Here is a 57671-nt window from a genome sequence, read left to right as displayed (position 1 = left end):
CCTCCGACCGCTCGATGACCACGACTCCCGGCACGCCTGCGAGCCAGTCGACGGCACCGGGTGCCCGCAGCCGGTGCCGCGGCTCGCTGTACTGGGCCCGGAGCTCCTCCCGGTCGCCGGCGGCGACGATCCGGCCGCCGGCGATGATGACCACGTCGTCGCACAGCCGCTCGACGACGTCGAGCTGGTGGCTCGAGAAGAGCACGGGCGCCCCGGCGTGCGCGCGCTCGCTCAGCACGTTCACCACCGTGTCGACGGCGATCGGGTCGAGGCCCGAGAAGGGTTCGTCGAGCACCAGGAGGCTCGGCTCGTGGACGAGCGCGGCCGCGATCTGCGCGCGCTGCTGGTTGCCGAGCGAGAGGGTGTCGAGGCGGTCGTCGGCCCGCGGGGCGAGGTCGAGCCGCGTGAGCAGCTCGCGGGCGCGGCGCTCGGCGCCGGCCCGGTCGAACCCGTGCAGCCGGGCGAGGTAGGCCAGCTGCTCGGCCACCTTCATCCGCGGGTACAGGCCGCGCTCCTCCGGCATGTACCCGAACGTGCGGCGCGTCGCCGCGTCGAGCGGGCGGCCGTCGATGGACACGGAGCCGGCGTCGGCGCTCAGCACGCCGAGGATGATGCGCATCGCCGTCGTCTTGCCGGCGCCGTTGCCGCCGACGAAGCCGGTCAGGCGGCCGCGTCCCACCGAAAAGCTCACGCCGTCCAGGGCGCGCACGTCGCCGAACGAGCGACTGACGCCGGTCAGCTCCAGCATGGTTCCTCCCAAGTGCCGCCCCCCGGCGGCGCACGAAAACTGATATCAGATTTCGGGGGGTGGCGTCCAGGGCATTTGGGCTCCGCGTCGCAGGGCGGCCTCGCGCCTCAGTCGCCGTTGCTCACCACACGAGCGCCCGCGACGGGGCCGACGGCGGTGAGGACGCGGTCCGCGACACCGGCCGCCGTGAAGGCGGCCGCGACGACGAGCGCGTGCTGCCGGTTGCGGGCGAGCGCGGCCACCGTGGGGCCGGAGCCGGAGACGACGACGCCGAGCGCGCCCGCGTCGCGGGCCACCTGCAGCGGCTCGGCGAGGTCCGGGGCGAGGTCGAGGGCGGCGGGCTGCAGGTCGTTGTGCAGGGCGCGGCCGAGCGCCACCGCGTCGCCGGCGAGCAGCGCCTGCATGAGCGGCACGTCGTCGGCGTCGCTCGGCGCGGGCGGCGGGGCGTCGCGATGACGCGCGTCGAACGCCGCGTACACGGCCGCGGTCGACAGGCCCTGGTCACGTACCGCGAACGCCCAGTGGAACTCGCCGCGGGTGAGGGCGGGGGTCAGCAGGTCGCCCCGCCCCGCGCCGACGGCGGTGTGCCCGGTCAGCAGGAACGGCACGTCGGCGCCGAGCGAGGCGGCGAGGCGGGCCAGGTCGTCGCGGCTCAGCCCGGTGCTCCACAGCGCGTCGCACGCCACGAGCGCGGCCGCCGCGTCGGCGGAGCCGCCGGCCATCCCGCCCGCGACCGGGACACCCTTGACCAGGTGCAGGTGGACGTCGTCGACCACCCCGGTGCGCTCGGCCAGCAGCCGGGCGGCGCGCACCGCGAGGTTGGAGTCGTCGGTGGGCACCGCGTCCGACTGCGGGCCGCCGACCGTGACGAGTATCCCCTCGTGCGGCGAGGCGACGACCTCCTCGTAGACCGACACCGCCTGGAACACGGTGGACACGGGGTGGTACCCGTCGGGCTGGCGTGCTCCGACGCGCAGCGACAGGTTGACCTTCCCCGGCGCGCGCACGCGCACCTCTCGCGACGGGAGCGCGTCGACCGGGGTGAGCGTCACGTGCTCACTGTGCCAGGTCGGCGGGCGCAAGGTGCTCCGCGATGCGCGCGAACCCGCGGACGTCCACCGCCTCGCCGCGCGCCCCCGGGTCGACCCCGGCGGCACGCAGCGCGTCCTCGGCGGCGGCCGGCGAGCCGGCCAGCGCCGCGAGCGCCTGGCGCAGCGTCTTGCGGCGCTGCCCGAAGGCGGCGTCGACCACGGCGAACACCGCCCGGCGGCTCGCGGACGTCTCCGGCGGTTCCCGCCGGTCGAGCCGCACCAGCGCGGAGTCGACGTTCGGGACCGGCCAGAACACCGCCCGTCCCACCGTCGCCGTGCGTCGCGCCGCGGCGTACCAGGCGGCCTTCACCGACGGGACGCCGTACGTGCGGCTCCCGGGCGGGGCGGCGAGCCGGTCGGCCACCTCGGCCTGGACCATGACGAGCGCGCGGCCCAGGGAGTCGAAGCGCTCGAGGAACGACAGGAGCACGGGGACCGAGACGTTGTACGGGAGGTTCGCGACGAGTGCGGTGGGTTGCGCGCCCGGCAGCGCGGTCAGGTCGAGGGCGTCGGCCAGCACCACCTGCAGCCGGGCGCGGCCGCCGGCGTCCCGCAGCACGGCGACCAGCTGCGCGTCCTGGCCGACGAGCTCGTCGGGCGCGCCGGGACCGGGGTCGACGGCGAGGCCCGGGACGTGCGCGGCCACGGTCACCGGGAGCAGGCGCGCCAGTACCGGGTCGATCTCCACGGCCACGACGTCCGCCTCGGCCTCGAGCAGGCCGAGCGTGAGGGACCCCAGCCCGGGGCCGACCTCGACGACGGTCTCCCCGGGCGCGACGCCCGCCTGCCGGACGATCTTGCGCACGGTGCCCGCGTCGAGCACGAAGTTCTGACCGAGCGTCTTCGTCGGGCGCACCCCGGCGTGCGCCGCCAGCTCGCGGATCTCCGCCGGGCCGAGCAGCTCCACCGTCACGGGTGTGCAGGCTAGCGGGCCGCCGGCCGGCACGCCGCCGGGCCGGGCCGCCCGACCCGGTCGCCAAAACTCACAGGCTCGACACAGACTGCGCGCCGACACTGCGGTCGGGTCCACCGACGGACGCGGGGAGCGCGTGCCCGGCTGCCGGCGCCCGCGTCAGTTCATCCACGCCACCCCAGGTCAGAGGGTGGTTCGAGCAGTCGAGGTGACACATGCGCAACGGCGTCGTGCTCATGGACTCCGGCGGGCGGTACATCGATTCCGGCGTGATCCAGATCTCCCTCACCAACGCGATCATCATCGTCGCGATGATCGTCGTCTTCGCCCTCGCGATCCTCCTGCCCTTCCCGGGGCGGGGCCGGCGCGGTGGGCGCGGCGGCGACTCGTGACCGCCGCGAGCGCAGGCGGGGAGCCCACCCCCGCGGGCAGCTGGACCGTCCGCACCCGCGACCGCATCACGCGCATCGTCCCGCCGGGGCAGGCGCTGCCCGACCGGCAGCCGGCCTACATGTCGTCGTGGATCTACGTGTTCGGCATCCTCACCGTCGCGGCGCTCCTCGTCGTCGTCGCCACCGGTGTGCTGCTTGCCGTCGGCGGCGTGGCCTGGTGGCACGTGTCGCGCACCGGGCACTTCGTCAACTCGCTGCACCTGTGGAGCGTGGAGCTGTTCTTCGCCTTCATGGTCATCCACCTCTGGGGGAAGTTCTGGATGGCCGCGTGGCGGGGCAACCGCGCGCTCACCTGGATGACCGGCGTCGTGGCCTTCCTCGGCTCGATCGGCACGGCGTTCACCGGGTACCTGTCGCAGTCGAACTTCGACTCCCAGTGGATCAGCACGCAGGCGAAGGACGGGCTCAACGCCGTCGGCGTCGGCGCCTACTTCAACGTGCTCAACCCGGGCCAGATGCTCATGTGGCACATCACGCTGCTGCCGCTGGTGCTCGGGGCCATCGTCGGCCTGCACCTCGTCCTGGTGCGGCGGCACGGGATCGTGCCGCCGATCGACGCCGAGGGGCCCGACGACGTCGACCTCCAGGAGGCGGGTGCCCTGTGACCGCCACCACCGCCGCGCGGCCTGTGCGGCGCCGGTCCTCCGGCACCCCCGACTCGCACGGCTTCCCCACCCGCCCGTACGACCTGGTCAAGGAGTTCGTCGTCGCGCTCGTCGTGGTGACGATCCTCACCGTGATCCTCGCCGCCGCCTTCTCGTCGCCCGACGAGAAGGCGATGACCATGAGCGACTGGGCCGCCGCCGCGCCCAACGACGTCGTCGCGACCGCGGCCGGCGAGCTCGCCGGGACCACGACGAGCGCCGGGTACGGCCCGCCCTACAACACGGCGGCCGACGGCCAGATGCTCGGCCCGCTCCCGCTCCAGAAGTGGGGCGGCGTGCGGATCCCCGTCGACTCGGCGCAGGACCTCGTCGTCACGCCGCTCTCGCACGTCACCGGCAACCCGGACCTCACCGCCGCCCTGGCCACCTGGACCGCGGCGTCGGCCGACCAGCAGACGACGTGGGCCTCGGCATACTCCGACGCCCTGTCCAAGGCGCCGGACGGCGATCCGAAGCAGGTCGCCACGGGCGACTACGGCCCCGTGCCGACGATGTCCGAGGCGTTCCTCACGCTCGCCGGCAGCGGCGGCCTGGAGGGCGCGCTGTCGTCGTCGACCACGTTCTACGCCTCGGACCAGACCCGTCCGCTGCTGCTGCTCTCCGACGGCTCCTACCTCGAGGACCAGGCGCGGGCGCGCCACCTCGGCGGTGACCAGTGGGGCATGATGAACGAGACCGGCAACTACCCCGGCCAGCCGTGGATGTGGCTGTACACGTTCTGGTACCAGATCCCGCCGTTCTCCACCTCGGACAACGCGGACGCCCTGGTGTGGGGCCTCATGATGCTGCTGACGCTGCTCCTCGTGCTGGTGCCGTTCATCCCCGGCCTGCGGTCGATCCCGCGGTGGATCCCCGTCCACCACCTCATCTGGCGCGACTGGTACCGGGACCACCCCCGCCGGCGCGCCTGAGGGCACGCGTGAGGCGCCGGCGGTGCTCCGCCGGCGCCTCAGGCACCCGATCAGCTGAACAGGTACTTGCCGCAGACCGGCCACTGGCCGGCGCCCGAGCGCGTGAACAACGCCTGGGCGCGGGCCGTCTGCTCGGCCGCGGAGGCCTGCGACGGCAGCCCGGAGCCGCCCACCGCTCGCCACGTCCCGAGGGAGAACTGGTAGAGCCCGTAGTACAGGCCGTTCGCCGACACCGCGTCGACCCGGCCACCGGACTCGCACCGCGCGAGGGCGGGCCAGTTGAGCGACGCGGCGCTGCCGGAGGCCGCAGGCACGGGCGACGCCGTGACGGGCCTGGCCCTGGTGCCCACCGCCACGACCCGGTCCACGGGCGCCGTGGTGACGGAGTCGGAGACGTTGACGCGCGCGGTCTGGACGCCGTCCACGGTGGTGACGTGGTCGACCACCGTGCGCACGCCGTTCGTGCCGGCCTGGCGCACGGTCGACGTGCCCCGGTACGCGGTGGCGTCCTGCACGGTCTGCGTGCCGAAGGGCACGGCGCTCGTCGTCGTCACGTCCTGCTCGACGACGCGCTGCACGACGACCTGCACGCGCCCGGCGTCGGTCCGCGTCACCGACACCGCGTCGAGCGGCTGCAGCGTGATGCCGAGCTGCGCAAGGGCCGAGGCGACGTCTGTCGCCCCGTCCGGCACGGTACGCGTGGTGCCGTCGGCGATGACGTCGACGGGGCCGCTGACGGCCAGCTCGAGGTCGAGCTGGGCGCGGTCGCCGGAGCGCGAGACGACGAGCGACGGGTGGGCACCGTCGCGGGTCTCCAGGTCGGCCAGCGCCTCGTCCACCGTCAGCGCGGTGGTCCACACCTGCTCCCGGGTGCCGTCGTGCTGCACGGTGAGCTCGTGGGCGTGGCGGACGACGACCTGTGCACCGTCCTGCAGCGCCCCGGTCGGCGACACCGCGTCGCGGTCGGCGACCGTCACGTGCTGGGCGGCCAGCAGGCCGTCCACCGAGCCGGCGAAGGTCGAGACCGTCGTCGTCCTGCCGTCCACGTCGAGCGTGACGGTCTTGTGGGCCGCGGCGTAGGCGGCACCGCCGCCTACGAGGACCAGCGCGACCGCGCCGGCCGTGATGGGAAGCACCCGACGCCACCGTCGGTTCCCCGGGTCCGCCGCGTGAGCCGCGGCCGAACCGTCGTCGGAGGTGTGCTGGGGGGAACCGAACAGGTGGGCGAAACGCATGGGGCTCCAGCCGCCGCAGTGCCCGGGCACGCAGTGCGGGAACCGTGCCCCGCGAGGGGCACCCGGCGGTGCCGCGGCACGGCCGGGGCCACGCGCGGCGGCAGGCCCGGAGGGGGGCCAACGCCGGTCCCGGACCTACGATCCGGCCGTCACGACGAGGCCCGGTGGGGCTCGTCGGCCACCCCTCCGGCACGGACCGAGATGGTTCCGTGACGCAGGCGCGACAGTGGACCGTAACCGAAGCGTGACAGGATCACCAAACGGCGGCGGTGTGCCGGGTCAGTACCAGCCGGCCGACGACTTGTGGTTGTAGGCCCCGCACGGGGTGCCGTACCGGCCTGCGATGTAGTTCAGGCCCCACGTGATCTGGGTCGCGGGGTTGGTCTGCCAGTCGGCCCCGACCGAGGCCATCTTCGAGCCCGGGAGGGCCTGCGGGATCCCGTAGGCGCCGGAGTAGACGTTCTGCGCGTTGACGCGCCAGCCGCTCTCCTCGTTCCACAGCTGCAGCAGGCAGGCGAACTCGTTGTCACCCCAGCCCCGCGCCGCGGCCATGTCCTTGCCGAGCGCCTGCGCGGTGCCCGGTGCGACGGCGACGAGCGCGGGGTTCGGCAGGGGCTTGGTGCCGAGGAGCACCACCTGCGTCACGGGCGGCGAGGTGAGCACGCTGCTCAGCTGCGTGCGGGAGACGACGACGCCCCCGACCACCTGCACGTCGTACGTCGTCGTCCGCACGCCCGCCCGGCCGGCGACCTTCACCTTCGTCGTGCCGGAGACGAGCGTCGGGTCGTCGATCTGCTGCGTGTCGAACGGCACCGCCTCGGTGACCTTCTGCCCGCTCGTCGCGGCCCGCGTCACCATGACGACGAGCCCGTCGACGGCCGCCGCGTCGAGCGGCACGGACACCTGGTCGCCCTCGTCGAGCACGAGGCCGATGTCCCGGAGCGCGTCGCGGACCGTGGCGGCGCTCGTCACCCCGTCGATCACCTGGCCGTCGACCGCGAGGTGGATGGTCTTCTGCGTGGAGACCCGCAGCACCCGGGCGTCCAGCCGCTCGGAGCGGGAGGCCGACAAGCGCACGTTGTCGCGCAGCCCGAGCCCCTCCACGGCCTCGCCGACGGTCAGGGCGGTGGTCCAGATCTGCTGCTGCTGGCCGTCGATGTCCAGGGTCAGCTCTCGGCTGTGGCGCACGACGACAAGCCCGCCTGCGGCGATCGGGGATGCCTGCTCGGGCGCGACGACGTCGTCGGGACCGACGCTGACGTGGGCCGCCGCGAGCACGTCCGCCACGGTGCGGCCGAACGCGTCGACCTGCACGGTGGTGCCGTCCACGTCGACCTCGACGCGCTTGTGGAGCACCGCGAACGCGGTGGTCGACGCCGCGACCAGCGCCAGCACCAGCGCCTGGGCCGTGACCCGCGCGAGCCGTCCGACCGCGCGCCGCTGCGCGCGAGGGGGCACGGCCTGCGTCACGCTGGTCCTTCCGTCGGCGGTCCCGTCCCGGTGGTGGCGCGCGAGTCGCCCCACCTGGACGGCCTTCCCGGTGTCATCGGCAGGCGAACGGTCCCCCTCGACCCGCGCCGGCACGCACACCAGGACCGACCGTAATGGATCCGTGACCAACTGTGAAACCCGTCACCAGGGTCCATACACCTCCTGCGCGGTGGCGGCGAGGCGTTCGCACACGTCGGCGAGGTCGCGGCCCTGCGTCTGGGCGATCATCCGCACGGCGCCGGGCAGCAGGTACGGCGCGTTGGGCCGGCCGCGGTGGGGGTGCACGGTGAGGTAGGGCGCGTCGGTCTCCACCAGCAGCAGGCTCGGCGGGACCTCGCGCAGGGCCGCGCGCAGCCCCTCGTTCGCCGGGAACGACACGGGGCCGGCGAAGGAGCAGAACCAGCCGTGGGCCACGGCGGTGCGGGCGAGCGCGGCGTCGCCGGAGAAGCAGTGGAACACCGTGCGCTCGGGAGCGCCGTCCGCCTCCAGGACCTCGACGACCTCGTCGTGCGCGTCCCGGTCGTGGATCTGCAGCGCCAGGCCGAGCTCCTTCGCGAGCGCGACGTGCGCACGGAACGCCTCGCGCTGCACCGCCCGGCCGCGCGGGCCGGCACGGAAGAGGTCGAGGCCGGTCTCGCCGATCGCGCGGATCCGCGCGTTGCCGCGCGCCAGCCCCGCGACCAGGGCGACCGCCTCGTCGAGCGGCACCTCGTGCCGCGGCCGCGGGTCCGGCTCGAGGCCGTCGGGGGCGACCTCCCGCACCCCGGCGTGCAGCACGGCCTCGTTGGGGTGGATCGCGACGGCGCCGAGCAGCTGGTCGTGCTCGCGCACGGCCGCGTCCGTCCACGCGGCCGACTCCAGGTCGCACCCGACCTGCACCATCCGCGTCACCCCGACGGCGGCGGCAGCAGCGAGGTGCCCGACGAGCCCGGCACCCCCTTCCGCCACCCGGGCCCCACCCCCGGTGACTCCGGTGACGTCCGGACCGTGGTCAGCGGTCCGGGGTACACCGGAGTCGGGGGTGGCAGGGGCCGGCGGGAACGGGTAGGTGACCTCGAGCACCGACTCCAGGTGGGTGTGGTTGTCCACCGTCGGCACCGGGAGCGGCTCGGGGGGCTCCGGCCAGCCCCGGTCGCGGTGACGGCTCATCAATGCCCTCGCCGTGCCGAGGCGCTCACGCCTGCTGCGCGCGGGCGATCTCGTCCTCGACGACCGAGTCGTCGAGCTTGGTGAACACGGGCGTCGGCTTGCCGACCGGCGTGCCCGGCACCGCCGCCGGCGACGCCCAGGGCGCCAGCGTCTCGCCCAGCCGGTAGTCGCCGGTGATCACGGGGTAGGTCCGGGACTCGTCGTCCAGGTCGGTGACCTCGTCGATGCGCGGCATGGGGGCGATCGTGCCGGTGCCGCCGAACGTCTCGTGCACGGTCTGGGCCGAGAACGGCAGGAACGGCGACAGCAGCGTGTTGAGGTCGAGGACCGCCTGCGTGGTGGTGTGCAGCACGGTGGCCAGCCGGTCCGGGTCGGTCTTCAGCTTCCACGGCTCGGTGTCCGAGACGTACCGGTTCGCCTCCTGGACCAGGCGCATCGCCTCGGTGAGGGCGGCCCGGTTGCGGTGCTCGCGCAGGTGCGCGCCCACCGTGTCGAAGCCGCCGCGGGTCGCCGCGAGCAGGCCCGTGTCGACCGGCTGCAGCGCGCCGGGGGCCGGGATCGCCCCGAAGTTCTTGTTCACCATCGTCGCCACCCGGTTGACGAGGTTGCCCCAGCCGGCGACGAGCTCGTCGTTCGTCCGGCGCTTGAACTCCGCCCACGTGAAGTCGACGTCCTGGCTCTCCGGGCCGGCGGCCGCCAGGTAGTAGCGCAGGGCGTCCGGCTGGTAGCGGGACAGCATGTCGCGCACGTAGATGACCACGCCGCGCGACGAGGAGAACTGCTGCCCGTCGACGTTGAGGTACTCGCTCGAGACCACCTCGGTCGGCAGATCGAGGTCGCCGAAGACACCCGGCGCGCCGCCCCGGTCCCCCTTGCCGGCGTAGCCGAGCAGCTCGGCCGGCCAGATCTGGGAGTGGAACGTGATGTTGTCCTTGCCCATGAAGTAGTAGCTCAGGGCCTCGCCGTCGTTCCACCACGCGCGCCAGGCGTCGGGGTCGCCCGTGCGCCGCGCCCACTCGATGGACGCCGACAGGTAGCCGATCACCGCGTCGAACCACACGTAGAGCCGCTTGTTGGGGTTGTCCTCCCAGCCGGGCAGCGGCACCGGGATGCCCCAGTCGATGTCGCGCGTCATGGCGCGCGGGCGCACGTCGTCGAGCAGGTTGAGGGAGAACTTCAGCACGTTCGGGCGCCAGTCGACGCGCGTGCGCAGCCAGTCGCCCAGCGCCGTGACGAACGCCGGCAGGTCGAGGAAGAAGTGGGTGCTCTCGACGAAGGTCGGCGTCTCGCCGTTGATCCGGCTGCGCGGGTTGATGAGGTCGACCGGGTCCAGCTGGTTGCCGCAGTTGTCGCACTGGTCGCCGCGGGCGCCGTCGTAGCCGCAGATGGGGCACGTGCCCTCGATGTAGCGGTCGGGCAGGGTGCGCCCGGTGCTCGGCGAGATCGCGCCCAGCGTCGACCGCTCGAGCATGTACCCGTTGCGGTGGACGGTGCGGAACATCTCCTGCACCACGGCGTAGTGGTTGCGCGTGGTCGTCCGGGTGAAGAGGTCGTAGCTCAGCCCGAGCGACGTCAGGTCCTCGACGATGACCCGGTTGAACCGGTCCGCCAGCTGCTGCGGGGTCAGGCCCTGCTTCTCCGCCTCGACGAGGATCGGCGTGCCGTGCTCGTCGGTCCCGGACACCATGAGCACCTGGTGGCCCGCCATCCGCATGTACCGGCTGAAGATGTCCGAGGGGACACCGAAGCCGGCGACGTGACCGATGTGGCGGGGGCCGTTCGCATAGGGCCACGCGACGGCCGACAGGATGCGGGACATGGTGCGAATCCTAGGTGGGGCCCCCGCCACGCCTTGCCCGCCTGCTAGCGGTAGCTGGCCCCGATCGAGGAGAAGATGCCGGAGATCGCGCCGGACACGATGCTGAGCGCCAGCAGCGCGCCCGTGACGATCCAGGCGGTCCGCTTGTTCTGCTCGTACCCGGCCAGCGGGCGGCCGTTGGTGTCCTTGGTGCTGCCGACCAGCACCATGATCAGGTCGATGAGCGACCACACGCCGCAGCCGCCGAGGGTGACGAGCTTGAGGACGCCGGTGCCGATCTTGCCGAGGTAGAACCGGTCGACCCCGAAGCTCCCGAGGAACCACGCGAGCAGCCACGTGACGACGAACGACTTGTCGCTCTCCGCGTAGTAGCCGTACGGGGCGGCCGGCGCGGGGTACGGGGTCGCCCCGTACTGCGGGGTGCCGTACTGCGGGGTCCCGAACTGCGAGTACTGGGGGGCGCCGTACGCCGGCTGCTGGCCGTAGGGCTGGGCCGGCGGCTGGCCGTACGCGGGGTCGCCGTACGGGGCGGCCGGCGGCTGGCCGTACGACGAGGGGTCGCCGTAGGGCGCGGGCGCGGGCTGGCCGTAGCCGGGCTGGCCGGACGGCTGCGCCGGCTGGTTGGGGTCCGGGCTGGTGTAGGGGTCGTACGACGACACGTGGGCTCCTCAGCGCAGGGGCCGGCCGCAGGGTGCCGGGGACCGCGGCCCCACCGTCCCGGCGGCAGACATCCTGGCAGGCAGGTGCTCCTCGGCGGGAGGACTTTCCCGTGCGTCGCACGGCGAGTCGCCGGATGAATTCCGCCTCAGCGCAGCGCGACCCGCAGGATCCGGTCGTCGCCGGCACGCGGGGTGCCGCGCCCGTCGGTGTTGTTCGTCAGCACCCACAGGGAGCCGTCCGGGGCGACGACGACCGCGCGCAGCCGCCCGTACCCGTCCAGCACCACCTGCGGGGCGCCCACGCCAGCCGGGTCCGTCGGCGCGGCACCCGGCGGGAGCGGGTGCAGCGGGACGCGCCACAGCCGCTGGCCGCGCAGCGCGGCCAGGTACACCGCGTCGGCGGTCACCGCGATCCCGGAGGGCGACGCCTCGTCCGTCGGCCACACCACCAGCGGGTCGACGAACCCGCGGCCCGCGCCGCCCGTGCCCTCCACGGTCGGCCAGCCGTAGTTGCCGCCGCCGACGAGCACGTTGAGCTCGTCCCACGTGTCCTGGCCGAACTCGCTGGCGAACACGCGCCCGTCCGGGGCGAACGCGATCCCCTGCACGTTGCGGTGGCCGGTGTTCCACACGGGCGACCTCGGGTCGGGGTTGTCCGGCGCGGGGGCGCCGTCCGGCGTGATCCGCAGCACCTTGCCGCCGAGGGAGGCCGGGTCCTGGGCGAGGGGCCGGTCGCCCGTCTCGCCGGTGCCGACGTAGAGCAGCCCGTCGGGGCCGACGGCGAGACGACCGCCGTTGTGGATCGAGCCCTTGGGGATGCCGGTGAGGATCGCGCGGGTCGCCCCCAGCGTCGAGCCCGACAGGGTCGCGCGCAGGATCCGGTTGTCGTCAGCCGTCGTCTGGTAGATCGCCAGGTCCGCCGAGGCCGCGGTGGCGCCCGGCAGCACGGCGACGCCGAGCAGCCCGCCCTCGCCCGCCGGCCTGGTCGACGCGTGGATCTCGTCGGCCCCCGGCCCGACGACCGGGGTCACCGTCCCGTCCGGACCGACGAGCACCAGCCGCGCCTCGTCGCGCAGCGTGACGACTGCCCGGCCCCCTGGCAGGAACGCGATGCCCCAAGGCACCGGGAGCCCGGTCGCCACGTCGCTCACCGAGGTGACGTGGACGGTCGGCACGTCGTGGATCGTCCCGGTCGACGCCGGGCTCGGGCCCGGGGTCGCAGTCCCCGTCGCGGGGACGCCCGACGAAGCCGCCGGGCCCGTCGGCCCGTTCGTGGGCCCCGGGCCGGGCGGGCCCGTGCACCCCGCGAGCAGCGCGATCGCCGCCGCGGCCGCCACCACCAGCCGCCGGCCCATGCCGCCAGTCTCGGCGAGGGGAAGCCCGCGCGCAGCCCGGTGGTTCACTTCGGGTATGACCACCCGCCGGGCGCTGCTCGTCGTCGACGTGCAGCCCACCTTCTGCGAGGGCGGGGCGCTGCCGGTCGAGGGCGGCAACGCCACCGCCGAGGCGATCGCGGCCTACGCCGCCGCGCACCGCGACCGCTACCACCTGGTCGTCACCACGCAGGACTGGCACGTCTCCCCCGGGCACCACTTCTCCGACCACCCGGACTTCGTCGACACCTGGCCGCCGCACGGCGTCGCCGGCACCGCTGAGGCCGAGCTGCACCCCGCGCTGGCGGGCCTGCACCCCGACGCGTCGGTGAAGAAGGGCGCCTACCAGGCCGCCTACTCGGGCTTCGAGGGGACCGACGAGGGCGGGCAGTCGCTCGCCGACATCCTGCGCGGCGAGGCGATCACGGACGTCGACGTCGTCGGCATCGCCGAGTCGCACTGCGTGCGCGCGACGACGCTGGACGCGATCTCCGAGGGCCTGCACGCACGCGTGCTCACCGACCTGACCGTGCCGGTGACCCCGGAGCTCGGCGCCGCGGCCCGCCGGGACATGGCCACCGCCGGCGCGGAGCTCATCCCCTCGTCGGCCGCCTGAGCAGCGGGGCCGCGCGCCGCGTCCGACGAGGCCGGCGCCACGGGCCCGCCACGGCCGCCGCAGCGTCAGCGCGCGGCCGCCCGCGCGGCCAGCGCCGCCTGGTAGAGGTCCCGCTTGGCGGCGCCCGTCTCGTCGGCCACCGCGGCCACCGCGTCCTTGAGCCGCTCGCCGGAGTCCGCCCTGGCCAGGACGCGCGCCACCAGGTCGCCGGGGTCGGCCGTGGCCGCGCGGTCCGGGGCTCCCTCGACCACGACGACGATCTCGCCGCGCACCTCCCCGGCCGTGACCCACGCCGCGAGCGCGCCGAGCGTGTCCCGCCGCACCTCTTCGTAGGTCTTCGTCAGCTCGCGGCACACCGCCCCGCGCCGGTTCGTGCCGAACGCCTCCGCGAGGGCCGCGAGGAACGCCGCCAGCCGGTGCGGGGCCTCGAAGAAGACGAGCGTGCGCCGCTCGTCGGCCAGCGCGGCCAGCGCCCGCGCCCGCTCCCCCGGCCGCCTGGGCGGGAAGCCCTCGAAGGCGAACCGGTCCGTCGGCAGGCCCGACACGGCCAGCGCGGCCAGCACGGCGCTCGGCCCTGGCGCCACGGTGACGGGCAGGCCCGCGGCCACGGCCGCCGTCACCAGGCGGTAGCCGGGGTCGGAGACGGCCGGCATCCCGGCGTCTGTGACCACCAGCACCGTGCCGCCGCCCTCGACCACCTCGAGCAGCTCGTCGACGCGCCCGGCCTCGTTGTGCTCGTGGTGGCTCACCACGCGCCCGCCGATGGTGACACCCAGCCGCCGCGCGAGGTCGCGCGTGCGGCGGGTGTCCTCGGCCGCGACGACGTCGGCCTCCGCGAGCAGCCGGCGCAGCCGGAGCGAGGCGTCCTCCGCGTCACCGATGGGGGTGGCGGCGAGCACGAGCCGCCCGGCGTCCGACGAGGTCACGGCACAAGCCTGCCACTCACGCCTGCGGCACAACCGCGCCCCCTACGATGACCGCGTGCCGCCCACCGGACGCCATCGGGCCGACCCCGCCCAGCCGGACGAGTCCGCGCCGACCCCTCGGGCCGACGGGCCGACGTCCGAGGCCGCGCCCGTCCCGGCCCTGGAGCCCGACGACGGCGCGTCGGTGCCCGCCGACTGGCGCACCGCCGGACAAGCGGCGCCGGCTGGTGCGCCGGCCGGGCCAGGCCCGGCAGCAGGGGCGTCGCACGCGGACGCCCGGCACGTCCCGGCGGCCGACGACGGCGTGACCGCCGCCCTGTCGGCCCCCGAGACCGACACCGACGCCGAGACGCCGCTGCCGCGCGGGTGGCTCCCGGAGGAGTCGACGCTCGTCCGCCTGCAGCGCCGTCTCCTCGGCGACGCGTTCCTCGCGCTGGACGCCACGCGCCGCGCCCGGGTGCTCGGCTGGGTGCTCCCGCTCGCCGTGACCCTCGTCGGGGGCATCCTGCGCTTCTGGCACCTCGGGACGCCGCACGCGCTCGTCTTCGACGAGACGTACTACGTCAAGGACGGCTACTCGATGTTCGCCCGGGGCTACGAGGCGAACTGGGGCGCCGACCCCAACCCTCGCTTCGAGGCCGGCGACACCTCGATGCTGCAGACGGCCCCCGAGTACGTGGTCCACCCGACGGTCGGCAAGTGGCTCATCGGCCTCGGGATCCAGCTGGGCGGCGGGGTCACCAGCTCGTTCGCGTGGCGGCTCGCCGCGGCGGTGTTCGGGACGCTCGCGATCCTCCTCATCGCGCGGATCGGACGGCGGCTGTTCGCGTCGACCGCCCTGGGCACCCTCGCCGGGCTGTTCCTGGCCGTTGACGGCGAGGCCCTGGTCCAGTCGCGGATCAGCCTGCTCGACCCGTTCCTCATGTTCTTCGTGCTGGCGGCCTTCGGCGCGCTCCTGCTCGACCGCTACCGGTCCAGGCGCCGCCTCGCCGATCGCGCTGCCGCGATCCTCGACAGCGGTGGCGAGCTCGAGACCGGCCCCGCGCTGGGCTTCCGCTGGTGGCGGCTCGTGGCGACCGTGCTGCTCGGGCTGGCGTGCGGCACCAAGTGGTCGGGCATCTACTTCCTCGCCGTGTTCGGCGTCATGTCCGTCTGGTGGGACCTGACCGCACGACGAGCCGTCGGCGTCCGCCACTGGGTGCGGACCGGCATCCTCCGCGACGGGATCCCCGCGTTCGCGATCATGGTCCCTGGCACCGCACTGGTGTACCTGGCGACGTGGACGTCCTGGTTCCTCCACCCGAACGCGTGGGGCCGGCAGTGGGCCGCGCAGAACCCCGGGCAGGGCGTCCAGTGGCTGCCGCCGGCGCTGCGGAGCCTGTGGAAGTACCACCTGGACATGTGGCACTTCCACAACACGCTGACCAGCCCGCACCCCTACGCGGCCGAGCCGCTGGGCTGGATCATCCAGTGGCGGCCGACGTCGTTCTGGTACCCGACGACGGTCTCCGGCCTGACGGGCCAGTCCGCGCTCGACGCGTGCGGCTCGACGAGCTGCTCGCAGCCGGTGACCTCGCTCGGCAACCCGCTGATCTGGTGGGCCGGCGCCGCCGCGCTGCTCGTCGCGCTGTGGTGGCTCGTGCGCCACCGCGACTGGCGCGCCGGCGCGGTCCTGGCGGGCGTCGCCGCCGGCTGGCTGCCGTGGTTCGCCTACGCGCACCGCACGATCTTCACGTTCTACTCGGTGGCCTTCGTGCCGTGGGTGGTGCTGACGCTGGTGTACGTGCTGGGGCTGATCGTCGGCCCGGCCCGCGCGGGCGAGGAACGCGGCCGGCGGATCGCCATCTGGGGCGTCACCGGCTTCGTCGTGCTCGTCGTGGCCGTGGGGCTGTTCTTCTACCCCGTGTGGTCCGCGCAGACGATCCCCTACCAGCAGTGGCACATCCGGATGTGGCTGCCGTCCTGGATCTAGGGGGCTAGCGCCGCCAGTCGACCTGCGGCGACGCGTGCCAGGCCAGCCCGTCCCGGTCCCACGCCGCGGCGTGCGGCGCGACCCGCTCCCGGAACTGCTCCCAGTCGGCCGACGACGACCACGCGACCTCGGCCACGGCCGCCAGCCGCGGCAGCAGCATGGACATCACCTCGTCGCGCGTCCGCAGCGTCTCCGTCCAGATCGCCGCCTCGACGCCGACCACCGCCGCCGGGTCGAGGCCGGGGACCGTCGCCGCGGGCTCCCACGCGTAGGCGTCGCGGAGCTCGACGTACCCGGCCCAGTCCTGGCCGAGCGCGTGACCCGCGGCGTACTGCATGTCCAGGTACACGTGGTCGGCGGGTGACATGAGCACGCGGGCACCGGCGCGCGCCGCGGCCACCACGGGGGCGGTGTCGGCGCGGGTGTCCCAGAGCTGCACCACCGTGCCGGGCGGCAGGGGCGCGGCGGCGACCTCCTGCCAGCCGACGACCGTCCGGCCCGTCGCCCGCACCGCGGCCACCGCGGCGCCGACGAGGCGGACGTACTCGTCGGGAGGCGTGTGGTGCGCCTCGTCGCCGCCGAGGTGCAGGTGCTCCCCGGGCGTCATCGCCGCCAGGTCGCCGAACACGTCGGTGAGGAACGGCACCGTCTCCGGCAGGTCGGACCGCAGGCTGGAGAAGCCGACCGCGACGCCCTCGTACACGTCCGGGGCGACGCCGTCCGGGTTGAGTGCCGGGACGGCGTGCAGCGCGGCGTTGACGTGCCCCGGCACGTCGATCTCGGGGACCACCGCGACGCCGCGGGCCGCCGCGTGCGCGACGAGCCGCGACCAGTCGGCGGCCGAGTACGCGCCGCCGGGGTCGCCGTCCACGCCGCCGGCCGACGAGCGCGCGGCGAGCTCCGGCCGCGACGGGAGGTCGAGGCGCCAGCCCTGGTCGTCGGTCAGGTGCAGGTGCAGCACGTTGAGCTTGTAGCCCGCCAGCAGGTCGACGATCGCCTCGAGGTCGGCCACCGGCAGGAAGTGCCGGGCGACGTCCACGGACAGCCCGCGCCATGTGTACCGCGGGACATCCTCGATCTGTACAGGAGGGATGACGACGCTGGTCCCGTCGGTGGTGAGCAGCTGCGAGAGCGTGGCCGCGGCACGGTGGAGCCCCTCGGGCGTGCGCGCGGCGAGGCAGACCCCCGCCTCGTCCGCCGCCAGCGTGTAGGTCTCGCGCAGACGACCGGGGTCGCCGTCGACCGGCAGGGTCGGGTCCAGCACCAGCACGACGAGCGGGCCGACGCCCCGTGCCGGCCGGCGCCCGGCCTCGTCGGGCGGCCCGGCCCGGCGGGCGGGCACGACGAACCCGGCCGCGCCCCCCAGCGCCGCGGCGACGACGGCGGCCGCGGATTCCGCTCCCGGCGGGGCCTCGACGGCGGTGCCCGGTGTGACGACGAACGGCGCGCCGCCCGTGGGCCGCACGCTCGAGGGGACCGGGACCAGGGGCAGCACGGCGCTCATCCTGGCACCCGGGGTGACGGTTCCCGTGCCCCGGCCGCCAGGCGCCGCGCGATCGCGGCGCACACCGTCAGCTGCAGCTGGTGGAACACCACGACCGGCAGCGTCACGGTCGCCGCGGTGGCGGCCGGCAGCAGCACCGCCGCCATCGGCAGGCCGGTGGCGAGGCTCTTCTTCGACCCGCACATGAGCAGCGCGATCCGGTCGCCACGGTCCAGGCCCCACCAGCCGCCGGCGCGCCATGTCAGCGCCAGCAGCGCGACGAGCAGCGCGGCGCTCACCGCCAGCAGTCCCGCCACCGTCCCGACCGTCACGCCCCGCCAGGCGCCCGTCCTCGTCGCGTCGCTCACGGCCGAGTAGGCGACGAGGACGATCGTCGCGCGGTCGGTCGCCCGCGTCAGCCAGCCGTGCGCCCGCAGCCACGTCCCCGTCCAGCGCTGCACCGCCTGGCCGACGACGAAGGGCAGGAGCAGCTCGGACAGCGTGCCCACGACGCCGCCGGCGCCGAGCCCGCCGTGGCCACCCATGAGCGCGGCGACCAGCGCGGGCGTCACGAGGATCCCCGTGACGTTCGAGGCCGTGGCGCCCGTCACGGCGCCGGCGATGTTCCCGCCCGCGATCGACGTGAACACCACGGAGGACTGCACGGTGGACGGCAGCAGCGTCAGGTAGAGCACGCCGGTGCACAGGGACGGCGCCAGCACCGCGTCCGGCACCAGCTGGGACAGCAGCCCGAGCAGCGGGAAGACGACGAACGTCGCGACGAGGATGGAGCCCTGCAGGCGCCAGTTGCGCATGCCGGCGCGCACCTGCGACGTCGCCAGGCGGGCGCCGTAGCCGAAGAACAGCAGGACGATCGCCACGGTGGTGACGCGGCCGAGGCCGGCCGCCGCGGTGCCGCGCACCGGCGCGAGCAGCCCCAGCAGCAGCGCGAGCACGACGAGCGCGACGAGCGGGTCGACCCACGCCTTCAGCCCCGCCCACGCACGGCCGAGCGGGCCGCGGGTCTCGTCGGGGGCCGGCACGGCGCCATCCTGGCACGCCGCCCCGACCCGCCCGCTCCCGCCGCGGCGGCCGCTCGCCGCGCGGATCGCGCGCAACTGTCCTACGTTCGACGGCGAGCGCCGCCACGCGCGGAGGGAGACGACATGAACCTCGGGAGCATCCTCGTCACGATCCTCGTCGGTGCCGTCATCGGCGCCCTCGGCCGGCTGGTCGTCCGCGGTCACCAGAACATCAGCTGGTGGTTGACGATCCTCATCGGGATCGCCGCCGCGTTCCTCGGCACCCTCATCGCCACCTGGCTCGGTGTCAACGACACCCGCGGCATCGACTGGATCGAGCTGTTCATCCAGATCGGCGTCGCGGCGATCCTCGTCTCGCTCGTCGCCTCGAGCGGTGGCCGTCGCCGCAGGATCACCCGGTTGTGACCACCCCCACGCCATGAGCTCCGGTCGGGGGGCGGCGGACCTACCCCCCGGATCCGCCATCCCCCGACCGGGTGAATCTCCGGCGTCGCGCGTATCCATCGACCCGTCCCCGGCACCTTCGAGACGTCGGTGACCAGCGGACGGGGGACGAGATGGACGCGCACGAGCTGCGGGTGGACGTCACGGACGACGACATCCGTGTCGCCCGCCGGCTCTGGCTGGCCGCGCTGGACGACCCGGCCGTCTCCGAGGAGCGCACGGCCCGGCTGCACGAGGACCTGCGCCTCCTGATCCACGCGCAGGCGCAGCAGATCGCCGAGGACTTCCGGCGGGCGCACCGCACCACGCAAAGCGCCGTCGCCGCCGAGCTCCGGGCCCTGCGCCGCGCCGCGGCCTCCTCGGACTGACGACCGCGCGGCGCTACTGGCCCGGGAGCGTGAACGACCAGCCCTCGGCCAGCCGCTCCCGCACCACCCGTCGCACGGCCCGCACCGTGCTCCAGCGCTCGCCGCCGCCGTCGTGGGCGAGCACCACCGCGCCCGGCACGATCGCCGCCCGCAGGTTCGCGACGAGCGTCTCCTCGTCCTGCGTCTCCCAGTCGTGGATGACGTTGCCGAGCCCGAGCGGGCGCATCCCCAGCGCGGCCGCGACCCCTGCGGTGCGCCCCCAGGAGCCGTTCGGCGCCCGGAAGTAGGGCACCGGCACGTCACCGACGGCGTCGTGGATGATCCGGAGGTTCTCGACGAGGTCCGCGCGCACGCGGTCGGCGGCCCAGTCACCCATGTCGGCGTAGCTCGTCGTGTGGTTGGCCAGCACGTGGCCCTCCGCGACGGTCCGCCGCAGCACGTCGGCCCCGCCGGGCGCCCGGACGTTGGCACCGATGACGCAGAACACGGCGGTGATCCGCGTCTCCGCGAGGAGGTCCAGCAGGTCGTCCGTCTCGCCCGGGTTCGGCCCGTCGTCGAACGTCAGGGCGGCGACACGGCCCGTGCCCCGCGCAGTGGTGACCTGGGAGGCGTCGGTCACAGCTCGCGGTAGTCGAAGTGGTCGAACGTCGCCACCTCGCGGTAGCCCGAGAGGTCGACCGCGGCGAGGCCGACGAAGGCGCCCGTGAAGAAGCCGCCGTAGCTCTGCAGCACGTAGTCGTCCGAGAGGACCTTCGCGTCGAGCTCGACGCCGGTGGGGTGCCAGGTGCTCCCGTCGAACGAGTACTCGTACGTGTAGGTCCGGGTGCGCACCCGCGTGCGCAGGTGCACCAGCTCGACGCCGTCCGGCACCGCGATCGCGTCGTCGCGCAGGTAGGAGCGGTAGCGGCCGCGGTCGTTCTCCGCGACCTCGATGACCCGGCCGCGCTTCTCGTCCCACGTGACGAACACCCACGACCAGTGCGTGTCGTTGTAGTAGTTCGTCAGGCCGGCCATCGCCTGGTAGGTCTCGGGTTCGAACCTCAGCGCCGTCGCGGCGTCGAAGTCGAAGGCCTGCCAGCGGCGCGCGACGAGCGACAGGTCGTGGCGGTTGGCCAGCGACCCCTGGCCCGCGAGCTCGAGGCGGCCACCGCCGACGGTGCCCATCGTGCTCGTGAACGGGACCCGCAACGTGTTCCACTCCAGCCCGAGGGCTGGTGCGTCGAACTCGTCGTGCTCCGAGTGGTCGCTCGGGGCATCGGTGAGGATCGCGTCGTCGGGCGCGGGGACCTCCACGAGGCCCGCGCGGCCGCCGACGACGCGCGGCCAGCCCTCGTCGTCCCACTCGACCTGCTGGATCGACGTCTCGCGCCCGAGGGTGCACCAGCCCCGCGGGTCGTCGGGCCCCTCGTCGCCGTGCCGCCACGGGCGCGCCACCAGCGACGCGTAGTACCACTGGCCGCCGGGCGTCTCGACGAGCGCGCCGTGACCCTGCTTCTGCAGCGGGAAGTCCGGGGTGTCGGCGTTGGTGATGAACGGGTTGCCCGGCATCGTCGCGAACGAGAGCGCGTCCAGCGACCGCGACCGCGCGACCGACTCCTGGTGCTCCCAGACCGTGCCGCCCTCGGCGACGAACAGGTAGTACCAGCCGTCGATCTTGTAGAGGTGCGGACCCTCGACCAGGCCCCGCTCGGTGCCGGCGTAGATGGTGCGCTGCGTCTTGCGGTTCGGCGCGAGCGTGAACGGGTCGAGCTCGGTGAGCGTGATCCCGTCGAACTGGTGGTGGTACTCCCGGTGGTCCCACGTCTGCTGGACCAGGTACTTCCGGCCGTCCTCGTCGTGGAAGAGGCTCGCGTCGAAGCCGATGCCGTTGAGGCGTACCGGGTCGGACCACGGCCCGGTGATCTCGGTCGCCGTCGTCACGTAGTTCGTCATGTCCTTGAAGGCGCCCTCGGCGACCTTCACGTCCGTGTAGACGAGCCAGAACTTGCCGTCGGCGTAGGAGAGGTCCGGCGCCCAGATGCCACCCGAGGCGGGGTTGCCCGTCATGTCCAGCAGGCGGGCCTCGTCCAGGACGTTGGCCACGAGGTTCCAGTGGACCAGGTCGCGTGAGGCGTGGATGCGCACGCCGGGGAACCACTCGAACGTCGAGGTCGCCAGGTAGTACGTGTCGCCGACACGGATCATGCTCGGGTCCGGGTTGAACCCCGGCAGCACAGGGTTCTTGATGGTCATGGCACGGTCGGGGCCGGCCCCGTCGAACGACACAGCACTACTCCCTCATGATGCGGGCCGAAGCCCCTGGTGCAGCCGGCTCCGGTCCGTGCCGGGCCGTCGTGGCGCCGGCACGGACCGTGGACGTCAGCCCTTGACCGCCCCGGTCAGGCCGCCGACGATCCGCCGCTCGAACAGGCTGAAGAACCCGAGCGCGGGGAGCATCGCCAGCGACGTGAACGCGAGGATCTTCGCCGTGTCGGCGGAGTACGGGCCGGAGGCGAACGTCTGGACCGTCAGCGGCAGCGTCTGCGACGACTGGTTGTTGAGGATGTACAGCGGCAGCAGGTAGCCGTTCCAGCTGCCGATGAACGCGAGGATCCCCACGGTGATGACGCCCGGGACCGACAGCGGCAGCACCATCCGGAAGAAGAACCCGAGCCGGCCGCAGCCGTCGATCTCGGCGGCCTCCTGGATCTCGTACGGGATGGCCCGGAGGAACGGCACCAGGATGATCACCGTCACCGGGAGCGCGAACGCGATGCCCGGCAGGATGACGCCGAAGAGGTTGTTCATCAGGTGCAGCGTCCGGATGAGGATGTACAGCGGCGTGATCGCCACCGCCATCGGGAACATCAGGCCCGCCGCGAACAGCGTGTAGAGCGCACCGCTGCCGCGGAACCGGTAGCGGGCCAGCACGAAGCTCACCATGAGCCCGAGCGCGACCACGCCCGCGGTCGTGACGACCGCCGCGAAGGTCGAGTTGCCGAACGAACGCCAGAAGACGCCGTTCTTCAGCACGTCGATGTAGTTCTGGGCCACCCAGGGGTGCGGCCAGCCGGCGGGGTCGACGGTGATCTGCGAGTTGGTGCGGAAGCCGCCGATCACGATGTACAGCACCGGGGAGACCATCACGCCGACGAACAGCAGCGCGACGAAGTAGATCACCGGGTTGCCCCAGCTGAGGCCCTTGGACTTGGCAGCCTTGCGACGGGCACGGATCTCGGCGGCGTCGAGCGTGGCGACGGTGGTCATCGGGTCCTCCCTCCCCCGGTGAGCGCGCCTTCGGTGTCGCGGCGCAGGACGAAGCGCTGGTAGGTGAGCGCGATGACGAGCGAGATGAGGAACATGACCACGGCGACGGCGCTGCCGAAGCCGAAGTTGCCCGAGATGCGGCCGTTCTGGTTCATGTAGGTCGCCATCGTGGAGACGCCGGCCGTCGAGGCGACGTACTGGCCCCAGATGATGTAGACGATGTCGAACAGCTGGAGCGCGCCGATGATCGACAGGAACGCCCAGATGCGGATCGTCGGGCCGAGCAGCGGCAGCGTGATCCTCCGCTGCACCTGCCAGTACGAGGCGCCGTCGATCGCGGCCGCCTCGTTGAGCTCCTCGGGGATGCCCTGCAGGCCGGCGAGGAACAGGATCGTCGCGTACCCGATGTACTTCCACGTGAGGATGATCATCAGGGTCCACAGGGCGAGTCTCGGGTTCGCCAGCCAGTCCCGCGCGAGGAAGTTCAGGTGCAGGTCGCGCATGAGCGCGTCGAACGCACCGTTGCCCGCCAGCAGCAGGCTCCACCCGATACCGGCGACGGCCTCGGAGATGACGTAGGGCACGAAGATCAGCACACGGATGATCGACTGGCCCCGCATCTTCCGGTTGAGCAGCAGCGCGAAGATGATGGCGATCGGCCCCTGGAACACCAGGGAGAGCACCACGATCTCGAGGTTGTGGATCAGGGCACCGTGGAACAGCGGGTCCTGGAAGATGACGACGTAGTTGTGGAAGCCGGCGAAGTCGGTCGGTTTGCCGTAGCCCTTCCACTTGTAGAAGCCGTAGTAGGCGGCCATGAACACCGGCAGGATCACGAAGGTCAGGAAGATGACCACTGCGGGTGCTGCGAGCCCTGCGATCTCCAGACGGGCCGCCAAACCGGAGCCGCCGCCACTGCGGCGGCGACGCCGGGCAAGCCCGGACGGGGGCAGCGTCGAGGCGCCGCCCCCGTCCGTCGAGAGATTCACAGGCGAGGTCACCACGACGGGTGCGGTCTCGCGAGTGGAATCAGTCATGGTGCTTCAGCTCAGCCCTTCGCTGCGGCGTTGGACGCCGCCTTGATGATGCTGGCGGGGTCGCCCTTGCCGGCGAGCATGTCGACGACGCCGGTGTTGAGGGCGTTGCCGATGTTCTGGCCGAGACGCGTGTCCAGCCACTGCGACACGTAGGCGGCCTTCTGGTTGTAGGACATGACGCTCTGCAGCACCGGGTCGGTGACGGCAGCGGCGGCCTTGCTCGACGCGGGCGGCGCCGAGGCGGCGGTGGAGTACGACTCCTGGATGGCGTCCGTCGCCAGGAAGTTCAGGAAGTCGGTGCACGCCGGCTGCGGGGCCTTGGCCGAGCAGGAGAAGGCGTCCAGACCACCCATCATGGCCGTGGGGTCACCGGCGCCACCGGGGACCGACGGGAACGGGAAGAAGCCGAGGTCCGGCAGGTTCTTCTGGTCCGGCGTCAGGGAGCCGATCACGCCCGGGTCCCAGGCACCCATGAGCTCCATGGCGGCCTTGTGGTTCGCCACGAGACCGGCCGACGAGCCGGCGCCCTGCTGGGCGGACGTCGTCAGGAAGCCGTCGTTGAACGGCTTGGTGGCGGCGAAGGCCTGCAGGTCCTGACCGGCCTTGAGGAAGCACGGGTCGGACAGGTTGGCGGTGTCGGCAGCCGTGTTGAGCGTCTGCTCCGAGCACTCGCGCAGGGCGAACCAGTACCACCAGTGCGCAGCCGGCCACGCGTCCTTGGCGCCGAGGGCGACCGGGGCGACGCCAGACGCCTTGAGCTTCGTGACGGCGTCGTTGAGGTCCGCGAGCGTCTTGGGCGTGTCGGTGATGCCGGCCTTCTGGAACAGGTCCTTGCTGTAGAAGAACCCGCCGGGCAGCACGGTCATCGGGACCGCGTAGATCTTGTCCTTGTACGTGTCGGCCGCGAACGCCGAGGCGGGGATGGCCGCCTTGGTGTTGGCGTCGATCGCGTTGGTGATGTCCGCGACGAACCCGGCGTCGGCCATCGCGGCGAGCTTGCCGCCACCACGCTGCAGGAAGATGTCAGGCGCGTTGCCACCGTTGAGCGCGGTCTGCAGCTTGCCGTCGAGGTCCTCGTTCTGCACCGGCTGGAGGTTGATGGTGACGTTCGGGTGCACCTTCTTGTACGCGGCGATGGTGTCCGCCCAGAACTGCGGACCCTTGCCGGTCGTGTTGTTCTCCCACAGCGTCAGCGTGGCCGTGTAGTCGGCCGGGGGCGCGCTGGTCTGGGCACCGCCGCCGGTGGCGCCGGTGGTGGGGGTGGTGCCCCCGCCGGAGCTGCACGCGGCAAGCCCGAGCGCGGCCACGGCCGCAACGGCCGTGATCGCAAGGGACTTCCTCGTATTCATCAGATCTGTCCTCCTCGTTGAGACCCTGACAGACAAGCCGGCGACCGCCCGTTCCGGGTGATCCCGGCAACGACGACAGGCACCCGGGCACCTTGCCCTCTGACCTTGAACCAGTGTCGCGCCGCCGTACGCGACCGCCATCGCCGACCTGCGTCGCCGATGACGGGTGTTCGGGGTCCGACGGCGCCAGAGTGCACCCCCGTCGAAAACGATGTCAAACGTTCTCGATAACGATTTAGCCACGTGTCGCACCACCCCCGCCGGGATGTCACACGGCCGTGGCACAGCCGCCGGGCGTAGCGTGTGCACGCCACCGCGGCCCGCGACGCGCGCGCAGGCCCGTCCGCTGGGCAATCGTTATCGACAACGTTCTCCTGGGTTTATGCTGCCGCCGTGGCTCAACGGGTCACGATCACCGACGTCGCCAGAGCCGCGGGCGTCTCGGTGTCGACCGTGTCGAAGGTGATCAACTCGCGTGACGGCGTAGCACGCGAGACGTACTCGCGCGTCAACTCCGTCATCGACGACCTCGGCTACGAGGGCAGCCTCGTCGCGCGCAGCCTGCGCTCCCACAAGACGTACGTCATCGGTGTCCTCGTCGCCGGCTTCGAGCCGTTCAGCGCCGAGATCCTCAAGGGCGCCGCCACGGTGCTCGAGGAGACCCAGTACGACCTGCTCGCCTACACCGGCGCGCGGCGTGGCGGCGGCGTCGGGTGGGAGCGGCGGTACCTGTCCCGGCTGTCCGGCACGCTCATCGACGCGGCGATCATGGTCACCCCCACCGTCATGGACGCGGACTCCGACATCCCGGTCGTCGCCATCGACCCGCACGCCGGCCCGCTCGGGCTGCCGACCGTCGACTCCGACAACTTCACCGGCGGCGTCCTGGCGACCCAGCACCTGCTGGAGCTCGGGCACACGCGCATCGGGTTCCTTGCCGGCCGCCCGGACCTCGAGTCCTCCCGGCTGCGCGAGGCGGGCTACCGCAAGGCGCTCGCCGACGCGGGCATGCCGGCGGACGAGGGCCTCATCCGGATCGGGTCCTACAGCCGCGAGGAGTCCCACGCTCCCGCCGCGGAGCTGCTGTCGCTGGCCGACCGCCCGACCGCGATCTTCGCCGCGAACGACCTCTCGGCCCTCGGCATCATCGACGTCGCGCGCCAGATGGACATCGAGGTGCCGCGCGACCTGTCGGTCGTCGGGTTCGACGACATCCCGGACTCCGCGCAGTCGACTCCGCCGCTGACCACCGTGCAGCAGCCGCTGCAGCGGATGGGGGCGGAGGCGATCCGCCTGCTGCTGGCACTCCTCGACGGCCCCGAGCCGGAGTCCCGGCACGTGCGGCTCCCCGTCTCGCTCGTGCGCCGCGGCTCGAGCGCCCACCTCTGACCGTCCGCGCCCCGAAGGAACGCTCGTGCCCGAGGTCGTCGTCCGCTGCCCCGCCGAGCTCGCCCACCGCACGGCCCGGACCGACGTGACGGTGACCGGCGCGGACGGCCGGCCCCTCGCGGGTGCCGAGGTCACGGTCGCGCAGCGCCGGCACGCGTTCACCTTCGGCAACATCGGCTTCGACCTCGTCGCGCTCGCGAACGACGAGCCGGAGGCGGGCCCCGACGGCGGCGGCGCGCACCACCACCTCGCGCGGCTCGCGGAGCTGTGGCTCGACCTGTTCAACACCGCGACCCTGCCGTTCTACTGGCGCCGGTTCGAGCCCGAGCGGGGGCGGCCGGACACCGCCCGCCTGCTGCGGGGTGCCCGGTGGTTCCGCGACCGGGGCGTCGCGCTCAAGGGGCACCCGCTCGCCTGGCACACGCAGGCGCCGCAGTGGCTGCTGCCGCTGTCCGACGACGAGGTCGAGGCCGCGCTGCGGGCCCGCATCACGCGCGACGTCACCGACTTCGCCGGCCTCGTCGACACCTGGGACGCGATCAACGAGGTCGTCATCCTGCCGGTGTTCACCGCCGAGGAGAACGCCGTCACGCGGCTGGCGCGGCGCGAGGGGCGCCTCGGCATGGTCCGCCTGGCGTTCGACACGGCGCGCGCCGCCAACCCCGGCACCACCCTGCTGCTCAACGACTTCGACCTCTCCGAGCGGTACGAGCGGCTCGTCGAGGAGTGCCTCGAGGCGGGTGTCCGCATCGACGCGCTCGGCCTCCAGTCGCACATGCACCAGGGCTACTGGGGCGAGGAGAAGACGCAGCGCATCCTCGAGCGGTTCGCCCGCTTCGGCCTGCCGCTGCACTGGACCGAGACGACCCTCGTGTCGGGTCACCTGATGCCGCCCGAGATCGACGACCTCAACGACTACCAGGTGCCGGACTGGCCCACGACGCCGCAGGGCGAGGAGCGCCAGGCCGACGAGCTCGTGCGGCACTACCGCACGCTGCTCGCACACCCCGCGGTGCAGGCGGTCACCTACTGGGGCCTCACCGACGACGGCTCATGGCTCGGCGCACCCGCCGGGCTCGTCCGCCGGGACGGCACCGCCAAACCCGCGTACGACGCGCTGCACGCGCACGTCAAGGGCGAGTGGTGGCTGCCGGAGACCACCGTGCGGACCGACGACGCCGGTCGGTTCACGCTCGACGCCTTCCTCGGCGACTACACCGTGACCGCCGCCGGCTCGTCGGCCGAGGTCACGCTGGCCGCGGGGACGCCCGTCGCCGAGGCGCGCCTGTCCTGACGGGTCCGGGTCCGGGTGCTTTACCCAACCGTGGTCTGCCGGACACCTGCCGGAGGTTTCTGACGCGGCGTCCCCTCGATACGGTCGCATGGGCGGCCGGTGCGGAGCAGCGCCGGTCCGCACCGATCCGACCATGGAGGTAGGCATGGGCCTCAAGCGCCATCTCGCCGTCACGGCGACGACCGCACTCGTGCTCGGGGGGGCGACCGCGGGCACGCTGCCCGCGGCCGCGAGCCCGGGCCAGGCCGCGGCGTCGCAGGCCGCCGGCGACTGCCGGCTCGGCAACGGTGTGCAGCACGTCATCAGCCTGGTGTTCGACAACGTGCACTTCGCACGGGACAACCCGAACGTTCCCTCCGACCTGGAGCAGATGCCGCACCTGCTGAGCTTCCTCGAGCAGTACGGCACCGTCTTCTCCAACGTGCACGCGCCGATGATCGCCCACACCGCGGACGACTCGCTGTCGATCTACACCGGGCTCTACGGCGACCGCCACGGCCAGCCGCTGAGCAACTCCTACCGGACGTACAACCCGGACGGGACCACCGACCCGGCGACGTCGTTCGCCTACTGGACCAGCCCCGCCGTCGACACGGCCGCCACCCCGAGCGCCGGCCACGACACGGCGCCGACCATGACCTACTCGGCGACGGTCCCGGCGACCGGCTCGGGCCAGGCCGCCCCGGCACCGTGGGTGCCGTTCACGCGCGCCGGCTGCTCGGTGGGCGACTTCTCGACCGCCAACATGGTGCTGGAGAACACGAAGCAGGACATCACCACGGTGTTCGGCGCGGGCTCGCCCGAGGTGGCGCAGCTCAACGCCGACAAGGACCCCTACAAGGACGCCGAGGTCGCCGACTACATCGGCGTCGCGGTGCACTGCGCGCAGGGCGCCGCGCCCTGCGAGTCGCCGAACGCGAGGCCGGACGCGCTGCCTACCGAGCCCGGCGGGTACGCGGGCTTCAAGGCCCTGTTCGGCGCCAAGTACGTCGCCCCGGCGCTGGGCGCCGGGACGCCGAACGTCTCGCGCAACGGCTACGCCGTGACGAACGCCGCCGGCAACCTGGTCGACGAGCAGGGCGCCCAGATCAACGGGCAGTACCTGTCCAACCATCCGGGCTTCCCGGGCTTCAGCCCGTCGGCGACGCAGAGCCTCGCCTACCTCGCTGACATGCAGGAGGCGGGCATCCCCGTCACCTACGGCTACATCTCCGACCTCCACGAGAAGAAGGCGTGGAGCTCGACCGCGTGCACGACGGCGTCCGCGACCTCGTCGGGCAAGGCCGTCGGCCCCGGCGACGCCTGCTACGTCTCCAACGCCAAGGCGTACGACCAGGCGTTCCAGCAGTTCTTCGAGCGCCTCCAGGCGGACGGCATCACGCCGGCCAACACCGTGTTCCTCATCGGCGCCGAGGAGAACGACCAGTTCTCCGGCGCCAACGCCGGCCGCGCCTCGACGCCCACCCCGGCGGGCTGCGACGGTGTGACGGTGCCGTGCTCCTACGCCGTGGGCCAGGTCGGCGAGCTGCAGGCCAACCTGCCCGGGCTGCTCGCCACGACGGCCAGCGCCACCGCGACGTACGACCTTGAGCCGCAGGGCGCCTCGATCTACGTGCACGGGCGGCCCGCCCCGGCCGATCCCACGACGCGCCAGCTCGAGCGCGACACCGCCGCGATGACGGCCGACAACCCGTTCAGCGGCGTGCAGGGCGAGCACGTCGTCACGTACCAGGCCGGCGCCGTGGAGCAGCGGATCCTGCACATGCAGACCAACGACCCGCTGCGCACCCCGACGTACACGATGTTCCCGGTCCCCGACTACTACTTCTCGACGACCGGGGCCAACGTCTCCGTCAACCCCTCCTACGGCTGGAACCACGGCTACTACTCGCCCAACATCGACATCACCTGGGCCGCGTTCGCGGGCAAGGGAGTGGCGGTCAGGGGCGTCGACGGCCCGCAGCCGGCCGAGGGCAACGAGGCGCACGACCCGAACTCGACCCTCACGATCCCGCAGGCCAGCCGCAAGGGCACGTGGGTCGAGGAGACCGACCTGCGCCCGACCCTGCTGCACCTGACCGGGCTGTCGGACAGCTACACCAGCGACGGCACCGTCGTGGCCGCCGCGCTCGCCTCGGCGCCGAGGTCGCTCACGGGCGTCGGCGACCTGGTGGGGCTGTACCACCAGCTCAACTCCTCGGTGGGCACGTTCGGGACCGACACGCTCCTCGCCGAGTCCCGGGCGCTGGCGAGCGGCTCCGCCGCGGACGACAGCCGGTTCAGGCTGACCGAGCAGGCCCTCACCGGTCTGGCCGACCACCGCGACCGCGTCGCCGGGCAGATCAAGGAGGTGCTCGCCGCGGCCGCGGCCGGCAGAGCACCCTCGCACGGCACGCTCACGTCGCTCTCGGCCCAGGCCACGGCGCTGCTCCGGCAGGCGCACCACCTGGCCTCCTGAGCACCGAGGAACGGCGGGGCGGTCCGGGCCTTCCGGTCCCGGGCCGCCCCGCCGTCGTCCCAGGTGCCGGGACGGAGCTCAGGCTCCCTCAGGCCTCGGGGACCTCAGCGTCGTAGTCCCGCAGCGCCTCGGTCAGCGTGGCGAGCCAGGGGCGCAGGTCGTCGTCCGGGCTGGGGGTCAGCAGCTGGACCGCGACCTCGTCGGCCCCCTCGTCGAGGTGCTGGGCGAGCCGGTCGGCGACCGTGCCCGGCGTGCCGTGCGCCACGAGCGCGTCGATCAGCCGGTCGCTGCCCTCGTCGGCCAGGTCCTCGTCGGTGAAGCCGAGGCGGCGCAGGTTGTTCCGGTAGTTGACCAGGCCGAGGTACGGCGTGGCGACCTTCGGGCGGCCGATGGCGCGGGCGCGCGCCGGGTCCGCGACGAGCACCACCTTGTGCTCCGGCGCCAGCAGCCGGTCCGGCCCGAGGATGCCCCGCGCCAGCGCGGTGTGCCCCGGCGTGACGAGGTAGGGGTGCGCCCCCGCGGCGCGGTCCTTCGCGAGGGTGAGCATGCGCGGCCCGAGGGCCGCCAGGACGCGCCGCTCGGGCGGGACGCCCAGCTCGTCGAGCGCGTCGAGGTAGCGCGACATCGACTCGTAGGGCTTGGACCAGTCGGGGGTGGACTCCGGGTGCCCGGTGCCGAGGCCGAGCAGGAACCGTCCCGGGAAGCGCTCCTCGATCCGGTGGAACGACGCCGCGACGGTCGGCGCGTCGTCCCGCCAGATGTTGACGATGCCGCTGGCCACCCGCAGCGTCGTCGTCGTGGCCAGCGCCTCCTCGGCGCTGGCGAGGCTGCCCGGCGAGGTGCCGATCCACAGTCGCGAGAAGCCCGCCTGCTCGACGGCCGGCGCGACGTACGGCTCCAGGTCCGGCGACCGGCGCCAGAGCGCGAACCTGCGGACGTCCATGGCGATCCTCCCGGGTGCTCCTGCCCGCAGCGTAAGCCCGTCACCTGCACGGTCACACGGCGAGCGGACGGTCGCGCACGTCGGGCGCGGCTGGCGGGGGCGCCAGGAGGCGGCCGAGGAGGTGCACGACGATGCCCGCGACCACGCCCAGCACCAGCAGGACCGCAGCGGTGCGGATCACGCCGTTCGCCGCGACGTCGTAGGCGGCGACGTGCAGCAGGGACCGCGAGCGGTCGGCGGCGGCCGCGCCCGCGTCCCGCGACGGCGCCGCGAGCCGCGCGCGCACCACCGCGAGGACGACGAGCAGGGCGGCCGAGACCAGGGCGAGCCCCGCCCCGGCGGCCAGCACCGCCACCCGCCGCCGGCGCGCCAGCACGAGCCCGCCGACGACGAGGAGCGCCACCGCGATCGGCAGCCACACCCCGAGCGCCGTCGCCGCACGGTGCCCGCCCGCCACCTGACCGAGCCCGGGGACGTCGACGAGCTCGACCGTCCGGTCGACCTGCGGGATGAGGGCCGCCACCCGGTAGCCACGGTCGAGCAGGGCCTGCCGCACGCGGTCGACGACCGGCCCGACCTGGAGAACGAGCGTGTCGCCACGGATCACGAGCCCGGCGGACGGGTCGTCCCGCAGGCCGGCGAGGGCCTGCGCGTGCGCGGTCCGGAGCATCTGCCGCCACACGGCGGCGAAGCCGTCCGACGAGACCAGGGACCGGACCTGGTCGTCGACGACGGCGCGCAGCGCGCCCGCCGCGCGGTCGCCGAGCGCCTGGAGCGCCGCCACCACCGCGGGCGGCAGCGAGAGCTGGCCGCCCACGTTCTGCAGCGCCGTGGCGGCGAGCGCCGAGAAGTCGACGCGGGAGTCGAGGCCGGCCATCACCGCGTCCGCGACGGCGTCCTGCACCGCGCGGTCGCCCGCGAGCGGGCCGAACGTCGCGACGAACCGATCGGTGTCGACCAGGAGCGGGCGCGCCTGCGCGGCCACGACCGCCACCGGCGTCAGGACCAGGCCGACGGCGACCAGCACGGCGGCGACGACCGCCAGCGCGCGGTCCCGGGCCGCCCGCGCGGCGACGCCCTGGTCGCCCGCCATGTCAGCCGGCGCTCCCGCGCGGCCTGCCCCCGAGGGACCCGGCCTCGAACGCCGTCGCGAGCTCGACGAGCAGGCGCGCGCCGAAGCCCGTCGGGCCCGCGTTGACCCAGCCCGAGGGCCACGCGGCCTGGGCGGTGCCCGCGATGTCGACGTGCGCCCACGGCGTCCCCGAGACGAAGTGCTCGAGGAACAGCCCCGCGGTGATGGCGCCGGCGTGCGGGCCGCCGACGTTCCTCATGTCGGCGATCGGCGAGGCCAGCAGCGCTCGGTACGACGGGACGAGGGGCAGCTCCCACACCGGTTCGTCGGCCCGCTCCCCCGCCGCCCGGACCGCGCCGACGACCGCCGGGGAGTTGCCCATGACGCCGGCCACGTCGGTGCCCAGCGCCCGCAGGCACGCGCCGGTGAGCGTGGCGATGTCGACGATCGCGTCCATGCCCGCCTCCACCGCCAGCACCAGCGCGTCGCTCATCACCAGCCGGCCCTCGGCGTCGGAGTCGAGCACCTCGACCGTGGTGCCGCCGCGCGTGGTCAGCACGTCGCCGAGCTGCAGCGCCGCGCCGGACGGCATGTTGTCGGTGCACATCAGCCACCCGGTCACGTGCGCGCGGCAGCCCAGCGCCGGCAGCGCCGCCATCGCGGCGAGCACGGCCCCCGCGCCCGTCATGTCGTTCTTCATCTGCGAGTGCGCCTCGTCGGATGCCTTGAGGCTGATGCCACCGGCGTCGTAGGTGATGCCCTTCCCGACGAGCCCGAGGTGGCCGGCCGGCTCGCCCGGTGGTGCGTAGGTCAGCCGCACCATGCGCGGCTCGCGCGCGCTGCCGCGGTTGACGCCGAGCAGGCCGCCGCAGCCGAGCGCCGCGAGCCCGGCCCGGTCCGTGGCCTCGACCTCGAGTCCGGCGTCGGTGCCGACCTCCAGGGCGACGTCGGCCATCGCCTCCGACGTGAGCATCGCCGCCGGGCACGCCGCCAGGTCCCTGCTCAGCAGCGCCGCGCGGGCGGTGACCAGGCCGCGCCGGGCGCCCGCCGCGACGGCCGCCTCGTCGCCCGCGCCCGGCACCAGCACCAGCGACGTCACCGGCGCGGGGTCGGCCGAGACGGGAGCCGAGCGCAGGTCGAACCGGTGGCGGGCCAGGAGCACGCCCTCGACCAGGGCGGCCGCCGCCTCGCCGGCCGTCACACCGGGCCCGCTCGGCACCGCGACGGCGAGCCGCCCGTCGTGCGGCACCGCCCGGGCGAAGGCGGCGCCGGCCCGTCGGACGATCGCGGCCGTCAGGCCGTCGGGCATGCCGACGCCGAGCACGACGATCGCCGGCCCGTCGTCGTGCGGCACCGCGAGCGCCGCCCCGACGGTCGGGGAGAAGCCGCCCTTCTCGAGCGCGAAGAGGTCGGCCCCGACCGCGCCGGGGACCGGGCCGCCCGCGCGGACCGGCAGGCCGATCGCCTCGGCGTCACCGGGCTCGCCGGCCCGGACGTCGACGCGGGCGTACCAGGAGGGGACGAGCCGGTCGACCGGCATCGCGGGCTCCTTCGGTCAGGTACCCGAGACGCGATCAGACGGTCGCGAGGGCCTTGGCCTTGAGCCGCGCGAACTCGTCCGGCGTGATCGCCCCGCTCGAGAGCAGCTGCTGCGCGGCCGCGATCTCCTGGGCGGGCGACGTGCCGGCGGTGGTGCGGATGTACTCGTCGGCCTCCGCCCGGCGCTCGGCGAACGTCGCCTGCGCCCGCTGGGTCATCCCCCGGCCGCGCGCGACGAGGTAGATCAGCGCCCCCAACCACGGCAGCACCAGCAGGAGCAGGAGCCAGAGCGCCTTGCCCCCGCCGGACAGCTGCCGGTCGCGGAAGAGGTCACCGACGATCTGGAACAGGATCACCAGGTAGGCGACGAAGAAGAACGCCTCGACCATCAGCCAGAAGACTTGCCAGACCGTCATCTCGCCCTCCCCAGGGGCTCGGACCGCCGTTGTCCTTGCCTGGACGGTAACGGCAGCAACCCCGGACGGCACCCCGAGTCAGCCGTAGCGGTACTCGACCCCCATCGTCGGGCCGGGGTAGTTCCACCGGGCGACGACCGTGCCGGAGCCCACGATGCGGCAGGTGCCGCACTCGAGGCAGCCCGCGCAGTCGAACACCTGGTTGCCCTCGGCGTCGACCTTGTACAGCGCCGCCGGGCACGCGCGCACCAGTCGGCCGAACGTCTCCGGGTCGGCGTGGTCCACGAGCTCGATGTGCGGGTTGCCCTCGTCCACCTCGTACTTGTTGCGGCCGAGGTAGGCGTCCACGTTGACCGTGATCGGCCTGAGCTGTGTCACAGCGCCTTCGCTCCCTTCCAGACGTCGCGGGCGAGGTTGAGGTACCCGACGCGCTTCGCGAGCGGCGGCAGGGTTGTGCGCAGCGGCCGGACGGGCGTGCCGTCGACCGCGAACAGCTGGCGGAACATGTCGCGGGCCATCGCCGGGTAGTCGACGAACAGCCGGGTGGCGTGCTCCATGAACCCGGGGAACGTGCGCAGCGTCCGCAGGTCCTGCAGGACGAAGCTCTCCTCGAGCGCCGTGCGGTAGCCCGCGAGCCCGGCGGCCGACGTGTCGCCGGCGGACAGGGCGGCGGCGGCCTGCTGCCCGGCGAGCTGGCCGGCCGCGATGGCGAGATCCATACCTCGGACCGTGTACCCGGCGTTGATGCACATCATCGCGGACTCGCCCGCGAGCAGGACGCCGTCGCCGACGAGCGGCGGCATGGCGTCGAACCCGCCCTCGGCCACCAGGTGGCCGGAGTGCTCGACGACCTCGCCCCCGACGAGCAGCGGCGCGACCGCCGGGTGGCGCTTGAAGTCCTCGAGCATCTGGTAGATCGGCGTCTCGGCCGTCACCAGGTCGGACAGGGTCGCGACGACGCCGACGGACAGCGACGACCGGTTCGTGTACACGAACCCGCCGCCCACGTGGCCGTGGGTCGCGTCGCCGACGAACAGCCACGCGGCGCCCTCGTCGTCCGCGCACATCAGCCGGTCGCTGATGGTCCGCTCCGGCAGCTCGATCACCTGCTTGACGCCTGCGGCCACCTGGCCGAGCGCCGGCCGCGCCGCGCCGACCGCCTGGGGGGTGAGCAGCGAGTTCACGCCGTCGGCGAGGATCACCACGTCCGCGGTGATCTCGTCGTCGCCGGCCCGCACGCCCGTGACGCGGGCGCCGTCCTTGAGCAACGACTCGACGGCGATGCCCGTCACGTACTCGGCGCCGGCCTCCTCGGCCTTGCCCGCGAGCCACGGGTCGAACCGGGCGCGCAGCACCGTGTACGACTCGGCCCGCTCGGTGCGCAGCAGGTCGTCCGTGTAGTCGACGGTGACGTTCGCCTCCGGCGCGAGCATCGAGATCCGCTCGCGGACCACGCGGCGCTCCAGCGGCGCCTCGGCCGCGAAGTCCGGGAACACCGCCCGCAGCGCGTGCGTGTACAGGCGCCCGCCGGAGACGTTCTTCGCCCCGGCGAACGTCCCACGTTCGACGACGAGCACACTCTTGCCGGCGCGGGCGAGCTCGTAGGCCGCGACCGGCCCCGCACAGCCCGATCCGACGACGATCGCGTCGAAGTCCGCCATCACTGCCTCCCTTGCTCTCTCGGTGTCAGGGCACTCGCCTCGGTGAGGGTGAGGTGCCGGGTCTCGGGCGCGTCGACGATCGACCACACGAGGGCGACCACGAGGAGGGCGGCGCCGACGAGCATCGTCGGGCCGACCCCGAACGCGGCCAGGAACAGGGGCAGCCCGTACGTGGACACCACGACCCCGATGCGGCTGATCGCGATCGCCACGCCGACCGCCGTGGCGCGGACCTCGGTCGGGAACAGCTCGTTCGGGTACAGCCACTGCAGGATGCCCGGGCCGCCGGAGAAGAAGGCGTAGATCCCGAACGCGACGACCACCACGACCGCCGGTGCCGCCGGCGCCACCCCGGGGATGAGCAGGCCGACCGCCATGAGCGCCAGGCTGCCGATGAGCAGCGGCCGGCGCCCGAGCGAGTTCAGCCAGAACATCGCCGGGATGCTCCCGACGATGAAGAAGACGCTGATGAGCGCCTCGCCGAGGATCGACATCCGGTCCGAGCCGAGCCCGAACGCCTCGAGGATCTGCGGGCCGAACGTGTACATCGCGTACATCGGCACGACCTGGCACAGGATGAGCACGCCCAGGTAGACGACCCGGCGGGCGTAGCCCGCGCGGAACACCGCCGCGAACCGGGTCGTCACCGGCTGCTCGTCGTCCAGCTCGACGTCCTCGCCGTAGACCCGGTGCACCGTGGCGCGCGCCGCCTCGATGCGGCCCCGGCGGGCCAGCCACCGCGGGGACTCCGGGATGTCGCGGCGGCCGACGAGCAGGAAGACGCACGGCAGCGCCGCGCTGCCGAGCATCCAGCGCCAGCCGGAGGCGACGTCGACGAGCGCGAACCCGACGAAGGCCGCCGCGGTCGCCCCGACGTACCACGCGATCGACACCACGCCCATGCCCGTGGCCCTCGCGCGCCTCGGCACGAACTCCGTGATGAGCGACGTGGCGATCGGGTAGTCCGCGCCGACGAAGAAGCCCAGCAGCAGGCGCAGCACGATCAGCTGCCACGGCGAGGCGACGAAGACCGAGGCGAGGGAGGTCGCCCCGATCGCGGTGACGTCGAGGATGAACATCGTGCGGCGCCCGAGGCCGTCGGTCAGCCGGCCGGCGAGGATCGAGCCGACGAAGATGCCCGCCAACGAGGCCGCGCCGATCATGGCCTGGTCGGTCGCGGTGAGCCCCAGCGCGGGGCCGAGCTGCACCAGAGCCACGCCGATGATCGACAGGGCGTAGCCGTCGAGGAACGACCCGCCGCTGGAGAACAGCACGATCTTCCGCAGGAACGGACTCATCTCGACGTCGTCGATGGTCCGCTGGGCGCGCACGCCCGCCGGTGCTACCTCCACTCGACGATGCCCCAGTTCAGGTGCGGCTTCGCCTCGGGCGCGTCGGTGTCGACGAGGCGGAACCGCAGCTCGTGGTCCCCGACCTGCCACAGCTGCGTGGTGAGCGTCGAGCCGGGGTGCACCGGCGAGGTGATCCGGGTCTTGAACCGCGTCAGCCGCTCCGGCTCGCCCGGCATGAACTCGGCGATCGCGTGCCGCATCACCACGCCGGCGTAGCTGATGGCGTGCAGGATCGGCCGGGGCTCGCCGTTGGCCGCCGCGTAGTCCCAGTCGATGTGCTGCGGGTGGTAGTCGCCGGACAGGCGGTAGAGGAGCGCCTGGTTCTCGGGGATCGTCTCGACGACCTCGCGGTCGGGGGCGCGGTCGGGCATGTCCACGACGTCCTTCGGCGCCGCCGGGCCGCCCCAGCCGCCGTCGTAGATCAGGCAGTCCCAGCTCTCGTTGGTGAGCAGGAGGTTGCCCTCCTCGTCGTACGTGTCGCCGACGTGCTGGGCGAGCAGGCCCTTTCCCTCGCCGCGGTCGAACAGGCCCGCGAGCCGCACCGTGGTCTCCAGGTGCCCGGACATCTTCGTGATCGGCTGGTGGATGCGCAGGTCGAAGCCCCAGTGCAGCGAGCCGGCGTAGTTGTAGCCGTAGTCGATGGTCCGGGTCACCTCGGAGTCGACGATGAGCATCGCCCCGAACATCGGCAGCACCGCGAGGCGCGGGTCCCGCTCGTCGTGCTCGTTGAGGTACTGCAGGTCGTTCCTGCCGTCGATCCCGGCACCGCAGCCGAGGGCGAACAGCTCGAGGTCCCGGAACGTGTAGTCGCGGACGAACGGGCCGAAGCTCTGACCCACCATCTCGGTCTTGATGCGGTTGATCGGTGCCATCTACCTCTCCACTTCGTTGTGACGCGGCGTGGCAGGGATCGCCTGGCGCAGCAGCCGCTTCTCGATCTTCATGCTGGGTGTCCGCGGGAAGTCGTCGACGAACTCGACCTGGCTCGGCACCTTGAACTCGATCAGCTCGTGCCGGCAGTGGTCGACGACGTCCTGCACGGTGAGGGCGGATCCGGGCACGCGACGCACGAACGCCTTGACGGCCTCGTCGCGGATCGGGTCGGGCACGCCGATGACGGCGGCCTCGGCGATCTCGGGATGGGCCGTGAGGACCTGCTCGACCTCGGCGGTCGAGATGTTCTCACCGGACCGCTTGATGACGTCGCGGTCGCGCCCGACGTAGTAGAACCAGCCGTCGGCGTCGCGGTAGCCGAGGTCGTGCGTGCGCAACCAGCCGCCCGGCAGCAGGACGCGCTGCGTCTGCGCCGGGTTGCCGTAGTAGCCGGCCATGATCGAGGTGCCCGGCGTGCCCTTGATCCGGATCTCGCCCACCTGGCCCGCCGGCAGCTCGTGCCCGCCGGAACCGAAGATGCCCACCTCGTACCCGAGCCCGGGCCGGCCGACCGACGGCCACCGGCGCTCCCCCACGGGCGGGTCGGTCAAGGCCCAGCCGATCGACTCGGTGGACCCGTAGGTGTTGAGGAGCCGGACGCCGAACCGCCGCTCGAAGGCGTCCTTCTCGGCGTCGCTCAGCCCCATGAAGAACAGGGCCTCCCGCACCCGGTTCTCCGCGTCGCGCGGGTCCGCCGGCTGGAGCAGCAGGGTCCGCACGATCATCGAGATGATCTGGATGACGGTGGCGTCGCTCTCGCGCACCTGCTGCCAGAAGCGGCTGGCCGAGTAGGCCTCCGCGAGCACCAGGCACGCGCCCGCGACGACGACCGGCATGAGGGCCGCCATCTGGAAGTTCGAGTGGCACGCCGGCATCGGCGTGAACAGCCGGTCGTCCGGCCGCAGGCCGGTCTCCCACACCCCGTACTGGCCGGAGAAGACGAGGTTCGCCTGGGTGACCATGACGCCCTTGGGCTCCGCCGTCGTCCCCGAGGTGTAGAGCAGCTCCGCGAGCGCGCCGGAGTCGACCGGCGCCGCGGCGGGGGGCAGCGGCGACGCGCTCGCGCAGGCCGCGTCGAGGTCGACCGCGTCGTCGTCGGGCCCGGTACCGCCCACGACGAGCAGCGGCGTGGCCGCCGGGGCGCGGCGGCGCAGCTCCCGGTGGACCCGCGCGCAGCCGGCGTCGACGATCGTCCAGGCCGGCGAGCAGGCCGCCGCCATCCGGGACACCTCGGCCGGGCCGGCGCACAGCGCGATCGGCACGGTGACGGCGCCCAGCCTGGCCAGCGCGAAGAGGTACACCACGAAGTCGGGGCTGTTCCGCAGCTGCACCGCGACCAGGTCGCGAACGCCCACGCCGAGGGTGGCGAGGGCGTTCGCGGCCCGGTTGATCCGCTCGTCGAACTCGCGGTACGAGAGCTCCTGACGTGCGCCGTCGGCGCCGAGCCAGACGAGGAACGGACGGTCGCCACAGGTCCGGACCGTGCCGGCCCAGACCGAGGCCACGTCCTGGCCGGTGGCGATGTCGTTCACGCTCGGGTCCGGACGCCTAGCGCGCCAGGGCGTTCGTCAGCGCGGGCAGCACGTCGTACAGGTCGCCGACCACGCCGAGGTCGGCCTGGCCGAACACGGGCGCGTTCTTGTCCTTGTTGATCGCGACGATGACCTTCGCCTGGTTGACGCCCACCATGTGCTGCACCTGGCCCGAGACGCCCACGGCGAGGTAGAGGTCGGGACGGATCGTCGCCCCGGAGACCCCGACGTACCGCTCGGTCGGCAGCCAGCCCAGGCCCTCGGCAAGCGGGCGGCTGCACGCGAGCTCGGCGCCGAGCGCAGCCGCCAGCTCGCGGGCCAGCCGCAGGTCCGCCTCGTCGGCGAACCCGCGGCCGACCCCGACGACGCGCGTCGCCGCGGCCAGGTTGACGGGCTCACCGGCCTTGGGACGCACCTCGACGACGCGCAGGGGTTCCGGCGCGGGCGCCATGTCGACGTGCTCGACACGGCCCGCACCGGCCTCCTCCTGCGCAGGCAGCACGCCGGGGGCGACGACGAGCACCGCCGGCGAGCCGGCCGGACGCTCGGTCGTGGTCGCCAGGCCGGCGTACGCGGTCCGTGACACGACGAGGCCGTCGCCCTCGACGGCCACGCCCTGCACCGTCAGCGCGCTGGTGCCCAACCGCGCCGCGACGAGGCCGGCCAGCAGCCGCGACGAGACGTCCGCGCCGAGCAGGACGATCTGCGCACCGCGCGCCTGGAGCAGCTCCGCGATCGAGGCCGCGTAGCCCTCGGCGAGGGCACCGACCGGCGGCGCCGGCACGGCGACCGTCAGGTCGGCCCCCGGCAGCGCGGCGTCCGCGCCGACCACGACGGCGTTCACCTCGTCGGCCAGCCCCCGCGCACCGCGCGCGAGGCCGGCCGCGGCGGCCGGGTTCGGCAGGACCACCCAGGCGTTCCCCAGGCTCATCGGGCACCTCCCACAGAGTTCAGGTAGTCGACGAGCTGCGCGACGACGTCGGCGGTGTCGCCGTCGACGACACGGTGCGCACGCTCGACCTGCTCCACCGCGAGCAGCGACGTCCGATCGGTCGACGGGGCGGGGGCCGACAGGCCCGACACCTCCGTCGTCGGCCGCTTGCCCGCGGCCAGCACGTCCCGCATGCCGGGGATGCGCGGGGTGTTGATGCCCGACGTCAGGCTCAGCACGGCCGGCAGCCCGACCTCGATCACCTGGACGGCGTCCTCGAGCGGCCGTTCGACGACGAGGTGGTCGCCCGCCGGGGTGACCTTGTTCACCCCGTTGAGGGTGGCGACGCCCAGGAGCGCGCCGAGCTCGTTGCCGACCTGCTGGGCGTAGACGTCGGACGAGCCCGCGCCGACGAGGACCAGATCAACGCCGTCGATGCCGGCGAGGGCGTCCCGCAGCACGCAGGCGGTCTGGAACGTGTCGAGGTCGGCCAACGCCTCGTCGGACACGACGACGAACTCGTCGAGGCCGCGGGACAGCGCGTCCTTGCGGAGCTTCGAGCTCGCCAACGCCGGGCCCCCGACCGAGAGCCCGACGGCCACGCCGCCGGTCTCGTCGGCGAGCACCCTCGCCGCCTCGATGGTGTTGAGGTCGTACGTCCCGATCTTCCAGGCGGCCTTGTCGAGGTCGAGCGTGCGATCGGGCCGGGTGCCGATGTCCTCGGCCTCCGGCGCGGCCTTGAGGCAGGCGACGACCTTCATGCCTGCACCTGCACGATCTTGACCGTGCCGGCCCCGGCCAGCGCCGCGATCTCGTCGGGCGAGTACCCGAGCCGGCTCAGGACGTCGGCCGTGTCGTAGCCCTGCTCGGGCATCGGGCGCCACACCTGGCCCGGGTCCCGGCCGAACTTCGGGAAGACGCCGAGGCCCTTGAACGTGCGGCCGTCGGCGGCCTGCCAGTCCTGCCACACGCCGCGCGCCTCCAGGTGCGGCTCGGCGACGAGGTCGGCGAACTCCATGACCTTCTGGGCCGCGATCCGGTGGGCGGAGAAGTCCTTCTCGACCTCGGCGACCGTGCGGGTCGCGAGCCAGGTCTCGAGCGCCGCCTCGATCTCGCGGGCGTGCGAGCTGGACAGCCACAGCGCGCTGCAGTCCTCCGGGTAGTCGCCCGAGCCCCACAGGTGGCCGAGCCCGATCGTCTCGAGCAGGTACTTGTTCTGCGGGACGCCGTAGACGCACAGCCCGATGAAGCCGTCGCTGCACCGGTACTCGCCGATGGCGCAGAGGTTCTGGTTCCGCGCCCCGGGCCGGGGCCACACGATGCCGGCGTTGAGGTAGTCGACGAGGTAGTACTGGCCGATCGACAGCAACGTCTCGTACATGGCGACGTCGACCGACTCGCCCACGCCCGTCCGGCCGACCCGGTGCAGCGCGGCCAGCGTCGAGCCAAGGATCATCAGCGAGTTGAAGTAGTCGCCCGCGTACGGCCCCGGGTTCATCGGCTGCTCCGGTGTGCCGTTCTGGCTCATGTAGCCCGAGTACGCCATGACCGTCAGGTCGTAGGCGGCGCGGCTGACCATCTCGGGCACGCCGGTCTGGCCGAAGCCCGACACGTGCACGATGACGAGCTCGGGGTTGTCCCGGCGCAGCACCTCGTCGGTCAGGCCGCGCTTGCTCCACGTGCCGCCCTTGCTCGACTCGATGAAGACGTCGGCCTCGCCGAGCATCTTCAGCAGGACCTCGCGGCCCTCCTCCGCGAAGAAGTCGAGCGCCACCGAGCGCTGGTTGCGGCGCTCGGCCTCCTTGATCCACGGGGTGTCGCGGATGGTGTCGCCGGCGCCGGTGTTCTCGAGCCACGTGACGTCCGCACCCCAGTCGGCCATGAGGCTGGCCGCCTTGGGGACGGCGAGCTCCATCGCGGAGTACACGACACGGACGTCGTCGAGGACGCCGAACTGTGGTTTGGTGCTGGGAATGGCCACGATCGTCCCCTCGCCCTTCAGGACTGGTACTGACGCAGGACACCCTTGGCGAGGGTGAGGATCATCATTTCGTCGGTGCCACCGCTGATGCGGTCCACCCGCAGGTCACGCCAGATGCGCTGGATGCGGTGGTCGCCCGCGACCGCCACGCCGCCCATGACCTGCATGGCGTCGTCGACGACGGCGAAGGACGCCTTCGCGCAGTGGTACTTGCACATCGCGGCCGATGCGGAGGTCATGCCGTCCGTGTCGTAGTGCCACGCGGTCTCGAAGAGCATGTTGCGCATCGAGTCGATCCGGATCGCCATCTCGGCGAACTTCAGCTGGTTGAGCTGGAACCGGCCGATCGGCTTGCCGAACTGGACCCGCTGGTTCGCGTACCGCGCCGCGTCCTCGAACGCGCACAGCGCCGTGCCGTAGTCGCAGGCCGCCACGAGGAACCGCTCGAAGTCGAAGTCCGCGATGCCGCGCCGGAAGCCGTTGCCCTCGGTGCCGAAGACGTCCTTCTCCTCGAGCTCGACATCGGTGAGGTAGATGTCGGAGCAGGAGTCCATCCGCAGGCCGAGCTTGTCCAGCGGCTCCTTGGTGATGCCCGGCAGGGACATGTCGACGAAGAACTCGGTGAACTGGTCCGGCTGGTCGGCGTTGCGGGCCATGATCACCAGGTACGGCACGTGCATGGACGACGTGATGAACGTCTTGTGCCCGTTGAGGTAGATCTTCCCGTCGCGCCGCGTGTACGTGGTCTGCAGGCTGCCGACGTCCGAGCCGGCCCCCGGCTCGGTGCAGGCGGAGTTCCAGATCTGCTGGCCGGTGCCGACGTAGGCCAGGACCTTGTCGACCTGCTCGGGCGTGCCCTCCCGCAGGATCGTGTCGAAGCACGGCAGCTGGTACAGCACGTAGGTCGGCGCGCCCCAGCGGCCCAGCTCCTCGTACACCGCGGTGAGCGTCACCAGGCCGAGGTTCAGACCGCCGTGCTCCTCGGGCAGCATGATGAGGTCGAAGCCGAGGTCGCAGAGGGCCTTCACCCAGCGCTGCGGGTACTGGTGGTTCTTGTCGCACTCGGCGAAATAGGCTTCCCAGCTCTCCCGCTGCATGAGCTCGCGGACGTTCTCGACCAGCAGCTGCTGCTCGTCGCTGAGCGTGAGGTCCATTCCCTGTCTCCTTGCTAGTTCTGGTCGTCGAGCGCGCGCCGCAGGAAGGCGCCACCGTGCTGCAGCGCGACGACGGCGGCGTCGAGCATGCGTGAGTTGTGCAGGAAGCCATGCAGGACGCCGTCGAACTCCTCGTGGTGGCAGATCACGTGGTGCTCGTGGAGCATCGCGGCCAGGGCCGTGCTGTCGTCGTGCAGCGGGTCGAGCGCGGCCGAGACGAGGAACGTCGGGGGCACGCCCCGCCCGAGGTCGGCGCCGAGGCAGTCGAGGTACGGGCTGGCGGCGTCGGCCGGGTCGGCCAGGTAGCAGCCGAGGTAGTAGTCGAGGTCCTCGGTGGTCAGCCCGTCCCAGGGGCCGCCGAGCAGGCGCCGCGACGCTGAGTCGCGCAGCCCGTACAGCCCGTAGAAGAGGGCCAGCGCGGCCACCGCGACCGGCGGCTGTCCGGCGTCGGCCTGGTCGCGGAGGAGCAGCGTCGCCGCCAGGCTCATGCCGGCGCCGCCGCTGTCCCCCGCGAACGCCAGCCGCGTCCCGTCGATCCCGTACTCCTCGCCGGAGTCGAGCAGGTGCCGCGCCAGGGCGGCGCACTGCTCGATCCCGACGGGGAACCTCGCCTCCGGCGACAGCGAGTAGTCGATCCCGACCACCGCCGCACCGGACTCGTGGGCGAGCGCCCGCATGATCCGGTCGTGCGTGTCGAGGTTGCCCAGCACGAACCCGCCACCGTGGACGTAGACCACCGCCGGCAGCGCGCCGCCCGTGCGGGGCAGGTGGCAGCGGACTGCCACCTGCCCGTGCGCGGTCGCGACGGTCGTGTCGATCGTCTCGGCCATGGTGGGCCCGCCCTCGTTCCAGAACCTCCGCTCGACGCCGTAGGCCGCTCGCATCTGCTCGAGGCCCGCGTCGGTCGCGTACGCGTCCGGCGCCAGCTCGGCGGACGTGTCGAGGACCGCGCGCATCTGGTCGGAGATCCGGTCGAGGACCGGCAGCTTGTTCCGTGCAGGCACCGCGAACCGCCTTACACCGCTGCGGTGGCCGCCACGGCGACCTCGTCCCGCGCCGCGGCCCGGGACCTGCGCAGGTACAGGTACAGCCCCAGCGACGCGATCGCGGCGAGCACCGCGGACGCGATGAGGATCCAGAAGATCTGGTGGTAGGCGCCCGCCTGGACGTTGCCGGCCGCGTCGGTCTGGGCGTCCATGATCGAGCCGAACCACGTGCTGGAGAACGTGTCGGGCAGGAAGCCGATGATCGACAGGAGGCCGGTGGCCGCCCCGAAGTAGGCGAGCGGCACCTTGCCCTCGGTCAGCTGCGCGGAGACGACGCTGAAGGCGCCGTTCGCGATGAAGCCGAGCAGCACGACGAGGACGCAGGCGATGACCATGACGGCCGCGGTCGTCGGGAGCAGCATCATCGCGAGGAGCGCGACGATGAAGACGATCGAGCCGACCGCGATGACGATCGACGGCTTGAACCGGTTGGCGACCCACCCGAAGGCCGGGCCGGACAGCAGCGTGATGCCGTAGTTGCGGATGTTCGCCACGACGGTCGCCGCGGCCAGGGACACGCCGAGGATGCCGGTCATGTACGGCGTCGTGTACGTCACGCCCGTGTAGAAGAAGTACACGAAGAAGAGCGAGACGGCCGCGATCCAGACCACCGGGCTGCGGAACGCCTGCACGAACTCGACCAGGCTGAAGCCGCCCTCGGTCTTGATCTCACCGGCGAACTTCGGGATGAACAGCGCCGAGAGGATGCCGAGCACGAGGATGAGGCCGGCGAGGAAGTACAGGTAGATCGAGACGCCGAGGCCCAGGTTCTCGCCGACGGCCGCGACGATCGCCGTCGACACCAGGCCGATGAGCAGGCCGGCGACGCCGTAGACGCCGTAGGAGACGCCGATCCGCTTCGGGTACTCGTCCTCCTTGGAGACGAGCCGGACGAGCTTGTAGCGCACGCCCCACCAGATGAGGATCGTCGTGATGCCCATGAGGACGAAGACGGCGTAGAGCATCCCGATGCTCGGCAGCATCGCGTAGACGAACGTCAGGACGGCCGTGGAGATGAAGCCGACCGAGGCGAGCGTCCGCATCCGGACCTTGTCGGCGATGATGCCCGACGGCAGGTAGCAGATGAGTGCGGTGATCGCATAGGCGCTGAACACCTGGCCCAGCTGGGTGTTCGTGACGCCGAGCGCCTTCTGCAGCGGGTCGTAGAACACCGCCTTGAGGTACGCGGGGGCGTAGATGATCGAGCTGCCCATGCTCGCGATGATGAGGATCAGCCAACGCCGCCCCGAGCTGAGGTCGGCGTAGGTCTTCTCCCCACTCGTCGAGTTCGCCATCGAAACTCCTTCGAGGTGGTTGCGCCCGGTCGGCCAGCGGCGGGGCACGGTGAGGGGGCTGGGGCGCCCCGGGGCGTCACTCTGGCCGAAGGGCCCGCCCCGACGCCGCCGCCAGGCATCCCCAGATCGTCGTGAAGCGCGAGTCCATGAGTTTCCATGAGGCCCTCACTAGGTTCTTGTGATGGTCTTCACAGCTACCGACTGGCACACTACGGAGCCAGTCGGTAGCCGGATCCGGGCGATGCGAGCCGCAGGTCCCCCCGACGTTCCGGCGGCAGCCGTGCCGGAGACGACCTGGGTATGAGGACGATGCGATGACCACCGCTCGAGGCGGAGCGACCGGCGCCGTGCTGACTCCCGTGGTCCTCGGTCCCCGCCTGAAGTACCTCGGGCTGACGGCGGTGCTGGCCTGGCACTACTGCCTGTGGTTCGTCCCGAACGCCTTCCCGACGACGTTCCTGCTCGACGACCGGATCACCTTCGCGTGGCTCATCGCCCTCGCCGCCGCGGGCGCCGTCCCCCTGCTGCTGGCCCGCAGGCTCGGCCGCAAGCGGCACCTCGAGGCCACCGCGATCGTCGTCTGGCCCACGGCCGGGCTCGGCGCCGCGGGCACGGCCGTGCTGACGTCGGTGGGGATGACCGTCCACACGCGGTGGGTGGCCTACGCGGCGGCGTTCGTCGTCGGCGCGTGCGCCGGCGTGCTGTGGCTGCTGTGGGGCGAGCGGTTCGCCTGCCAGAACGCGCGGTTCACGCTCGGCCGCGTAGCGCCCACCTACGGCGGGTTCCTCTTCGCGGCGGTCGCCGTGACCTACCTCGCCCCGGGGTGGTTCGCACCCGCCTTCGTCTGCCTGCTGCCCCTGCTATCCGGCCTGCTGCTGCGCGCCCACGTCCGGGCGCTCCCGGACAGCCCCTACCCGCGCCTGCTGCCGGCGAAGGCCGCGACGCAGGGCACCCGCACGATGGTGACCGTCTCCGTCATCTCGTTCGCGGCCTCGGCCGTCCTCTACTACACGGTCGCCATCGTGCCGTGGGAGTCGCTCGGCGCCATCCAGGACGCCTTCACCTACGGCATCCTCCTCGGCGCGGCGCTCGTCCTGGTGTTCGCGCTGGCGCAGCGGCTGCCCGGGAGCCGCTCGCCCTACCGGGTGTACCCCTGGCTGCTGCTGTGCGCGCTGGTCTCGTGCGTGCTCTACCTGGCCGACGAGCGGCTCGACGCCGTCGCGTTCCTGCTGGCGCTGGCGATCTCCTCGGTGTTCGAGGTCCTCCTCACCATGTACATGGGCGTCCTGACGCAGAAGGGGTACGCGCCGCCGGCGACCGCCTACTCGCTGTCCGGCAGCGCGATCCGGTTCGGCATCTGCGCCGGCAACGGGCTCGCGCTGACGTACGAGCGGGTGCCCGCCTGGCACGCCACCCTGGTGCGGCCGACGTTCGTGCTGCTCGTCGTGCTCATGGCGTTCCTGCTCATCACGATGGTCCGCCAGGAGTACAAGATCGAGGAGCTGACGCGCAGCCCGCAGGCCGAGTCCGAGCTCGTCGCGATCATCAACGCGGTGGCCGAGGAGTTCCGGCTGTCCGACCGCGAGCGGGAGATCATGGCGCTCATCGGGCAGGGCTACAGCGCGTCAGCCGTGGCGGAGAAGCTGTTCATCTCCCCGTACACCGTGAACACCCACGTGCAGCACATCTACGGGAAGCTCTCGATCCACAAACGGTCGGAGCTCATCACGTACCTGCACCGCGACAGCTGACGCTTCCCGCGACGACGCGGGGGCGCTCATCGCTGCACCCGCTCGGGGGTCGTGTCCACCGTCACGACGGCGTGGGCGTCGGCCTTCCGCGCCTCCTCCTCGATCCGGCGGCGCAGGAACCTCAGCTGGGGGATCCCGGCGACGACGCCACCGGTCGACGTCCAGCGCTCGACCTCGTAGGTGAGCGTGCAACCACCGTCGGCGTTCGCCACCAGCCGCATGGCGGCGGTGAACGTCGTCGTGACCGTGGTGCCCGAGCAGAGCTGCACGTGTCCGGGACTCATCCGTCCCTGGAAGAGCTCGGCGGGCACGGCGGTCGGCTTCTCGTAGGGCAGCCCGAGTCCGCGCACCACCGCGTCCTGCAGCGTGGCGGTGTCGAGCGACGAGCGGATCACGAGCCGCTGGCTCGTCAGCCGCCGTCCTTCGGCGTGCCGCTCGTCCGTGCGGCTGCGCAGGCGCAGGGACGCCCCGACCGCGGCCACCCCGGCGAGGAGGAGGACGACGTCGGCGAGGAACCGGCCGATGTCGGTGGTGCCGACCCGGGCGCCGAAGCCCCCGATGACGACGAGCACGACACCGACGGCGGCCAGCGCGTTCGCCTGGCTGCTCGTCGGGTTCTGCGGGGTGGGCACGGTGGTCCTGCTCCTCGTGAGGTGGCGGGTCTCGGTGCGACGGCCGGCCGCGGCCGCCGATGCTCACCCCTGCGGAGCACCGGCGGCGCAGCCGCCATGGGCACGTGCCCCTAGACGGCGTCCTTGCCGAGAAGCTGGGCCTCGATGCTGTCCGCGATGGACATCACGCGCTCGAGGGGCTCGATGATCTCGTTGGCATCGAGGTTCTGCAGCGGCATGGCGTTCGTGACGTACACGTACTCGCCGCTGACGACGATCCCGCCCACGAGCATGTCCGCGACGATCTCGGCGGCGCGACGGACGTCGACCTCCGCGCTCGTGCCGATCGGCGAGTTCACCTTCACCCACTGCGCGCCGGAGTCGTTCGTCGCGTGCTCGAGGAACACGATCTGCGAGCGAAGCCCGGCCGTGTTGAACAGCAGCTTCATCAGCGATGCGCTGACGTCCTCTGCCTTGTAGCGCGAGTGCACGAACCGTGTGACGTCGGACCAGTCGGCCACGGGAGTTCCTCTCTTGTCGCTCTCGGGATGGGTCGCTCAGAAGACGTCGCGGCCGCAGTAGGGGCACTTGTAGGACTCACGGGGGTGCATCTGGTCCTTGAAGACGGTGTGCCCCTGCTCGCAGCTCGCCTCGAGCTGCCAGTTCCCCGAGCGGACCTTCGACGCCTCGACCTTGAACATGCCGGACCTTCCTCGTGCGAGCGGTGTCGTACCGGCGGGTCGCGAGCGCGTCGCCGGGCGTCCCTAGTCATCCACGTGCCCGGGTCCCGGTGCACGTCCCGGCCCGTTCGACGTCGTTCGGACTTCCCCGTTCGGGGGCGGCGGCCGACGCGGGGCGCGCCATCCTTCGGATCCGGCACGTCGCCCTCTCGCTATCACCCGCGAGAGTGAAAGCACGCCGAGGCAGGTTCAGCGGGCGGTTCGCGGATGCCGAGGCAACCAGGGCATCACTACGGTGACGGCGGTCGGGTGCTCCACGGCCGCGCATCCCCACCTGACCGGGAGGACGCACGTGTCGAGCAGCGATGGCGCCGCGGTCGCGCCCCAGGACGTCCGGACCCGCGAGGAGCTGGGCGCCGCGCTGACGGCGCTGCGGCTCGCGTCGGGGTTGAGCGTGCGTGACGTGGCACGCCGCAGCGGACTGCCGCTGGCCACCGTCGGCGGCTACCTCTCCGGACGGCACCTGCCGCCCCTCGCGACGCTCGACCAGTTCGCCGGGCTGCTGACGGTCCTGGCCGTGCCCGACGAGGCCGCACCCGCATGGCTCGACGCCGTGACCCGGCTGCGGCGGGTGCCCGGCCCCCGGCCCGCCGCGGCCGTGGCGCCCTACCTCGGCCTGCGCGCCTACCAGGCGGACGACTCGGCCCTGTTCTTCGGCCGGGAGGCTGCGACCGACCACCTGGTCGGCCTGCTGTCCTCCGCGCCCGGCACCCCGGTGGTGGTCGTCGGCTCGTCGGGCTCCGGCAAGTCGTCGCTGCTCCGCGCGGGTGTCCAGGCGCGCCTGGCCGCCGACGGACGCCCCGTCACGGTGGTCACGCCGGGCACGGATCCGACCGGCGTGGTGCCCGAGCCGGCCGACCTCGCGCATGGCGGCGTGCTCGTCGTCGACCAGTTCGAGGAGCTGTTCACCGCCGACGTTGCGCAGGACCAGGTCACCGCCGTCGTGGCCGGTCTCGGCCGGCTGCACGACGAGGGCACGGTCGTCGTCGTCGCGCTGCGCGCCGACTTCTTCGACGCCGCCGTCCAGGTGCCGGAGCTCGCGGCGTGGCTGGCCGCCACCCAGGTGCTCGTCGGCCCGCTGAGCACCGACGACCTGCGACGCGTCGTCGTCGAGCCCGCCCGGGTCGCCGGCGTCGAGGTGGACGACGGGCTCGTCGAGCTCCTCATCGCGGACGCGACAGCCGGGTCGTCCACCCGGGCCGGGCTGGACGCGGGGGCCCTCCCGCTGGCGTCGCACGCGCTGTACGTGACGTGGCTGGCGGCCTCCGGGCGGCGGTTGACCCTCGAGCAGTACCGGCAGGTGGGCCGGCTGGCCGGCGCCATCGCGCAGACCGCGGAGACCGTGCACAACCAGCTGACGCCCGAGGCGGAGGCGGTGGAGAAGGCGACCTTCCTGCGGCTCGTCCGCGTCAGCGGCGGGACGGTCGACACCCGCCGCGTCGCGGACACCCGCGAGTTCGCCGCCGCGAACCAGGCCGTCATCAGCGCCTACGTCGCCGCGCGGCTCCTGACGTCCGACCGGGGGCAGGTGCAGATCGCCCACGAGGCGCTGCTGACGGCCTGGCCACGCATGCGCGAATGGCTCGACGCCGATCGGGAGGGTCGACGCGTCCACGGCCGGCTCACCGACGCGGCGCGGCGCTGGCAGGACATGGAGCACGACCCGGACCTGCTGTACCGGGGGGCCGCGCTGGAGACCGCCGACCGGTGGGTCCGGGACGCCGCCAACCCGCCGGACCTGAGCGCCGGTGAGCGGGACTTCCTCGACCGCTCGCGGGCCGCCGAACGCTCCCGCCTCGACGCCCGACGCCGCGGCACCTGGCGGCTGCGTGCGTTGGCGGCGGGGCTCGCCGTGCTCACGACGACGACCGCGACGCTGGCCGGGGTGTCGGCCTCCCAGGCCCGGGCCAGTGAGCACCAGACGGACCTCGCGGTGTCCCGCCAGCTGGCGGTGCAGGCCGAGTCGCTCGCCGCGACGGACCCAGCCCTGGCCGGGCAGCTCGCGGTGGCCGCCGACCAGCGCGCCGAGACCGTCGAGGCACGCAGCGCCCTGCTGTCCGCCTCCGGCCGGGACCCGGTGACCCGCACGGACTCGCTCGACGCCGTCGTGCCGTCGGTCGCGGTCAGCCCCGACGGGGCGACGCTCGCGGCCGTGACCGGTGACGGGTTGGTGGTGCTCGAGACGACGGGGCCGCAGCCGCGGCGCCTGGCGCGCATGACGACCGGCGACACGTCCCTGTACCAGGTGACCTTCTCCCCCGACGGCTCGCTGCTGGCGGCCGTCGGGGACGGCGGGCTGGTCCGCCTGTGGGACGTGCACGACCCGACCTCGCCGACCAGGGTCGCGACGACGGCGCCGGCGGCCGGCGCGACCTACTACGACGTCGTCTTCACCCCGGACGGCTCCCGGATCGTCGCCGGCGCCTCCGACGGCACCGTCCACCTGCTCGCCCGCGACACCGACGGTCGCTGGTCGCAGGCCCAGACGGTCACGGCGACGAAGGGCACCGTGCAGGCCGTGGCGCTCGACCGCTCCGGCGCGCTCGTGGCCGCGGCGGGCTCCGCGGCCTCCGTCACGCTGTGGTCGCTGACCGCCTCCGGGCTGAGCCCGGTCGGCGCCGCGTTCCCGGCGGCGACGACGAAGGTGACGTCCCTCGCCTTCTCCCCGGACGGGGGGACGCTGGCGGCCGGTTCGACCGACGCCGGGGTCCACCTGTGGGACGTGCACCGCCCGGCCGCGCCGACCGAGGGTCTGACGCTGACGGGCCCAGCGTCGTGGACCAACCACGTGGCGTACTCCCCGGACGGGACGGCGATCGCCGCGGCGAGCTCGGACCAGCACCTGTGGGTCTGGGACGCCACCACCGGTGTCCGCCTGGACTCGTTCACCCACCCGACGACGCTGCTGACCGCCGCGTGGTCGCCCGACGGCGGCAGCCTGTTCTCGGCCGGCTCCGACGGGATCCTGCGCACGTGGCGCTACCCGGGCGCCACCCTGCAGGGCTTCTCGTCGATCCCTGGGCAGGGTGTGTTCGGTGCCTCCGTCATCGCGACGGCGACGACCGACGGCCTGCGGCTGTGGGACGCCGCCGCCGGCGGGCGGCACCGGCTGCTGTCGGTGTCCCCGGCGCCCGGCGGCGCCCACCTGGACGGGGCCATCGGCATCGACGACCCGCTGCACCTCGTCGTCGCCGGCGACACCACCGGTCACGTCCACTTCTGGGACGTCAGCGACCCGACGCGGCCGACCTACCGCGGCGCCGTCGCCGCCCACAAGGACTGGGTGGACGCGGTGGCGTTCGACAGCACCGGGACGCGGATGGCGGTCTCCTCCGACGACGCCTCCATCACCACGTGGGACCTGTCCGGCGCGCTGCCCACGGCGCCGACCGGGCGGATCGGTGACCTCGGCGGGTTCGTGTACGCCGTCTCGTTCGCGCCCGACGACACGACCCTGGTCGCCTCGGTCCTGTCCGGGCACGTGGACCTGCTCGACGCGAGCGACCTGGCCCACCCCGCCCTCGTCGGCCGGCCGCTGACCGGGCCGAAGGGGTATGTCTACTCCGCGGCCTTCTCCCCCGACGGGCGCACGATCGCCGCCTCGGGCAACGACAAGACGATCTGGCTGTGGGACGTCAGCGACAGGGCGCACCCGCGCGCGCTCGGCGCGCCCCTGGTGTGGGCCGACGGGTACGCCACCAACATCCTGTTCTCCCCCGACGGGCACCGCCTCGCCGCCGGCATGACGGACGGCACCGTACGCGTGTGGGACGTGGCGGACCCCGCGTCCCCGCAGCGCTACGCGTCGCTGACGGGCGTCACCGGCGAGGTGTACGGCGTGGCGTTCTCCACCGACGGGTCGCAGGTCTCCGGGGCCGGCTCGGACCGGACCGTGCGCGTCTGGGACCTCACGACCCAGGCGGCCACCGCGGCCGTCTGCGCACCGGCGCGCGCCGGGCTGACGATGACGGCCGACGAGTGGTCGCGCCTGGCCGGCCCGCTGACGAAACCGACGCTCTGCGGCTGAACGGGACCGTCGGACGGGGGACAAATGTCCGGGCGTGACCCCGATCACGCTGGGAGCATCGTCGTATCGATCCAGACCACAGCTGATTCGCGGGGAGCGTCCGGTGGAGAAGAGACTCGGCGTGGTGTCGATCATCGTGGAGCGCACGGTCGCCCCCGTCGATGAGGTCAACGACCTGCTCTCGCAGTTCGGCGACGGGATCATCGGGCGCCTCGGGCTTCCCCACCCGGCGCGTGGCGTGAACGTCATCACCGTCGTCGTCGACACCTCCGTCGAGCGCGTGTCCGCGCTCACGGGCAAGCTGGGCAAGCTCCCCGGGGTCCAGGTGCGGTCTCTCATGGCCAAGGCCGCCCCGCCAGGAACCCGCGGCACCCCTCCGCCCGACCGCTGAGCCACCGACCCGGCCGGTGGCGAGCAGGTCCGCCCGGCCGCTCGTAGCATCGGCTTCGAGCGGCTGGCCCGTTCGGTGCGGGTCCCGCCCGGGAGGCTCGTCATGAGCAGCGTCGCCGTGGACCAGACCCCCACCCCGGGCGAGCGGAGGGCCCGTGAGGTCGCCGAGGCGGCCCGCGAGCAGGGGTGGACCCGACCGAGCTTCGCCAAGGGGCTGTACCTCGGCGCGTTCGACGTCGGGCTCGTCCACCCCTACCCGGCGTCCGACCCGGAGGCGGCCGCGCGCGGCGCGGCGTTCCTCCAGGCGCTGCGCGAGGTGTGCCGGACCATCGACGGCCCGGCGATCGAGCGCGCGGACCACGTCCCCGACGAGGTGATCGCCGAGCTCGCGCGGATCGGCGCGTTCGGCATGAAGATCCCCGAGGAGTACGGCGGCCTGGGGCTGTCGCTCGTCGACTACGGCAAGGCGCTGATGCTCGTCAGCACGGTGCACCCGAGCCTGGCCGCCCTGCTGTCCGCGCACCAGTCCATCGGCGTGCCCGAGCCGGTGCACATGTTCGGCAGCCCCGAGCAGAAGCGGGAGTACCTGCCGCGCTGCGCGGCCGGCGCGATCTCCGCGTTCCTGCTCACCGAGCCCGACGTCGGCTCGGACCCCGCCCGGCTCGGCACCACCGCGACACCGACCGACGACGGAACGGCGTACCTGCTGGAGGGCGTGAAGCTGTGGACCACGAACGGGCCGATCGCCGAGCTGCTGGTGGTGATGGCGGTCGTGCCGCCGCACGAGGGCCGTCGCGGCGGCATCAGCGCGTTCGTCGTCGAGGCCGCCACCCCGGGCATCACGGTCGAGCACCGCAACCGGTTCATGGGCCTGCGCGGGATGGAGAACGGCGTCACCCGGTTCCGGCAGGTGCGGGTGCCGGCCGCCAACCGGCTGGGCCGCGAGGGCGAGGGCCTGAAGATCGCGCTGACCACCCTCAACACCGGTCGGCTGTCGATCCCGGCCATCTGCGCCGGGGGCAGCAAGTGGGCGCTGACCATCGCCCGGCAGTGGTCCGCCGAGCGCGTGCAGTGGGGCCGGCCGGTGGGCGAGCACGAGGCGATCGGCGCCAAGCTGGCGTTCATCGCGGCCACGACGTTCGCGTTGGAGTCGGTGTTCGACCTGTCCGCGCGGCTCGCGGACGCCGGCCAGAAGGACGTGCGCATCGAGGCGGCGCTGGCCAAGCTGTGGGCCAGCGAGATGGGCTGCCGCGTGGCCGACGAGCTGGTGCAGATCCGCGGCGGGCGCGGCTACGAGAGCGCCGACTCGCTGGCGGCGCGCGGCGAGCGCGCGGTGGGCGCCGAGCAGCTGCTGCGGGACATGCGCATCAACCGCATCTTCGAGGGCTCGTCGGAGATCATGCGGCTGCTCATCGCCCGGGAGGCCGTCGACACCCACCTGACCGCCGCCGGTGACCTCGCCTCGCGGGACGCCTCCCTCGGGGCCAAGGCGCGCGCGGCCGTCGGCGCCAGCCGGTTCTACGCCCGCTGGTTCCCGACCCTGCTGACCGGCGAGGGCTCCCGCCCCACCGCCTACGGTGACTTCGGCCCGCTGGCCCGCCACGTCCGGTTCGTCGAGCGGTCCTCCCGCGCGCTGGCCCGGCACACCTTCTACGCGATGGCCCGCTACCGCGCCCGCCTCGACCGCAAGCAGGTGGTGCTGGGTCGCATCGTCGACATCGGCGCCGAGCTGTTCGCCATGTCCGCCGTGTGCACCCGGGCCGTCGCCATGCGGCACGACGACCCGGCCCGCGGCCGCGAGGCCCTCGCGCTGGCCGACGCCTTCTGCGCGCAGTCCCGCGTCCGGGTCGACGAGCTGTTCCGGGGCCTGCGCGGTCCCACCGCCGCGTCCGACGGCCGGCTGACCCGCGCCGTGCTCGCCGGCCGGCTGCGATGGGTCGAGGACGGCATCGTCGACACGTCCGAGGGCACCGGTCCGTGGATCGCCGCCCGGACGCCATGACGAATACCCGCCGGTGTCGGTGGTCGCTTCGGGTCGTCCTTCCACGTCGCAGACGCGGATCGCGTGCAACTCGGCCCCGGGGTTGCGCGCGGCCCGCCATACTCACGCTCATGTGGGGACGCCGCGCCCTTCCCGTCCCGTTCGCGTTGGGCCTCCTGGCCGGCTGCGCGAGCGCTCCGCATGCGCCCGTCGCACTACCGTCTGCCGGGGCCGACGCACGAACCGTTCTGTCCGACTACCTCAAGGCCCTCAAGGCGGGCGACTGCCAGACCACACACAAGCTGGCCACGTCCACCTTCGTCGTCGGAAACGGCGAGCTCTGCGGGGCCCTGAAGGTCCTGTCCTACACGGAACCCGGCCAGGCGGCACTTCCCGGCACCGGGGAGGCGATCTTCCCCATCGAGCTGACGGTCACGGGCGCCGACGCCTCGATGCACGACGGGGTGAACACCTGGTTCTACGACCTCAAGCAGCAGACGGACGGCCAGTGGCGGCTCGTCGGCGGTGGTTCGGGCCCGTAGGACGTGCTCTCGCCAGCTCTGCGGCTGCCGCCGGGCGTGAAGCAACCCTGGCCCGTGTCACACCGAGATCAAAGAGGGGGCGCAGCGGCCCGTCGCTGAGCCGGAGCGAAGAACGAGAAGGACCCCCGGACCGGGCTTTCGCCCTGACCAGAGGCCCTGTCGGTGGAGCTGACCGGATTCGAACCGGCGACCTTCTCGTTGCGAACGAGACGCGCTACCAACTGCGCCACAGCCCCGAACGGCGGCGATCAGACTAGCACCCCACGAGGGGGTGCCCTGACCGCCAGCCGGCTACTCGCCCGCCGCGCGACGCTTCGCGAGCACCGCGTTGAGGTCGATGCTCGCCGAGACCTCGGCCGGTGGCTGGGGCGTGACGAGCTCGTCGTCCGCGGGTGCCACGACAGGCTCCGCGGCGGCGCGCGCCGTCGTCGAGCCCTCGACCTCGCCGAGGGGGACCGGCTCGCGTCGCGGGGCAGCGGGCTTCATGGCGTAGGTCGGGCGCGGCACCGGCACCGGCGCCCAGCCGTCGCGGTCGCCCGCCTCGTCGGACGCGGTGGACGACGAGGCCGCCGGCACCACCGGCACAGCCCCGGTGGCGTGCCGCGCCGCGACACCCTTCTCGCCGCGATCGGCGACGATCGCCTGGAACACCTCGGTGTTGTCCTCGGACGGGCGCACGGCGCGGCCGGTGACCTTGGGCACAGGCGTCGAGTGCGACTCGGTGGCGAAGCGGCTGGGCGTCTGGCCGGCCTTGCCCTTGACGGAGGCGCGCACGGGCGCGGTGACGGCGGGGGCGGTCGGCACGGCGGTGGCGCTCGCCGGCGCGACGGGCGTGGCGCCCGAGGGGCTGGCGGTCGCGGCCGGTGCGACGGTCCGGATGACGCCGGACCGCGGCCTGGCCGCGAGCTCATCCGCCTCGACGATCTGGCGCGCCATCGCCTCGTCGTTCCGCTTGCCGGCGACGACCGCGCGGCGGCCGGCGACGAGCACCATACCCAGCAGCGCGGTGGGCGCCAGGCCGAAGGCGATCGAGGCGACGGGAACCAGGCCGACAGCGGTCCAGCCGCCCACGGCGGCGACGAGCAGCACGACGGCAAGCACCGCACGACGGCGGGCCGCTGCGGCACGACGAGCGGAGGCGGCGGCACGTGCCGCGCGGGTCTGGGCGGCACGGCGGGCGGCCTCGGCCGTGATGCGCTCCGGGGTGGCGTGGGGTCGGTCCACGGTCTCGCCTCCTGTCCCGCCGGTGGCCGTGACCACCAGCCCTCTGCCCGGGGTGAGGAGCCCCGTCGTCCCTGCGTGCGCCGGGCCGAGCCGGCCCACCGTGCGCCCGCCCCGCGGGCCGATGCCGGCCTTCGGCGCCCGCCTGGTCACCGCGACCACACGGAGCGCCTCGGAGTACCGGTCGTCGACCCGCGACTCGAGCAGCTGCTGCCGGTGCCGCAGCTTGTACGGCACCAGGTACGCCAGCCACAGCCCGGCGAGCACGAGTGCCACCGGTGCTGCGATCTGAGGCACACGACGACGGTAGGGGCGCGGTCGTCACGGTTCCGTGACGCGCGTGGGCGTGTCGCGACCCCACCTCTCGCGAGCGCCCACCTGCTCACCGAGACCGTGCCTTCCGGACGTCGGAACGCACGGTC

General features: G+C 73.2%; 51 protein-coding genes and 1 tRNA gene (1 of these 52 running past the window's edge). 15 read left to right on the top strand and 37 right to left on the bottom strand.

The window, feature by feature from the left end:
* The 3 genes from BGO37_RS06605 to BGO37_RS06595 form a co-directional block, all read right to left on the bottom strand.
* Positions 1-748 carry the 5' portion of an ABC transporter ATP-binding protein gene (locus BGO37_RS06605; RefSeq protein ID WP_291753290.1) on the bottom strand. 176 nt of this gene lie to the left of the window's left edge, so 748 of the gene's 924 nt are visible here — the first part of the coding sequence; its start codon is at positions 746-748; the stop codon falls past the left edge of the window.
* Positions 749-855: 107 nt separating this feature from the next.
* Complete coding sequence (locus tag BGO37_RS06600) at positions 856-1800, bottom strand: 4-(cytidine 5'-diphospho)-2-C-methyl-D-erythritol kinase (protein WP_291753289.1); 945 nt, start codon at positions 1798-1800, stop codon at positions 856-858.
* A 4-nt stretch (positions 1801-1804) separates the two neighbouring features.
* Positions 1805-2752, bottom strand: a complete 948-nt coding sequence (locus BGO37_RS06595; RefSeq protein WP_291753287.1) for an rRNA adenine dimethyltransferase family protein — start codon at positions 2750-2752, stop codon at positions 1805-1807.
* Between the two features lie 215 nt (positions 2753-2967).
* Here BGO37_RS06595 and BGO37_RS06590 point away from each other — a divergent pair, with 215 nt between their 5' ends.
* Genes BGO37_RS06590 through BGO37_RS06580 form a run of 3 tightly spaced genes read left to right on the top strand, consistent with a single transcriptional unit; the run spans position 2968 to position 4780 of the window.
* The gene (locus tag BGO37_RS06590) at positions 2968-3144 is read left to right on the top strand and encodes a hypothetical protein (RefSeq protein WP_291753285.1); all 177 of its coding nucleotides are present in this window, start codon (positions 2968-2970) and stop codon (positions 3142-3144) included.
* Entirely contained in the window at positions 3141-3809 is a 669-nt protein-coding gene (locus tag BGO37_RS06585; RefSeq protein WP_291753282.1) for a cytochrome b N-terminal domain-containing protein, read from the top strand. The genes BGO37_RS06590 and BGO37_RS06585 overlap by 4 nt, the downstream gene beginning before the upstream one ends.
* Complete coding sequence (locus BGO37_RS06580) at positions 3806-4780, top strand: hypothetical protein (protein ID WP_291753280.1); 975 nt, start codon at positions 3806-3808, stop codon at positions 4778-4780. Before BGO37_RS06585 ends, BGO37_RS06580 begins: the two co-directional genes overlap by 4 nt.
* A 50-nt stretch (positions 4781-4830) precedes the next feature.
* Here BGO37_RS06580 and BGO37_RS06575 read toward each other — a convergent pair whose 3' ends face one another.
* The 6 genes from BGO37_RS06575 to BGO37_RS06550 form a co-directional block, all read right to left on the bottom strand.
* Positions 4831-5916, bottom strand: coding sequence for a resuscitation-promoting factor (locus BGO37_RS06575; RefSeq protein WP_291753279.1), 1086 nt, complete (start codon positions 5914-5916; stop codon positions 4831-4833).
* A 378-nt stretch (positions 5917-6294) separates the two neighbouring features.
* Positions 6295-7485 carry a ubiquitin-like domain-containing protein gene (locus BGO37_RS06570; protein ID WP_291753278.1) on the bottom strand — a complete coding sequence of 397 codons (1191 nt, stop codon included), beginning with the start codon at positions 7483-7485 and terminating at the stop codon, positions 6295-6297.
* Between the two features lie 162 nt (positions 7486-7647).
* Complete coding sequence (locus tag BGO37_RS06565; protein WP_291753277.1) at positions 7648-8655, bottom strand: TatD family hydrolase; 1008 nt, start codon at positions 8653-8655, stop codon at positions 7648-7650.
* A gap of 25 nt (positions 8656-8680) precedes the next feature.
* On the bottom strand, positions 8681-10474 hold the full coding sequence (metG, locus tag BGO37_RS06560) for a methionine--tRNA ligase (RefSeq protein ID WP_291753276.1): 1794 nt from the start codon (positions 10472-10474) through the stop codon (positions 8681-8683).
* A gap of 44 nt (positions 10475-10518) precedes the next feature.
* Positions 10519-11133 (bottom strand): TM2 domain-containing protein, encoded by a 615-nt coding sequence (locus BGO37_RS06555; RefSeq protein ID WP_291753274.1) that lies wholly within the window; start codon positions 11131-11133, stop codon positions 10519-10521.
* 146 nt (positions 11134-11279) lie between these two features.
* Positions 11280-12488 (bottom strand): PQQ-dependent sugar dehydrogenase, encoded by a 1209-nt coding sequence (locus BGO37_RS06550; protein WP_291753273.1) that lies wholly within the window; start codon positions 12486-12488, stop codon positions 11280-11282.
* A gap of 55 nt (positions 12489-12543) precedes the next feature.
* Between BGO37_RS06550 and BGO37_RS06545 the strand changes: the two genes are divergently transcribed.
* A complete protein-coding gene (locus BGO37_RS06545) occupies positions 12544-13122 on the top strand; it encodes an isochorismatase family protein (RefSeq protein ID WP_291753271.1) in 579 nt (192 codons plus the stop codon).
* A gap of 65 nt (positions 13123-13187) precedes the next feature.
* Here BGO37_RS06545 and rsmI read toward each other — a convergent pair whose 3' ends face one another.
* Positions 13188-14048, bottom strand: a complete 861-nt coding sequence (rsmI, locus tag BGO37_RS06540; RefSeq protein WP_291753269.1) for a 16S rRNA (cytidine(1402)-2'-O)-methyltransferase — start codon at positions 14046-14048, stop codon at positions 13188-13190.
* A 55-nt stretch (positions 14049-14103) separates the two neighbouring features.
* Here rsmI and BGO37_RS06535 point away from each other — a divergent pair, with 55 nt between their 5' ends.
* A complete protein-coding gene (locus BGO37_RS06535; RefSeq protein ID WP_291753267.1) occupies positions 14104-16020 on the top strand; it encodes a phospholipid carrier-dependent glycosyltransferase in 1917 nt (638 codons plus the stop codon).
* 4 nt (positions 16021-16024) lie between these two features.
* Here BGO37_RS06535 and BGO37_RS06530 read toward each other — a convergent pair whose 3' ends face one another.
* Positions 16025-17524, bottom strand: a complete 1500-nt coding sequence (locus tag BGO37_RS06530; protein WP_291753265.1) for a family 20 glycosylhydrolase — start codon at positions 17522-17524, stop codon at positions 16025-16027.
* Positions 17521-18546: a bile acid:sodium symporter family protein gene (locus BGO37_RS06525; RefSeq protein ID WP_291753263.1), complete on the bottom strand. Its 1026-nt coding sequence runs from the start codon at positions 18544-18546 to the stop codon at positions 17521-17523. The genes BGO37_RS06530 and BGO37_RS06525 overlap by 4 nt, the downstream gene beginning before the upstream one ends.
* Before the next feature lie 123 nt (positions 18547-18669).
* On the opposite strand from BGO37_RS06525, the gene BGO37_RS06520 reads away from it, so the two are divergent.
* Positions 18670-18951 (top strand): GlsB/YeaQ/YmgE family stress response membrane protein, encoded by a 282-nt coding sequence (locus BGO37_RS06520; protein ID WP_291753261.1) that lies wholly within the window; start codon positions 18670-18672, stop codon positions 18949-18951.
* A gap of 152 nt (positions 18952-19103) precedes the next feature.
* Positions 19104-19358 (top strand): hypothetical protein, encoded by a 255-nt coding sequence (locus BGO37_RS06515; protein WP_291753259.1) that lies wholly within the window; start codon positions 19104-19106, stop codon positions 19356-19358.
* A gap of 13 nt (positions 19359-19371) precedes the next feature.
* Here BGO37_RS06515 and BGO37_RS06510 read toward each other — a convergent pair whose 3' ends face one another.
* The 5 genes from BGO37_RS06510 to BGO37_RS06490 form a co-directional block, all read right to left on the bottom strand.
* Entirely contained in the window at positions 19372-19977 is a 606-nt protein-coding gene (locus tag BGO37_RS06510; protein WP_291753257.1) for a polysaccharide deacetylase family protein, read from the bottom strand.
* Complete coding sequence (locus BGO37_RS06505) at positions 19974-21623, bottom strand: glycoside hydrolase family 43 protein (RefSeq protein WP_291753254.1); 1650 nt, start codon at positions 21621-21623, stop codon at positions 19974-19976. Before BGO37_RS06505 ends, BGO37_RS06510 begins: the two co-directional genes overlap by 4 nt.
* A gap of 93 nt (positions 21624-21716) precedes the next feature.
* A complete protein-coding gene (locus BGO37_RS06500) occupies positions 21717-22604 on the bottom strand; it encodes a carbohydrate ABC transporter permease (protein WP_291753253.1) in 888 nt (295 codons plus the stop codon).
* Positions 22601-23641, bottom strand: coding sequence for a carbohydrate ABC transporter permease (locus tag BGO37_RS06495; RefSeq protein WP_291753252.1), 1041 nt, complete (start codon positions 23639-23641; stop codon positions 22601-22603). The genes BGO37_RS06500 and BGO37_RS06495 overlap by 4 nt, the downstream gene beginning before the upstream one ends.
* A gap of 11 nt (positions 23642-23652) precedes the next feature.
* Complete coding sequence (locus BGO37_RS06490; protein ID WP_291753249.1) at positions 23653-24990, bottom strand: ABC transporter substrate-binding protein; 1338 nt, start codon at positions 24988-24990, stop codon at positions 23653-23655.
* Between the two features lie 393 nt (positions 24991-25383).
* Here BGO37_RS06490 and BGO37_RS06485 point away from each other — a divergent pair, with 393 nt between their 5' ends.
* The 3 genes from BGO37_RS06485 to BGO37_RS06475 all read left to right on the top strand — a co-directional run bounded on the left by BGO37_RS06485 (position 25384) and on the right by BGO37_RS06475 (position 30131).
* The gene (locus tag BGO37_RS06485; protein ID WP_291753246.1) at positions 25384-26379 is read left to right on the top strand and encodes a LacI family DNA-binding transcriptional regulator; all 996 of its coding nucleotides are present in this window, start codon (positions 25384-25386) and stop codon (positions 26377-26379) included.
* A 25-nt stretch (positions 26380-26404) separates the two neighbouring features.
* Positions 26405-27673, top strand: coding sequence for an endo-1,4-beta-xylanase (locus tag BGO37_RS06480; protein WP_291753244.1), 1269 nt, complete (start codon positions 26405-26407; stop codon positions 27671-27673).
* A gap of 145 nt (positions 27674-27818) precedes the next feature.
* The gene (locus tag BGO37_RS06475; protein ID WP_291753242.1) at positions 27819-30131 is read left to right on the top strand and encodes a hypothetical protein; all 2313 of its coding nucleotides are present in this window, start codon (positions 27819-27821) and stop codon (positions 30129-30131) included.
* Positions 30132-30219: 88 nt separating this feature from the next.
* Here the strand turns inward: BGO37_RS06475 and BGO37_RS06470 are convergent, their stop codons facing one another.
* The 15 genes from BGO37_RS06470 to BGO37_RS06400 all read right to left on the bottom strand — a co-directional run bounded on the left by BGO37_RS06470 (position 30220) and on the right by BGO37_RS06400 (position 45986).
* A complete protein-coding gene (locus tag BGO37_RS06470; protein WP_291753240.1) occupies positions 30220-31074 on the bottom strand; it encodes an LLM class F420-dependent oxidoreductase in 855 nt (284 codons plus the stop codon).
* Between the two features lie 52 nt (positions 31075-31126).
* Positions 31127-32167 carry a hypothetical protein gene (locus tag BGO37_RS06465; RefSeq protein ID WP_291753238.1) on the bottom strand — a complete coding sequence of 347 codons (1041 nt, stop codon included), beginning with the start codon at positions 32165-32167 and terminating at the stop codon, positions 31127-31129.
* A 1-nt stretch (position 32168) separates the two neighbouring features.
* The gene (locus BGO37_RS06460; RefSeq protein ID WP_291753236.1) at positions 32169-33686 is read right to left on the bottom strand and encodes a M17 family peptidase N-terminal domain-containing protein; all 1518 of its coding nucleotides are present in this window, start codon (positions 33684-33686) and stop codon (positions 32169-32171) included.
* Between the two features lie 34 nt (positions 33687-33720).
* Positions 33721-34101: an SHOCT domain-containing protein gene (locus BGO37_RS06455; protein WP_291753234.1), complete on the bottom strand. Its 381-nt coding sequence runs from the start codon at positions 34099-34101 to the stop codon at positions 33721-33723.
* 78 nt (positions 34102-34179) lie between these two features.
* Positions 34180-34479 (bottom strand): ferredoxin family protein, encoded by a 300-nt coding sequence (locus tag BGO37_RS06450; protein ID WP_291753233.1) that lies wholly within the window; start codon positions 34477-34479, stop codon positions 34180-34182.
* A complete protein-coding gene (locus BGO37_RS06445) occupies positions 34476-35762 on the bottom strand; it encodes an FAD-dependent oxidoreductase (protein WP_291753231.1) in 1287 nt (428 codons plus the stop codon). The genes BGO37_RS06450 and BGO37_RS06445 overlap by 4 nt, the downstream gene beginning before the upstream one ends.
* Complete coding sequence (locus tag BGO37_RS06440) at positions 35762-37093, bottom strand: MFS transporter (protein ID WP_291753229.1); 1332 nt, start codon at positions 37091-37093, stop codon at positions 35762-35764. Before BGO37_RS06440 ends, BGO37_RS06445 begins: the two co-directional genes overlap by 1 nt.
* A gap of 11 nt (positions 37094-37104) precedes the next feature.
* Positions 37105-37986: a MaoC/PaaZ C-terminal domain-containing protein gene (locus BGO37_RS06435; RefSeq protein ID WP_291753227.1), complete on the bottom strand. Its 882-nt coding sequence runs from the start codon at positions 37984-37986 to the stop codon at positions 37105-37107.
* On the bottom strand, positions 37987-39579 hold the full coding sequence (locus BGO37_RS06430; RefSeq protein ID WP_291753225.1) for an AMP-binding protein: 1593 nt from the start codon (positions 39577-39579) through the stop codon (positions 37987-37989). It abuts the gene before it with no gap.
* Between the two features lie 16 nt (positions 39580-39595).
* Positions 39596-40510, bottom strand: coding sequence for an electron transfer flavoprotein subunit alpha/FixB family protein (locus BGO37_RS06425; RefSeq protein WP_291753223.1), 915 nt, complete (start codon positions 40508-40510; stop codon positions 39596-39598).
* Positions 40507-41271, bottom strand: a complete 765-nt coding sequence (locus BGO37_RS06420) for a hypothetical protein (protein WP_291753221.1) — start codon at positions 41269-41271, stop codon at positions 40507-40509. Before BGO37_RS06420 ends, BGO37_RS06425 begins: the two co-directional genes overlap by 4 nt.
* On the bottom strand, positions 41268-42491 hold the full coding sequence (gene caiB, locus BGO37_RS06415; protein WP_291753219.1) for an L-carnitine CoA-transferase: 1224 nt from the start codon (positions 42489-42491) through the stop codon (positions 41268-41270). Before caiB ends, BGO37_RS06420 begins: the two co-directional genes overlap by 4 nt.
* A gap of 17 nt (positions 42492-42508) precedes the next feature.
* Positions 42509-43645 carry a crotonobetainyl-CoA dehydrogenase gene (gene caiA / locus BGO37_RS06410; RefSeq protein ID WP_291753217.1) on the bottom strand — a complete coding sequence of 379 codons (1137 nt, stop codon included), beginning with the start codon at positions 43643-43645 and terminating at the stop codon, positions 42509-42511.
* 14 nt (positions 43646-43659) lie between these two features.
* A complete protein-coding gene (aes, locus tag BGO37_RS06405) occupies positions 43660-44649 on the bottom strand; it encodes an acetyl esterase (protein WP_291753215.1) in 990 nt (329 codons plus the stop codon).
* 11 nt (positions 44650-44660) lie between these two features.
* The gene (locus tag BGO37_RS06400) at positions 44661-45986 is read right to left on the bottom strand and encodes a nitrate/nitrite transporter (protein ID WP_291753213.1); all 1326 of its coding nucleotides are present in this window, start codon (positions 45984-45986) and stop codon (positions 44661-44663) included.
* A 314-nt stretch (positions 45987-46300) separates the two neighbouring features.
* Here BGO37_RS06400 and BGO37_RS06395 point away from each other — a divergent pair, with 314 nt between their 5' ends.
* On the top strand, positions 46301-47737 hold the full coding sequence (locus tag BGO37_RS06395) for a helix-turn-helix transcriptional regulator (protein ID WP_291753210.1): 1437 nt from the start codon (positions 46301-46303) through the stop codon (positions 47735-47737).
* Positions 47738-47763: 26 nt separating this feature from the next.
* Here BGO37_RS06395 and BGO37_RS06390 read toward each other — a convergent pair whose 3' ends face one another.
* From BGO37_RS06390 to BGO37_RS06380, 3 genes are all read right to left on the bottom strand, one after another.
* Positions 47764-48369, bottom strand: a complete 606-nt coding sequence (locus BGO37_RS06390; RefSeq protein WP_291753208.1) for a hypothetical protein — start codon at positions 48367-48369, stop codon at positions 47764-47766.
* 110 nt (positions 48370-48479) lie between these two features.
* On the bottom strand, positions 48480-48869 hold the full coding sequence (locus BGO37_RS06385; protein ID WP_291753206.1) for a hypothetical protein: 390 nt from the start codon (positions 48867-48869) through the stop codon (positions 48480-48482).
* A gap of 36 nt (positions 48870-48905) precedes the next feature.
* Positions 48906-49049 (bottom strand): hypothetical protein, encoded by a 144-nt coding sequence (locus BGO37_RS06380; protein ID WP_291753203.1) that lies wholly within the window; start codon positions 49047-49049, stop codon positions 48906-48908.
* Positions 49050-49380: 331 nt separating this feature from the next.
* On the opposite strand from BGO37_RS06380, the gene BGO37_RS06375 reads away from it, so the two are divergent.
* The 4 genes from BGO37_RS06375 to BGO37_RS06360 all read left to right on the top strand — a co-directional run bounded on the left by BGO37_RS06375 (position 49381) and on the right by BGO37_RS06360 (position 56028).
* A complete protein-coding gene (locus BGO37_RS06375; protein ID WP_291753200.1) occupies positions 49381-53115 on the top strand; it encodes a helix-turn-helix domain-containing protein in 3735 nt (1244 codons plus the stop codon).
* A 103-nt stretch (positions 53116-53218) separates the two neighbouring features.
* Positions 53219-53506: a TM1266 family iron-only hydrogenase system putative regulator gene (locus BGO37_RS06370; protein ID WP_291753198.1), complete on the top strand. Its 288-nt coding sequence runs from the start codon at positions 53219-53221 to the stop codon at positions 53504-53506.
* 102 nt (positions 53507-53608) lie between these two features.
* Positions 53609-55507: an acyl-CoA dehydrogenase family protein gene (locus BGO37_RS06365; RefSeq protein WP_291753196.1), complete on the top strand. Its 1899-nt coding sequence runs from the start codon at positions 53609-53611 to the stop codon at positions 55505-55507.
* Between the two features lie 110 nt (positions 55508-55617).
* Positions 55618-56028, top strand: coding sequence for a hypothetical protein (locus BGO37_RS06360; RefSeq protein ID WP_291753192.1), 411 nt, complete (start codon positions 55618-55620; stop codon positions 56026-56028).
* 163 nt (positions 56029-56191) lie between these two features.
* On the opposite strand, the gene BGO37_RS06355 is transcribed toward BGO37_RS06360, so the two are convergent.
* Positions 56192-56264: transfer RNA gene (locus BGO37_RS06355), tRNA-Ala, on the bottom strand.
* A 55-nt stretch (positions 56265-56319) separates the two neighbouring features.
* Positions 56320-57546 carry a hypothetical protein gene (locus BGO37_RS06350; RefSeq protein WP_291753190.1) on the bottom strand — a complete coding sequence of 409 codons (1227 nt, stop codon included), beginning with the start codon at positions 57544-57546 and terminating at the stop codon, positions 56320-56322.
* Positions 57547-57671: the final 125 nt, after the last annotated feature.

Source organism: Cellulomonas sp. 73-92, assembly GCF_001898175.1.
Taxonomy (GTDB): Bacteria; Actinomycetota; Actinomycetes; order Actinomycetales; family Cellulomonadaceae; genus Cellulomonas.
The sequence above is the reverse complement of the archived record's forward strand: the minus strand, read 5'-3'. Positions and strand labels throughout refer to the sequence as shown.

What these genes read in the sequence shown, in the direction of transcription:
- BGO37_RS06545 (WP_291753271.1), top strand. Translation starts at nt 12,544, where the DNA reads ATGACCACCCGCCGGGCGCTGCTCGTCGTCGACGTGCAGCCCACCTTC.
- BGO37_RS06550 (WP_291753273.1), bottom strand. Translation starts at nt 12,488, where the DNA reads ATGGGCCGGCGGCTGGTGGTGGCGGCCGCGGCGGCGATCGCGCTGCTC.
- BGO37_RS06380 (WP_291753203.1), bottom strand. Translation starts at nt 49,049, where the DNA reads ATGTTCAAGGTCGAGGCGTCGAAGGTCCGCTCGGGGAACTGGCAGCTC.
- BGO37_RS06465 (WP_291753238.1), bottom strand. Translation starts at nt 32,167, where the DNA reads ATGGCGGGCGACCAGGGCGTCGCCGCGCGGGCGGCCCGGGACCGCGCG.
- BGO37_RS06360 (WP_291753192.1), top strand. Translation starts at nt 55,618, where the DNA reads ATGTGGGGACGCCGCGCCCTTCCCGTCCCGTTCGCGTTGGGCCTCCTG.
- BGO37_RS06395 (WP_291753210.1), top strand. Translation starts at nt 46,301, where the DNA reads ATGACCACCGCTCGAGGCGGAGCGACCGGCGCCGTGCTGACTCCCGTG.
- caiA (WP_291753217.1), bottom strand. Translation starts at nt 43,645, where the DNA reads ATGGACCTCACGCTCAGCGACGAGCAGCAGCTGCTGGTCGAGAACGTC.
- BGO37_RS06425 (WP_291753223.1), bottom strand. Translation starts at nt 40,510, where the DNA reads ATGAGCCTGGGGAACGCCTGGGTGGTCCTGCCGAACCCGGCCGCCGCG.
- BGO37_RS06470 (WP_291753240.1), bottom strand. Translation starts at nt 31,074, where the DNA reads ATGGACGTCCGCAGGTTCGCGCTCTGGCGCCGGTCGCCGGACCTGGAG.
- BGO37_RS06565 (WP_291753277.1), bottom strand. Translation starts at nt 8,655, where the DNA reads ATGAGCCGTCACCGCGACCGGGGCTGGCCGGAGCCCCCCGAGCCGCTC.
- BGO37_RS06530 (WP_291753265.1), bottom strand. Translation starts at nt 17,524, where the DNA reads ATGAGCGCCGTGCTGCCCCTGGTCCCGGTCCCCTCGAGCGTGCGGCCC.
- BGO37_RS06590 (WP_291753285.1), top strand. Translation starts at nt 2,968, where the DNA reads ATGCGCAACGGCGTCGTGCTCATGGACTCCGGCGGGCGGTACATCGAT.
- BGO37_RS06400 (WP_291753213.1), bottom strand. Translation starts at nt 45,986, where the DNA reads ATGGCGAACTCGACGAGTGGGGAGAAGACCTACGCCGACCTCAGCTCG.
- BGO37_RS06435 (WP_291753227.1), bottom strand. Translation starts at nt 37,986, where the DNA reads ATGGCACCGATCAACCGCATCAAGACCGAGATGGTGGGTCAGAGCTTC.
- metG (WP_291753276.1), bottom strand. Translation starts at nt 10,474, where the DNA reads ATGTCCCGCATCCTGTCGGCCGTCGCGTGGCCCTATGCGAACGGCCCC.
- BGO37_RS06515 (WP_291753259.1), top strand. Translation starts at nt 19,104, where the DNA reads ATGGACGCGCACGAGCTGCGGGTGGACGTCACGGACGACGACATCCGT.
- BGO37_RS06420 (WP_291753221.1), bottom strand. Translation starts at nt 41,271, where the DNA reads ATGAAGGTCGTCGCCTGCCTCAAGGCCGCGCCGGAGGCCGAGGACATC.
- BGO37_RS06495 (WP_291753252.1), bottom strand. Translation starts at nt 23,641, where the DNA reads ATGACTGATTCCACTCGCGAGACCGCACCCGTCGTGGTGACCTCGCCT.
- BGO37_RS06455 (WP_291753234.1), bottom strand. Translation starts at nt 34,101, where the DNA reads ATGACGGTCTGGCAAGTCTTCTGGCTGATGGTCGAGGCGTTCTTCTTC.
- BGO37_RS06365 (WP_291753196.1), top strand. Translation starts at nt 53,609, where the DNA reads ATGAGCAGCGTCGCCGTGGACCAGACCCCCACCCCGGGCGAGCGGAGG.
- BGO37_RS06460 (WP_291753236.1), bottom strand. Translation starts at nt 33,686, where the DNA reads ATGCCGGTCGACCGGCTCGTCCCCTCCTGGTACGCCCGCGTCGACGTC.
- BGO37_RS06520 (WP_291753261.1), top strand. Translation starts at nt 18,670, where the DNA reads ATGAACCTCGGGAGCATCCTCGTCACGATCCTCGTCGGTGCCGTCATC.
- BGO37_RS06475 (WP_291753242.1), top strand. Translation starts at nt 27,819, where the DNA reads ATGGGCCTCAAGCGCCATCTCGCCGTCACGGCGACGACCGCACTCGTG.
- BGO37_RS06490 (WP_291753249.1), bottom strand. Translation starts at nt 24,990, where the DNA reads ATGAATACGAGGAAGTCCCTTGCGATCACGGCCGTTGCGGCCGTGGCC.
- BGO37_RS06500 (WP_291753253.1), bottom strand. Translation starts at nt 22,604, where the DNA reads ATGACCACCGTCGCCACGCTCGACGCCGCCGAGATCCGTGCCCGTCGC.
- BGO37_RS06445 (WP_291753231.1), bottom strand. Translation starts at nt 35,762, where the DNA reads ATGGCGGACTTCGACGCGATCGTCGTCGGATCGGGCTGTGCGGGGCCG.